This window comes from Massilia genomosp. 1, assembly GCF_011682185.1.
Classification (GTDB): domain Bacteria; phylum Pseudomonadota; class Gammaproteobacteria; order Burkholderiales; family Burkholderiaceae_D; genus Telluria_A; species Telluria_A rubra.
Genome location: NZ_WHJF01000060.1, coordinates 1 through 42,532 on the forward strand (window position 1 = coordinate 1; position 42,532 = coordinate 42,532).

Genomic DNA, 42,532 nt, shown 5'->3' on the forward strand with positions numbered 1-42,532 from the left:
CAGTATCGATTTAACCGGCGCTTCGATTTGTCGACCATTTTGACGCGCCTCTTGTACGCTGCTGTCGCCACGGGCAACCGAACCGAAGCGTGGTGTCGGTTAGCTGAAGATCAGCGCTAATCACCTTGTCGAATGAACTGTGCATGCGTCAGCACCATGCGCATATCGCTGCGCATGGTGATCAGGCGAACCGGGTCACCACCTGGGCAGCCGGACAGGAATTGAATTTGTTGACGGGTAAGTACCCGGCCGCCAATCTCACCACGTTTGCCGCTGAGTAAGACCCGCGCCCGGCGGTGCGAACGCACAGGCAAAAAAAAAGCCCGCTCAGAGAGCGGGCTGAATCTATTTTCTTGGAGGAGAATAGAGGAGACAGAAGCAGTATGCTGCGGTGCGGAAAATATATCTAATTGATGTTTGTGATGTCAGTTATCCGTTCTGTTTATAGCTCAAAGACACTCAAGGGGTGATTCATGGCAAGTATCGTCAAACACAGGAAAGTCAACATCGTCGTGCTCGGGCAGGATGAACCGGTCGGGGAGCACTGCAAGCCCGGCGACATCGCCATCTCGGCCGCCGCCGACGGCTGGTGGACCAGTTTCATCGGCGACGATGGCACCATCGACAGTTACGACATTCCCTACCCAAGCTATCAGGAAGCCTTGTGGGCGGCCAAGGCGGCGGCCGAGTTCGGCGTGTGAAGCGGCGCTGACGCCGCTTTGTTGCTAGCCGGCTGCCGCGACAGGCATGAAACCAACGCTAACGAATAGCTGTTAGCGTGCGCTGCTTTGTGCATGACAGAAAATGTTCTACGATAGCAAGCATGCGTAGACTGCCATTCCTGACCATTTCCATCGCATGCGCCGGCTTGTTGCATGCAGCCGGCGCGTGCGCGGAAGTGGAACCGTTGTCCCTGCTCGATTTTTCGCTGGAGCAGCTCTCGGACATCGTGGTCAGCTCGGTGTCGCGCCAGTCGGCGCGCCTGGCCGACGCCCCCATTTCACTGTACGTGATCGCCGGCAGCGATATCGAGCGGGCCGGCGCGCGCAGCCTGCCCGAGGCGCTGCGCCTGGCGCCCAACCTGCAGGTGGCGCGCAGCGACGGTGCCAATTACGCGATCACCGCGCGCGGCTTTTCCAGCACCATCGAAAACAAGCTGCTGGTGCTGATCGACGGGCGCAGCGTGTATTCGCCGCTGTTTTCCGGCGTGTTCTGGGATGCCCAGGATGTGGTGATGGAAGACATCGAGCGCATCGAAGTCATCAGCGGCCCGGGCGCGACCATCTGGGGCGCCAACGCGGTCAATGGCGTGATCAACATCATCACGCGCAACGCCGCCGGCAGCGAAGGCGCGCTGCTGTCGATGGACGCCGGCCGCCGCGAGCGCGGCGCCACCGTGCGCCAGGGGGGCCGGCTCGAGGACGGCGGCGCCTACCGCGTGTACGCCAAGGCGATCGACATCGACGATTATCCGGATGCCCCCGGCGGCGGCATGGAGCGCCGCCAGGCCGGCTTTCGCAGCGACTGGAAACACGCCAGCGGCGCCGCCAGCGCCAGCGCCGACCTGTACCGCACAAGCGTACACCGGCGCGACGGGGCCGAGATGCGCGGCAGCGGCGCCAACCTGCTGGGACGGGCCAGCGGCGCCCTGGGCGAGGGCGGTGACTGGCGGGTCCAGGCCTCGCTCGACCATACCGAACGGGTGCAGGACGGCACCGGCGCCCAGCGCCTCGACACCATCGACCTCGAATTCCAGCACGGCGCCCGCCTGGGCCGGCGCCACAACGTGCAGTGGGGCGGCGGTTACCGGCATGCCTGGGACCGGGTCAAGGGCGGCACCGTGCTGGAGTTTTTTCCTGCGGACAAGAATCTGCGCTGGGCGAATGTGTTCGCGCAGGATAAGATAGAACTGAGCAGTACCCTGCGGATGAGCATTGGAGTGAAACTGGAACACAATATGTACACCGGCATGGAAACGCTGCCCAGCGTGCGCATGGTGTGGAACGCCAGTCCCACCAGCGTGGTGTGGGCGGCCCTCTCGCGCAATGTGCGCGCGCCGTCGCGCTTCGACCGCGATTTCTACCTGCGCAAGGCCAGCGGCGGCTACAGCGTCGCCGGCGGGCCGGCGTTTGTCGCCGAAACGGTGCGCGTGGCCGAAATCGGCTACCGCGCCCAGCCGCTGCCCAGCCTGTCGTACTCGCTGACCGCCTTCGCCAGCGATTACGACCGCCTGCGCACCCTGGAGCCGCGCCCGTCCGGCCAGGGCGCCCAGTTCGCCAATCTGGGCGAAGCCAACACGCGCGGCCTGGAATTCTGGAGCCGCTGGCAGGCCGCGCCGCGCTGGCGCCTGGTGGCCGGCCTGGTGCTGCAGGATATCGACGCCAGCGTCGATCCGGCCAGCGACGACAGATCGGCCGCGCTCGGCGTGGCCATCAACGATCCGGGCAGCTACTGGTCGCTGCGCTCCTCGCACGAACTGTCCGACTCGCTGCAGGCCGAACTGGCGCTGCGCCGGGTCGGCCAGTTGCCGCAGCCGGTGGTGCCGGCCTACTATGAGCTCGACGTGCGCATGGCCTGGCAGCCGCGCCCGCGCCTGGAGCTGGCGCTGTCGGGCCGCAACCTGCTGCATGCCTCGCACGCCGAGTTCGGCGCGCCGGGCACGCGCCGCATGATCGAGCGCGCCGTGTCGCTCCAGCTGAGCGCGCGGTTTTGAGCGCGCTGTTCGCCATGCCGCCGCGCGCATCGAACGCCCCGCGCCGCCCGCCGCCGCGCCTGGCCGCATGCGCCATGCCGCTGCTGCTGGGACTGGCCATGGCGCTGGCGCTGCCCGCGCCGCCGGCGCGCGCGGCGCTGCCGGCCGGCGGCGCCGTGCTGCCCGAACGCAGCATCAAGGCCGCGTTCCTGTACAAGTTCCTGGGCTACGCCGAATTTCCGGCCTCGGCCTTTGCCGACGCGAATGCGCCGCTGGTGATCGGCGTGGCCGGCGCCGACGAGCTGGCGGCCGACCTGGCGCGCATCGTCGCCGGGCGCGCGGTGCAGGGCAGGCCGGTGCTGGTGCGCCCGCTGCGCGAGCAGGATCCGCTGGTCGGGGTACACCTGCTGTTCATCGGCGGCGACGATCCGGCGCGCTTGCGCACGGCGCTGCGCGCGATCGGCGCCATGCCGACCCTGGTCGTGACCGAATCGCAACAAGGACTGCAACAAGGCAGTGTCATTAACTTCAGGATCGTCGAAGATCGCGTGCGCTTCGATGTCTCGCTGGAAGCGGCCGACCGGAACAGCGTCAAGCTCAGTTCGCGCCTGCTGACAGTGGCCAATCACGTTCACAAGGGAGCACCGTGATGCAACACGACAGTGGCTCCGTCCGTAGCAAACTCATCCTCATGGCTGTCTCGACCACCTTCGTGGCCCTGCTGGCGGCCTCGATCGCCATGCTGCTGTACGACCTGCGCACCTTCCAGCAATACTGGGTCGACGACCTGATGACCCAGGCCGACATCATCGCCAGCGTCAGCGCCCCGGCGCTGGCCTTCAACGATGCCAGGAGCGCGCAGCAAAACCTGGCCGTGCTGCGGGTGCGCCCGCAAATCCTCTCGGGCGCGCTCTACACCAGCGCCGGGGTGCGCTTCGCGTCCTACACCCAGGGCTCGCTCGAACCGTCGTATCCGGTCAAGCCGGGGCGGCCCGGCTATACCATCGAGCATGGCGAGCTGGTGGTGTACCACAACATTGTCGACAATGGCGAAGTGCTTGGCACGGTGTATTTGCGCGCGCGCTTCGGCCTGGTCGAGCGCCTGCTCAACTACGCGGCCATCCTCGGCATCGTGCTCCTGGTCTCGCTGGTGATCGCGGCGCTGGTGGCGTCGCGCCTGCAACAGGGCATCACCCGGCCGCTGCTGGCGGTGACCAATGTGGCGCGCGAAGTGATGCAGCGGCGCGACTTCAGCCTGCGCGTGCCGGGCAATAACAGCGGCGAAATCGGGGTGCTGGTGGCGGCGTTCAACGACATGCTGGCCGAAATCGGGCGCCGCGCGCACGCCCTGCAGGAAGCGAACCTGACCCTGGAGCACGAAATGCAGGTGCGCCACCGCGCCGAGGAAGCGCTGCTGGTGGCCGATCGCCGCAAGGACGAGTTCCTGGCCACCCTGGCGCACGAGTTGCGCAATCCGCTCGCGCCGATCCGCACCGGGCTCGACATCCTGCGCATCCGCAGCGGCGACGCCCAGGCCACCCAGCGCGCCACCGACATCATGGAACGCCAGTTGCGCCAGATGGTGCGGCTGGTGGACGACCTGCTGGACGTGTCGCGCATCAATACCGGCAAGTTCGCCATCAAGATGGGCCGCGTCGAGCTGAAAGCCGTGGTCAACGATGCGCTCGAAGTGGTGCGCTCGTACATCGAGCTGCACGGCCACGAACTGGCGATCGACCTGCCGGACCGGCCGGTGTTCCTGCATGGCGACGCCACGCGGCTGGCGCAGATTTTGTCGAACCTGCTCAACAATGCAGCCAAATATACCAACCGCGGCGGGCGGGTCGCCTTGAGCGCGCGCGTGGAAGAGCGCGACCTGGTCATCCAGGTGGCCGACAACGGCATCGGCATCGCGCCCGACATGCTCAACCACGTGTTCGAAATGTTCGTGCAGGTCGACTCGACCCTGGAGCGCACCAATGCGGGCCTGGGCGTGGGCCTGTCGCTGGCGCGCCGCCTGGTCGAGCTGCATGGCGGCAGTATCGAAGCGCACAGCGCCGGCATCAACCGCGGCAGCGAATTCATCGTGCGCCTGCCGATCGTGGTCGAGCCCGAAATGCCGACCAAGACCAGTCCGGCCGCCTTCATGAGCTCGGAAACCTACCGGATTTTGCTGGCCGACGACAATGTGGATTTTGTCAACAGCATCGGCGCCTTGCTTTCGGCCATGGGGCACAGCGTGGTCATCACCCACAACGGGCCGGACGCGCTGACGGCGGCGGCGCGCTTTTGCCCCGATTATGCGTTTCTCGACATCGGCCTGCCGCAAATGTCGGGCTACGACCTGGCGCGCGGGATCCGGCGCCTGTCGTGCGGCCAGATGACCTTGCTGATCGCGGTGACCGGCTGGGGCCAGGAAAAGGATCGCCAACTGGCGTTCGAGGCCGGCTTCGACCATCATATGGTCAAGCCGGTGCGCTTCGAGCAGATCGAGGAGATCCTCAGCAACCGCAGCGTAATCAAGAAGGTGCGCAGCTAGTACCTCATCTCAGGGATTTTGAAGGGTTGGCCTGAGTGGGTTAGTCGACTTGCCTCAGGATCGGCAATTGTTCGCAGGGATCGAGAAGTTGAATCGAACGTGCCGCTCCTGCTTGGCGGCGGATGAAACCCTGTTGCTCAAGCGCCTTGATCATTGCGTGTACGCTGGGTGACGAGACGCGGAATAAACGTTCGACATCCCGCTCGGCTCTAGGACGTCCCGTCGACGCCGACAGGCGTGCCGCGCGAAGGCGGCAAATCATCAATGGAGCGCGAGGCGTCTTTGCCCGTGAGGGATTCCACGTTGCGAGCACGGTAGAGATCAGTGCCGAGGCCGGCGTGAGCGGGGCCAATCTCTATCAATACTCCGCGACCAAGGACGATCTGATCTAGCGCCTTTCGGTTGTGCCGGGGGCGAAACGACAGGAAAAAGTATGACACCAACTCGAAAACTCGTCGCTGCGCTGACCTTGGTCTCGGTTCTGCTATTTTCAACTATGGTTCCAGGTGGACCAATCGAGACTAGGAATTTTGCCAATATTGGGGAGGCTTCGGTCATCCTGTTCAATATATTCCTGACGACGCTGGGCATAGGCAGCTTGGCACTCGTCTATTTTGTCCTGAAAGGCAGCCGATGGGCTGCGCATGCCACAGCCATCGCTGGTGTAGGCTTTGCCGTCGTCTACGCTCTCGATCTCCTGAGTATTTTTCCGGTTTCGCTTGATCCGATGCCAAGCCTCTTGCAAAGGCGGGAAATCATTGGAATGATCGTGTCGCTGGCACTGACAGGAGCGTCCCTCGCACTGGCACATGAAAGCTCATCAGGGAATGATCCGATAACAATGATGGGCGCAAAGCCAACATTTCTGATTGCCGCTGGCGTGGCAATTCTCATCGGCGCAGGCATCGTCATCTTTGCTAGCTATCATGCAATGCATTGATGAATCCAGTAGATCGCGGTCAGCGCGGGCGAAGCGCGCCACTGACTCGATCCAAAGCAAAAGCGCACGGCGACCCTCGCTGCTGCTCGTTTCAAGCAATATGCCGTGAGCGCAAAACCAAACCGTGGCCAGGAGGGACCGCGGCTTGCCTCGTCGCTGGCAAACGCGGAGTACGCTTGCGGCGGGACGAAAAAAAAACGGAAGCCGAAGCTTCCGTTTTTTTTTCAGCTAAGCAAATTACGCTTGCTTGACTGCCTTGCGACGACGTGCCAGGAAACCGAGCACGCCCAGGCCAGCGAGCATCATGCCGTAGGTTTCTGGTTCTGGTACTGGCGCCAGCATCACGGTGCCGCCGAAGCTGCCGCCGGTACCCGACACCATCTTGCCGCTGACCTGCAGGTAGTAACTACCCAGGCCCAGGCTGTCTGCGCGCAGGCTCCAGATATCGACGGCGCCCTTGCTTTCCATGGTGCCGGAGGTGATCAGGCTGCCAGTGCTGCTGAACAGGCTCAGGCCGGTGATGTCGAGACCGGTCTTGTCGTTGCGGGTGATCGACGACACGATGGCGTCGAAGTCATGCTCCACGCGGGTGACCGAGAAGCGGAACTTGTCGGCGAAGGTGTTGCCCTGGTTGTTCAGCAAGAACGAGCTGCCGAAGTTGGCAGTGTTGTCCAGCACAGGCAGCGCCTGTGGGTTGTTGGAAATATCAGCAGCGAATGCCGCCGACGAGCCGAGTGATGCGCTTGCCAGGACAGCCGCAGCAATCAGGGATTTCATATGTTTCATAAATATTACCTCGTAAGAAAAAATCAGCCGTGCAAGACGGCCTGGTTATCAAGAATCGGGGAGCTTCATGCTAGCAAAGGCGCGTTCAACATCGCCGTTCCGACACAATGTGTGCGCAACACCTCGGCATTATTGCGTCGACAAATTAATTACTCCCCTATAAGTCGATTTTGACATTTTCATAGGGGAGCGCGTCCGATTCTAATGCAAATATACAAAGATTACCAAGCCTTTGTATTGGCTGTAGGCCAATACCTACACAAACGCGCGGCGATCTCCTTGGAAGAGCGCGCTTCTTCGCTTAACAAGCTCAGCTTGTGCTCGAGCTTAAAGTGTAAGAGTGTGTGACACAACAACAAAATGTTATCAGAAAAGAAAAAAGGCCTGAAGATTGCTCTTCAGGCCTTTCAACTTACGAATAATGGTGCGGCTGGCAGGAATTGAACCCACGACCCCTTGGTTCGTAGCCAAGTACTCTATCCAACTGAGCTACAGCCGCGAAAGACAAGATTATAGCAATGATTTCGCGAATGTCAAAGTTACCTGAGTAAAAAGTTTAAGCGGCCTGTGCGGTTCCGCGCGCGCCCGGATGCCGACGCCGCTTGACCCGGATCGCCAGCCGGTGCTAATTTATCAAGGGCTTCATTCACCCACCGCTTCAGCACAGGAACCACACCATGAGCAGCCCTGATTCTTCGGTCGATTTCGACCTCACGCGCGTGTTCGACGCGCCGCGCGCCCTTGTATTCCAGACCATGACCGAGACCGAGCACCTGCGCAACTGGTGGGGGCCGCAAGGCTGCGCCATCGAGGTGATCAGCCACGAGGCGCGGCCGGGCGGCGTATTTCACTATTGCATGCGTTTCGGTCCGGGCGTGGAAATGTATGGCCGCTTCGATTATCGCGAGATCGCGCCGCCCGGGCGCCTGGTGTTCGTCAACGGCTTTGCCGACGCCGAAGGCAATCGCATCGCTTATGCCATGAGTCCGACGTGGCCGCTGGAAGTGCTCAACACGGTCACCTTGACGGAAGCCGACGGCAAGACCACGCTGAGCTTGGTGTCCACGCCGCTCGACGCAGGCGCCGCCGAGCTCGAAACCTTCAAGTCCGGCCACGCCTCGATGCAGCAGGGATTCGGCGGCATGTACGACGTCTACGAACAATACCTGGCGACTGTCCGCGCGGCGCAAGCTTGATCCACCTGGCATCGACCGTTACCCATCATGAAAAAACTGTTCTTTTTACTGCTGGCCGGCATCACCGGCGCGGCGCTGGCCGCACCGGTCACTTACCAGATCGACCCCACCCACACCTTTCCCAGTTTCGAAGCCGACCACATGGGCGTCTCGGTCTGGCGGGGCAAGTTCAACAGCAATTCGGGCAAGGTGACGCTCGACAAGGCAGCCGGCTACGGCATGGTCGATCTCACGATCGACCCGGCCAGCGTGGACTTCGGCCACGACGTCCTCAATCAGTGGGCGGCCGGAGCGGACCTGTTTGATGTCGCCAAGTTCGGCGTGGCGCGCTACAAGGGCAAGCTGAGCGGTTTCAAGGAGGGCGCCCCGACCCAGCTGCTAGGCGAGCTGACCCTGCATGGTGTGACCAGGCCGGTCAAGCTGCAGATCAAGCGCTTCAAGTGCATTCCGCATCCGATGCTCAAGCGCGAGCTGTGCGGGGCGGACGCCTACGGCAGTTTCAAGCGCGATGACTTCGGCCTGACCGCCGGCAAGGACTACGGCTTCAACATGGATGTCGACCTGCGCATCCAGGTCGAAGCCGTGGCTGATTAAGCCTGCAGGGCAGGGTAGTCGGTGTAGCCGTCGTCGTTAGCGCCGTAGAACTTGTCGGGACGAGCCGCGTTGAGCGGCGCGTCGAGCTGCAGGCGGCGGGGCAGGTCGGGATTGGCGATGAACCAGATGCCGAAGGCCACCGCGTCGGCTTCACCGCTGGCCACCAGCGCTTCGGCGCTGTCCTTGGTCAGCTTTTCGTTGGCGATGTATACGCCGCCGAATTGCTGCTTCAGGTACGGGCCAAGGCGGCCTTCGCCCTGCGACTCGCGCGCGCAGATGAAGGCGATGCCGCGCTTGCCCAGTTCGCGCGCCACGTAGCCGAAGGTCGCCTTCGGATCGGAGTCGCCCATGTCGTGGGCGTCGCGCCGTGGCGCCAGGTGCATGCCGACTTTGCCCGCGCCCCAGACGTCGATGCAGGCGTCGGTGACTTCGAGCATCAGGCGGGCGCGGTTTTCGACCGAACCGCCGTAGTTGTCGGTGCGCTTGTTGGTGCTGTCTTGCAGGAACTGGTCGAGCAGGTAGCCGTTGGCGCCGTGGATTTCCACGCCGTCGAAGCCGGCCAGCTTCGCGTTCTCGGCGCCTTTGCGGTAGGCCGCCACGATGCCCGGGATTTCTTCGGGCTCGAGCGCGCGCGGCACCGGATACTCGCGCATCGGGCGCAGCAGGCTCACGTGCCCCTTGGCCGCGATCGCGCTTGGCGCCACCGGCGCGTCGCCGCCCAGCAGGTCGGGGTCGGAAATGCGGCCCACGTGCCACAGTTGCAGCATGATCTTGCCGCCGGCCTGGTGTACGGCCTCGGTCACCAGTTTCCAGCCGGAGACCTGGGCGTCGGACCAGATGCCCGGCGTGTCGGCGTAGCCCACGCCCTGCGGCGTGACCGAAGTCGCTTCGCTCAGGATCAGGCCGGCGGAGGCGCGCTGCACGTAGTACTCGGCCATGAGCGCGTTCGGCACACGGTCGCCGCCGATGGCGCGGGCGCGCGTCAGCGGCGCCATGATGATGCGGTTTTGCAGCGTCAGATCGCCAATGGTGATCGGGTCGAATAATGTACTCATGCGGTGCTCCTAAAGTTCCTGGTTCATCTGGTCGAGGAAGGCCTTGATGGTTTCCTCGTTGCGTTTGTAATGGATCCACTGGCCGACCTTGTGTCCGGTAATGAGCCCGGCGCGCTGCAGCGCAGCCAGGTGGGCCGGGACGGTCGATTGCGCCAGCCCCGTGCGCGCATCGATCAGGCCGGCGCACACCCCGACTTCAAGCTTGTGTTCCTGATGCGCGAAATGGACACGCGGCTCCTTGAGCCAGCCAAGAATCTGGCGGCGCATCGGGTTGGCCAAAGCCTTGCGAATGGCGTCGATTTGCATATCGGGTTTTTCCGAATCTAATATCGTCATCTTACGATATATAAAAAGATCCTGCTTGCAAGCGAGTAAAACCGGGGAGGGAGCTGCCGCCGGACGCGCCCGAAAGCTGGCGCGGGTGGCGGCGAAACAGGGTCGAGGCTTACAGATCGTCGTTGATCTGGTCGAGAAAAGCCTTGATGGCTTCGTCGTTGCGCTTGTAATAGATCCACTGGCCGACCTTGCGCGAGCTGATCAGCCCGGCGCGTTGCAGCGCCGCCAGATGGGCCGACACGGTCGATTGCGCCAGCCCCGTGCGCGCGTCGATCAGGCCGGCGCACACACCGACATCGAGGTTGTGTTCCTGGTGCGCGAAATGGACGCGCGGTTGCTTGAGCCAGGCAAGGATCTGGCGCCGCACCGGATTGGCCAGCGCCTTGTGAATGGCGTCGACCGGCGAATCAGCTGTGTTTGAGTCGGACGTCGTCATCGGTCTCAGTGCGACAGCAAGTACAAGGCCAGTGCGATCGCCGCCGGCACGCTCTGGATGAACAGGATGGTCTTCTTGACCGTCAGCGCGCCCCACACGCCGGCCACCATGATGCAGGCCAGGCCGTACACGACGAACGCGCGCGCCACCTCGGGCTGGGGATGGAGCAGGCCGAGCGCCAGCGCCGCCACCAGGAAGCCGTTGTAGCAACCCTGGTTGGACATGGCCGGCGCCATGATCTCGGCTTTTTCCGCCGTCAGGCCGAACACGCGCCGCCCGCGCGTCTTGAACAGCACCGTTTCGAGCAGGACGAAGTAGACGTGCGCCAGCAGGATCAAACCGATCAGCACTTGTGCGGCAATGGCCATGCATGGCTCCTTGTCATGGATTGTGGGAAGCGTAGTGTAACCGGGCGCAAGCCGCATGGCGACTGGCTGGCGGCGGAAAGTTGGCAGAAGCACTACTTGTTAATGTTATAATAATGTTCCCCGGTGCCTGCCGGCGCGACTCCATATTGATCGACCGACCTGATGAACAACGACTGATGAACGACAAATTTACTGCGCTGGGGCCCGTGAGCGGCTACCCGACCATGACCATCAGCGAATTCATCGCGCACTTTCCGCATGTGGAAACCAACGAGGAAGCCGCCGGCGACGGCGACTACGCCTTCAGCGACTACTACGCGTCCGATAGCATCATCCTGCTCACCGGCGATGTCTTCATTTCGCAGGAGCGCTTGCAGGATCTGCACGAGCATTTTCATCTGAAGCTGGCGGTGGACGGCAATCTGCATGTCGGCGGCGCGCCCGCCAACCTGTTTTATGTCAGCGGCGACGTATTCTGCACCACGGTCGATCTGGCCCGCTTCGACTTGCACGAACCGGTCGGCGGCGCCATCACCGCCACCGACTGCGCATGGATCGTCGGCGAGGAGCCGGCCATGGTGCTCGATCCGCCCCTGGTGCGGCTGGAGACGCCGTATCTGTTCGCCTGCTGGTACCGGGTCGGCCAGATGGCGCTCTCGCCCTCCACGGTGCTGTTCATCTGCGGCGAGTGGTGCTACCCGGGCGTCTTTGCCGACCCGCGCGCGGTCTTCATCGGCGCCCCGATGGTGTTCATCCTCGACCAGCGCTTCCTGTGGCCGTTCGAACACGCGACGGTCAACGAGCCGCAGTGGCGCAAGGGCGAGATCGAAAGCGCCCTGCGCGCGGGCGAGGACATCCTGCGCAAGGAGGTGTCGATGGCCAGCGTTCCGTTCGCGCAGGGCGCCGCCGACGCCATCCTGCTGGGCGACTACCGCAATGCCTATCTGCTGTACAAGCAGGCGGCGGCGCTGTCGCCGGGCGACTACACGGCGTGGTGCGGCATGGCCGACGCCCTGTTTTCGCAAGGTGCGTTCGCCCAGGCCTTGCCCTTGTACCAGCAAGCGAGCGCGCTGTTCCCGGACAAGCAGACGGGTATGGTCAACGAGGCAGCGCAAAACGCGGCGCTGTGCGCGGTGCGCTGCGGCGACGCCGCAACGGCGGTGCGCATGGCCACGCTGGCGATCGAGCACGCCAGCACGCTGCGGGAGGACCCGTCGGAGCTCTCGTTTGCGTACGAACTGCGCGCCGAGGCCTGTCTGCAAATGAACCAGCTGGCGCTGGCCGAGGCCGATCTCGCGCACGCACTGGCGATCGACCCTGGCACCGGCTACGGCAACTGGCTGATGGGCGCCCTGCATGACCGCCGCGACGAGCAAGCCCTGGCGGCCGCGTGCCAGGGCAGGGCGGTGGCGGTCAATCCCGCCTTCGGCGCGCCGTACGCCAGCCACGCGGGGATCGACTTCCTGTATCCCGCCCAGGCCCACGTCGACTGGACCGGCGAGCCTGGAAGCGCCGGCGTGGCGCCGCTGCGCGACGAAGCATTCTGGGGCGTGTATCTGCGCTACCAGGATCCCAATTGCATCGCCCGCGTGCCGCTTGAGCTGCGCACGCCGGCCCTGTGCATGGCTGTGCTCGAGCAGTATTCGTGGGGCCCGAACGTCAGCTTCACCCGGTATTTTCCCGACGCGGCGTTCACGCGCGAGATAGCCGAAAACATGGTGCGGCGCTGCCCCTCCAACATCGCCGATGTTCCCGCCCGCCTGGTCGACGCCGCGCTGCTCGATCTGGTGGCGAACTCCGAGCGCGGCCTGCGCCTGTCCCATCTGCCGCCTCACATGATCGACCATGCCATCTGCCTGCGCGCCGTCATGGCAGGCGAAGATCTCGGCCAGGTGCCGCCCGAACTACAGGGCGACGACATGCGGGCGGCCGCCGTCCTGCACATTGGCGCAAGCGCCAGCGAATTGCCGGCATGGGCCACCAGGCCCGTGCTGCGGCTGGCCGTGGCGACTTACAAAAAGGCGCTCGACAGCATCCCGTGTTTTGCCTTCGACCGCGACCTGTACGAACTGGCGCAGGCAAGCTGGGGTGCCGACGCCGACTGGCCTGCGATCGTGGCAAGGCACGGGCAAGCGGCCTGCCTGGACAACAACTTCTGGACCGGGGCCGCCAGCAGATGCTGGCACGTGTTCTGGGACGAAGCGTTCATCCTGCGGCAAATGGCGCGCACCGACGGCGCCGACCTCGAGCCCAGGCATATTGCGCCCGAAAGCATGACGCGCAAGGTGGCCGAGGCTTGCCTTGCGCAGCACCCGGACTGCCTGGAGTACGTTCCCGCCATCTGGATTTCGCAGTCCGTGTGCGAACGCTTCATCGCGGCCTGCCCGACGCGCCTCGGCAGCGTGCCGGTGGCCATGCGCAGTGCCGGCATATGCGCCGCCGCCATGGAGGCCGCGCCCAGCCAGTTGGCCTTGGTGCCGATTGCGCTGCGCAGCGTGGACTTTTGCGTCGCCGCCGTGCGCGACGAACCGGCTTGCGCCGACGAGGTGCCGAATGCCCTGGCGTGCGCCGTCTTCACCATCCTGCTCGAGCAGCACGGCGACGAGCTCTATCGCGACTGGCTGACCATGTACCGTGCCAACGGCGCCTTGTGCGCCGAGCCGCCCGATATCGACCTGGCGCTGGCCGACTTTCACGCCGTCGCCGAGGCCCCGGCCAGCGAGGACTTCGACGGCGACAACGTGCCCGAGGCGCAGTGGATGATCGGCTATTGCCATCATCTGCGCGGCATGCATGACCAGGCGGCGCTGTGGCGCGAGAAGTCGGGAATCGAGGACGACTACAACGAGACGAGCTTCGATGAGCCGCAAGCGCCGTGCGACGCCGACACGCGCCCGGCCGACCGCGACGCGTCGCTCTCGCCCACGGCGGCGCCGCACTAGGCGATCAGGCGCGTCACCAGCCATGACGGCTTCGAGCGCCTGTCGCTCGATCAATTCCAGGAGCGCTTCCCCGACGCCTGCGTCGGCGGATAGCTGGACCCACATTGCGGTCGAAGGCAGCCTCGGTCTGGCGTTCGCCGACCTGCAACAGGCGCTCAAGCGCGACCGCTACGACTGGGCCTCGCACTGGCTGATGGGACTTGTGCATTACCAGCGCGGCGAACATGAGCGGGCGCGCTTCTAGCACGGAGCCGCCTCGCGCGGCGCGCGCCCTGGTCGAAGCGGCGCCGGCGCGATCGGCAGCGCTGCCCGGGCACAGGCGCCCTGGCGGTGGTATACTTCAGCGACCTTTTTCTCCGGCAGGGACGACCCTGCCACCGACGGAGCCAGGCTTGGACGACCTTGCCAACCAAGGAGTTTGTCATGGCATGGATCTATTTGTTCGTTGCGGGTTTGCTGGAAGTCGGCTGGGCCGTCGGCCTGAAATACACACAGGGCTTCACGCGCCTGGTTCCCTCGGTACTGACCCTGGCCGCCATGTCCGGCAGCGTGGGCTTGCTTGGCCTGGCGCTGCGCAACCTGCCGCTGGGGACCGCCTACGCCATCTGGACCGGCATCGGCACGGTCGGTACGGCGATCTTCGGCATGCTGGTGCTGGGCGAACCGGCTGGCGCCATGCGCCTTGGCTGCATCGCCCTGATCGTCGCCGGCATCCTCGGGCTCAAGCTGCTCTCGCCGGGCTGATTGGCGGTCCATCGCCACGCTGGCGCTTGTGCCAATTTCGCCGTAGCGCCGCCGTCGCCGCACAAGACAAGCGCGCCATCGCGGCGTATGCTGGTGACATGAAAACGATCTCCATCATCGACTCCCATACCGGCGGCGAACCGACCCGCCTGATCATCGACGGCGGCCCGGACCTGGGCAGCGGGCCGCTGGCCGAACGGCGCGAGCGCTTCCGGCGCGACTTCGACCACGTGCGTTCGGCCGTCGTGTGCGAGCCGCGCGGCGCCGATGTGCTGGTCGGCGCGCTGCTGTGCGAGCCGTTCGCGCCCGACTGCGTGGCTGGCGTCATCTTCTTCAATAACGTGGCCTACCTCGGCATGTGCGGGCACGGCATGATCGGGGTGGTGGTCTCGCTCGCGTTCATGGGGCGCATCGGGCCCGGACGGCACCGCATCGATACGCCGGTCGGCGTGGTCGAGGCGCAGTTGCATGACGACGGCGCGGTCACCATCGACAACGTGGCCTCGTACCGCACGCGCCACGCGGTGAGCGTACAGGTGGACGGCATTGGCGCCGTCACGGGCGACGTGGCGTGGGGCGGCAACTGGTTTTTCCTGGTCTCCGGCCACGGCCTGGCGCTGCACCGCACCAATGTCGACGCACTCACCGCCTACTGCGTGGCGCTGCGCGATGCGCTGGAGGCGAACGGCGTCACCGGCGACGACGGCGCCCTGATCGACCATATCGAGTTATTCGACCAATCCACCACCGGCGCCGACAGCCAGAGTTTCGTCCTCTGTCCCGGCAAGGCCTACGACCGCTCGCCCTGCGGCACCGGCACCAGCGCCAAGCTGGCCTGCCTGGCGGCCGACGGCAAACTGGCCGAACACGCCCAATGGCGCCAGGAGAGCATCATCGGCAGCGTGTTCGAAGCCTCGTACCGCTACGATGGCGAGCGCATCATGCCCAGCATTCGCGGCAAGGCCTGGGTCAACGCCACCGCGCAGCTGCTGTTCGACGAGAGCGACCCGTTCGTGTGGGGCATCCGCTGAGCCGCACCGGCGCTTACTCGGTAAAGCGTTCGAAGTCGGTGTTGGCGCGGGTCAGGTAATACCACTCCGAGTTCGGCCCCGCGTTCACGTCGGGGAACAGGATCTTGCCGTCGAATTCGGCCAGCACCGGCGTGCCGTCGGCGCGCGTGCCGATCTGGTCGCCCGTGGACACCGGGTCGAAACTGGCCCACACACGGCTGAACTGGTCGCCCGCATCGAGCTTGTCGTGTACCACCACCATCGACAGCGCTTCCATCTGGTCGAGCGCGATCGGTTCCGGCTGCGGCACCTCGATCAGGCCGAGGAAGGCCAGCGTATTGACGATGGCGCGGTAGGCCACGCCTGGCGCGGCCGGGTCGAGGTGCTGGCCGCATTCGAGCGTGAGCGCGTAGCCGCCGGTGCTGCGCATGTATTCGGTGGTGCCCATCCCGTAGCGCAGCACCAGGTCGAGGGTCGAGGCGTCGCCGCTTTTCAGGCGCCGCTGCACGCCCTGGCCGTAGGTCGCCAGCCAGCCGTCCACAAAACGGCGCACCCCCAGGCGGCGCGCCAGCGCGCGTTCCTGTTCGGCGTGGCGGAACGGTTGCAGGGCGCCGTCGTTGTTGCGCGGGCCGACCATGACGAAGGGCTGGCTTTGCGCATTGAAGGAGTGCAGGTCGAGCAAGACGTCGTGCTGTCCGAGCAGGGGGCACAGCCAGTTGGCGACGCGGTCTTCGAAGTCCTGCGGCTGCGCAGTTGGAAACAGCTTGCGGTTCAGGTTGCGTTCGCCCGAGCGCTGGTTTTGCGCGTAGGCGAGGGGATTGGTCACCGGGACGAAGGTCACGCTGCCGGCCGCCACATGCAGCGCGCCGCTGTCGATTTCTTCCATCACGCGCAGGATCGCCTTGGTGCCGCAGGTCTCGTTGCCATGCACGGCGCCGGTGACGATCAGGCGCGGGCCGGCGCCCGTGCCGGTGTAGTTGATCGATTTGAACTGCAGCTCGCGTGCCTTGCTCATGGTCTGGACGGCCCTGTGGATTGATGGTCGTCTATTCTAGCGGACATTACTGGCGCCTGCCGGCGCCCCGTGGCATCATCTGGCGCATGAAAAATCCCGCTTCCACAGCGCGCATCGAAGGGCTCGACACCCTGCGCGCGCTGGCCGTCATCCTGGTCGTGCTGCACCACTACGTGCTGTTCGTCAGCCGCGCCGATACCTTCGGCTGGGTGGGGAGAATCGGCTGGATCGGGGTCGACCTGTTTTTCGCCCTGTCCGGTTACCTGATCGGCAACCAGATCTTCGCCGCCATGCGCGCGCCGCGCGATTTTTCGCTGGCGCGCTTCTACGGCCGGCGCGCCCTGCGCACGCTGCCGGTGTTTTACGTGATGCTGGCGATTTACTATGTTTCGCCGTGGTTCCGGGCCGGTCTCGAACTGCCGCCGCTGTGGCGCTTCCTGACCTTCACGCAGAATATCAAGCTGGCGCCGGGCACCGCGTTTTCGCACGCCTGGTCGCTGTGCATCGAAGAGCAGTTCTACCTGGTGCTGCCGGCACTGGCCCTGGCGATCGCGCAGCTGCGCGCTTCCCTGCGCTGGGGCTGGGGCGCCATCGCGGCCGTCATCGTGGCCGGCATGCTGGTACGCGCCTATACCTGGCAGGAGCTGGTCGTCGATCATCCGCACGGCTCGCGCAACTACTACCAGTACATCTATTACTCGACCCTGTGCCGCTTCGACGAACTGGTGGCTGGTGTGGCGCTGGCGCTGCTGAAGAATTTTCATCCGCGCCAGTGGCGCACCTTGACCTCCAGCGGCAACCTGGCCGGCGGCGCCGGCATGGCGGTTGCCGGCCTGGCGATCTGGCTGTTCCTGGACGAACGCCAGGGCTTCGGCGTGACGGTGTTCGGCTATCCGCTGCTGGCGCTGGGCTTTTCGCTGTTGATCGTGGCGGCCCTGAGCCGCAAGTCGCTGCTGCGCTCCATGCGCGTGCCCGGCGCGGCCAGCATGGCGCTATGGTCGTATGCGATCTACCTGACGCACAAGCAGGTGTGCATCCTGGCCGCCCCGGTGCTCAAGGAACACGGCTACGGCGCCGGTTCGCCGGTGGCCATCTGCGCCATGCTGGCGCTGTCGGTGTTGTCGGGCTGGGTGCTGTACCGCTGCGTCGAACGGCCATTCATGGCGGTGCGCGGGCGCTACCTGCCGACCAATTTCAAGCCGCTTTGATGCGGCACGGCGTCGATCACGCCGAATGCGGCCGCACTGTCGCCCAGGAAGTCGAGCACGGCGCGCGGGTCGCCCTCGTGTACTTCAATCGCGGCGCGCAGGCCGGGCAGGGCATCCTTGGTGTACGGGCTGCGATAGGCGCCGACCAGCAGCGCGACCAGGTCGAGCGGCTGGCCGCCATGCTGTACGCGGCTGCCGATCATGCCCAGGATGACCCTTTGCATGTCGGGCGTGGGGTTGGCGATGTGCGCGAAAATCATCGGCGTATTGGCGATTTTTTCGCACACGGCGCGCTCGATCTGGTCCGGCTTGAGGTCGGACGCGATGTCGAAATGCGCGCCGCTCCAGTGGGTACGCGCGTGGGCGTGCCCGGGAGGGAAGGAGTCGAGGGTGTCGAAGCCGCACACGCGGCTCACGTAGGCCAGGGCCTGGGTCAGGATTGGGAACATGCCGCCAGTGTAGCGCAAGATGTTCTCCTTGTGGTTGCGGGGAGCCGGTGCATCAGGCGCGTCAGGCGCCGAAGCGCCCGGCCCGGAAGTCCTCGACCGCCTGGAACACCTCGGCCTGGGTATTCATGACGAACGGGCCGTATTGGGCGATCGCTTCGTTCAAGGGGCGCCCGGCGATCAGGATCAGGCGACTGTCCTGGGCGGCCATGATGCGCACGCCGTCGGCCTGCGCCGAATTGGCCAGGATCGCCATGCGGCCCGCGGGCACCGGTTTGTCGCCGACCAGCACCTGGCCCCGGAATACATAAAGAAATGCGTTGTGCCCCGGCGCCAGCACCTGGTCGAAGCTGGCGTTGGCCGGCAGGGCGACGTCGAGGTAGAGCGGCTCGGTGCCTTCGCGCTGCACCGCGCCTGGCACGCCGTGGCTGGCGCCGGCGATCACTTGCACCGTTACCCCCACCCCGGTGGTGAAGCGGGGGATCTCGCTGTTGGGAATGTCGCGGTACCAGGGCGCGGTCATCTTGTCCTTGGCCGGCAGGTTAAGCCACAGCTGGAAGCCTTCCATCATGCCGTCGCTCTGTTCCGGCATTTCGGAGTGGGCCACGCCGCGCCCGGCCGTCATCCACTGCACGCCGCCATCGGTGATCAGGCCTTCGTTGCCGGCGCTGTCGCGGTGGCGCATGCTGCCGGCGATCATGTACGAAATCGTCTCGAAGCCCCGGTGCGGGTGTTCGGGGAAGCCGGCGATATAGTCGCCCGGCTTGTCGCTGCCGAAGGCGTCGAGCATCAAAAACGGGTCCAGGCGACGCTGCAGCGATCGGGTGAGCACGCGGTTGATCCTGACGCCAGCGCCGTCCATCACGAACTGGCCGCCCACCAGGCGCTCGACGGCGCGCGGCGTGTGTACGATGTTCACTTCTTGAGTCATTTTTCTCTCCTGCGGTTTTACTGCGATGCAGCGTCGTTCCGGGTGAATCAGGCCAGTGCGGCTTCGATCCCGGCGTTCGCTCCGGCCTGCGCCTTGACGACGGCTTCCGGGCCCATGGCCATGCCTTCCGAGTACACGAACGTGACGTCGGTCATGCCGAGGAAACCGAGCAGCATTTTCAGGTGCGGGGTCTGGGTGTCGTTCGGGGTGTCGCGGTACATGCCGCCACGGGCGAAGGCCACGTACACTTTTTTGCCGGTCAGTTTTCCGACCGGGCCGGTGGCGGTGTAGGCGAAGGTGACGCCGGCGCGGGCAATCGCATCGAACCAGCCTTTGAGCTGCACCGAGCTGCCGAAGTTGTACATCGGGGCGCCGATGACGATGGTGTCGGCGGTCTGCGCCTGGGCGATCAGGGCGTCATCCAGGGCTACGCGGGCCGCTTGTTCCGGCGTGCGCTGGTCGGCTGGCGTGAACAGCGCGCCCAGGGTTGGCTCGTCGAGCGCCGGATGCGGGTTGCTGGCCAGGTCGCGGCGGGTCAGTTGCGCGCCGGGGTTGGCCGCTTGCAGCCTGGCGACGATGGCGTCGGCCATGCGGGTGGACTCGGAACCGGTCGAACGGGCGCTGGAATTGATTTGCAAGATGTTCATTTTGTTTCCTTTTTCTACGTTGAACTGCGATGTAGTGACTTTACGCGTCCCATAATCAATGCGGAAGTCTGTAAAATGGATATCATTATTCAGCCAGTGGAACAATCAAATGGATGTGGAACCGAATGACCTGCTCTTGTTCGCACGGATCGTGGAGGCGGGCAGCTTCAGCCAGGCCGCGCTGCGGGTCGACTTGCCCAAGTCGACCGTCTCGCGCCGCATCGCGCTGCTGGAAGCGAAACTGGGCGAGCGCTTGCTGCAGCGGACCACGCGCAAGCTGATGCTCACCGAGTTCGGCGCCAGCCTGCTCGATCACGCGCGCAAGGTGGTCGAGGAAGTCGAGGCGGCGGGCGCGCTGGTGCAGCACCGCCAGCAAGCCCCGAGCGGGCGGCTGCGCATTTCGATGCCGGCCGATTTCGCCAGCCTTGGCATGACCCAGGTCATGACGCACTTCATGGCGCAGTACCCGGCCATCACCCTGGAGCTGGACTTGTCGCCGCGCCGGGTCGACCTGGTGAGCGAAAATTTCGACATCGCGATCCGCATGGGCGACCTGCCGGACGACGCCTCGCTCAACGCGCGCCGCGTGGCGCTCGAAAAAATGGCGCTGTACGCGGCGCCGTCGTACCTGGCGCTGCGCGGCTTGCCGGAGCATCCCGATGACCTGCTCAAGCACGACCTGCTGTGCCTTTTGAGTCGCGGGGGCGGGCCGTCGCCATGGCGCCTCACGCGCGGCAAGACCGTGTGGGAGCGCGATTTACCCGGCCGGCTGACCGCCAATTCGCCCGACCTGCTCACCCGCGTGGCGTGTGCCGGGGCGGGGATTGCGGCCAGTTCCGACCTGTTTGCCGCGCCCTGCGTGGCCAAGGGAGAGCTGGTGCGCGTGCTGCCCGAGTGGGACTTGCCGCAGGTGACCGGGTGGGCCGTGTTCCCCGGCCGGCGCCTGATGCCGGCCAAGACCCGCGCATTTTTGGACATGATGGAAGGGTTGTGCTGCACCGAAGCGCGCAAGCGCATGGGGATGGTCTAGTGTCCTGAGTTAGAAATTCGTTGAATAAATATGGCGATAATCGCGCCGATACCGCGTCACAAATGCTCGCCAGGCGCTTGCCTGTCTGCGCTTTGTTCCTTGTCTCAGCACGATTTCGCCATATTTATAATCAACGAATTTCCAACTCAGGACACTAGGGCGAATTTTCCGCTCGGATACGCTGGAGCGGGGAATCGAAGATAATAGCTCACCCGCGGCGCCGCTCTCGTGCGCCCTGGCCTTGACATTACCCGAACGACTATACAAAAGGACATTCCATGCTGCTTGAAAAACTCCACTGGCGCTACGCCACCAAAAAATTCGACGCCACCAAAGTCGTCTCGGAAGACAAAGTCGACCGCATTCTCGAAGCCGTGCGCCTGGCGCCGACATCGAGCGGCCTGCAGCCGTTCGAACTGATCGTGATCAGCAATCCCGAGCTGCGCGAAAAAATGCGTCCGATCGCCTCGAACCAGGGCCAGGTGGCCGATGGTTCGCACATGGTCGTTTTCGCGGCGTGGGACAACTACACCGAAGAGCGCATCAACGCCATGTTCGACCTGGTGAACGAAGAGCGCGGCATGGTCAACGAAGGCTGGGAGAACTACCGCAAGTTCATCCTGTCGATCTATCCGCAGCGTGACCCGAAGGTCAACTTCGAACACGCCGCGCGCCAGGCCTACATTGGCCTGGGCATCGGCCTGACGGCAGCCGCTTTCGAGCAGGTCGACGCGACCCCGATGGAAGGCTTCAATCCCGACCAGCTCGACGAATTGCTCGGCCTGCGCGCGCGTGGCCTGCGTTCGGTGGCGATCATGGCGCTCGGTTATCGCGAAGCCGAAGGCGACTGGCTGGTGAACCTGAAAAAAGTGCGTCGCCCGAGCGACGAGTTCATTACCCGGATGGCCTGAGCGTCACCGGTTTCTCAGGACACTAGGCTGACGGCTTTTCCGCCAGCCGCTTGTTCATCCGCTCGAGCACCGGCACGATCTTGCCGCCCACCTTGATCTGCGGGTTCGAATAGCCATCGTCCTTGCCGGCTTGCGTTTCGCGTTCCAGGATGATCTTGCGCGAGGCGGCATGCGCCTCGGTGAACGAGCGCGTGGTGGTGCGCAGCTGTTCGTCGTACATGGCGCGGCCGAAGAACGTCAGCGGCGACTTTTTGCCGCAGCCGTAGGACGTATGGTCGGCGTCCGACGCCGTCATCACCAGGGTGCCGTCGGCCGCCAGCGGCGCGATCCAGTTACCGGCGAAGCAGGCCGAAACCGACAGCACGCGGTAGCGGATGCCGGCCGCATCGAGCCACGCCTTCAGCTCCGGCGGCATCACCGGTTCCACATCGATCGGCCAGAAATTGGCCGCCAGTTCGCCGTCCGACGCCCCGTGCGAGCTCATGTGGATGAACAGCACATCTTCGTCGCGGTCCATGATGGCGCCGATGCCTTCGATGGCGCGCTGCAGGTTCAGCGGCGTGGCCCAGGGCAGTTCTTCGGCCGTCTTGCGGTGGTTGATCAGTTGCAGGCCACGGCCGGCGGCGTCGAAGCGCCTGGCCATCACGTCGGCCACCATGGCGCTCTCGCGCCGGAACACTTCTTCGCCCTGGTAGGGCGCGAAGGTGATCGTGTACATGTCGATCACGCCCGGACGCTGCGGCTTGAGCGCGTCGAGCTGCTCGTCCAGCAAGGGCAGCTGCGCTTCCATCATTTCCTGGCTGACCATGAACGGATCTTCTTCGGGCGCCTCGGCTTGGGGCGCGGCGCGCCAGGCCATCGGCGTGGGGGCAAGGTGGTACTCCAACACAGAGGTCAGCATCACCACGGCAATGGCGGCAATGGCCCGCAGCGACGCAAGCGGGCGGGCGGCGCGCAGCAGCAACGCCAGCCGTGCAAGTACGCTCCACAGCATCGGCACGCTCCAGACGACCCATTGCGCCCAGACGCTGGTGTCGCCGACAAGGCCTGTACGAACCAGGGAAACATGCAGAGCGAAGAGCAACAGCAAGAAAATGTTCGACTGCGCGATCACCAAGGTGAGCAAGTGGGCCGCACCGGGCGCGCTGTGGGCGCTGCGGCTGACGCGCGGATCGGGTTGGATCAGGTAGCACAGCCATGCGGTCAGCACGGCGCCGAACCAGCCGGCCAGCAAGGCGCGCCACAGGAAAATGGCCTCGCCCTCGATCGACGATCGCTGGAACAGCATGCCCAGGCCGTAATGGATCAGCACCTGGCACGCCATCTGCCAGGGCGACGCCGCCAGCCGGTGCCAGCGTGGCGCCAGGAACAGGGACGAGCGCGCAGCTTCGGCGAGCCAGTCCCACGCCACCAACACGCCTGGCCGCGGCGCGCCCTGCGCGTGCGCTAACGGTACACTGGCAATGTCATCGACCACCTCGCTCATGCCGCTCCTTCGTCAGTCAGGCGCGTTTGGCGGACTGCTTCTCGCCCATCGCCTCACCGAGGCGCACAGGGCGTTCCGGGGCCCACTCGGGATTGAAGGCGATCGTGTCTTTTTTGAACAGCATGACGATGGTCGATCCGAGCAGGAAGCGGCCCATTTCGTCGCCTTTCTTGAGCACGATGTTCTTGTCGTCGTAGCGCCATTCCTTCACTTCGCCCGGGCGCGGCGGGTTGACCAGCCCGTGCCAGGTGGTGGCCATGCTGCCGACGATGGTCGCGCCCACCAGCACCAGCACGAAGGCGCCATGCTCCTTCGAGTTGAACACGCAGACCACGCGCTCGTTGCGGGCGAACAGGCCGGGAATGCCGCGCGCGGTGGTCGGATTGACCGAAAACAGGGCGCCAGGCACGTAGATCATGCGCGTCAGGCGGCCTTCGCACGGCATGTGCAGGCGGTGGTAATCCTTGGGGCTGAGGTACAGGTTGGCGAAACTGCCATGCTGGAACTGCGCCGCCAGGGTTGCGTCGCCGCCCACCAGCGCGGTGGTGCTGAACTTGTGGCCCTTGGCCTGGAAGATCTGGTCGTCGTCGATCGCGCCGAACTGGCTGATCGCGCCATCGACCGGACAGACGAAATCGGCCTTGGCCAGCGGTCGCGCGCCCGGGCGCAGGGGGCGCGTGAAAAATTCGTTGAAGCTGGCGTAGCTGGCGATGTCCGGATTGGCCGCTTCTTCCATGTTGACGCCGTATTTGCCGACGAACCAGCGAATCAGGGTGGTGGTGTACTGGCCGCCCTGGTGGCTGGCGACGCGGCCCGCGAACCGGGTCAGACCTTGCTTGGGAAGTAAATACTGGGGAATGACTTTTATGCGATCGGACACGGGCTTCAACCTGTTTGAAAAACGATGGCCAATTATAACGGCGCGCCGCGCCTGTGCAGCGCTTTCCGGTGCCGGCAAGGCCAATGCGATGAAAAATAGTCAAGAAGGAGCGTCGGTACGCCGCTCAGCGCTGCCGCACGCCGCCGGCCAGCACGGCGGGCGGGTAATGGCGCTTGAGGCTTTCGTACACGGCGCCCGACTTGACGGCGCCCGCCAACAGGTTCTGGAGCGCGGCGCGGTCGCCGGCGCCCACCACCTGCTTCGAGATATAGATGCCGCTTTCGCCCCAGGGCAGTTCCTCGAGCGGCTCGATGCGCAGCTTTGGCGTCATCCAGGCGAAGCGCTTGTCGTCGGCGATGGCGCTGGCGAAGATGGTCGGCGCCATCAGCGTTACGTCGGCAAAGCCGGCATCGAGCACGCGCGCCACGGCGGCGCCGTCCTTTTCGAGCAGCAGGCGGCCCTGGGCCGACAATTGATCGATCAGTGCCAGGTAGGCGGTGCCGTAGTCGAAGCCGCGCACCAGGACCACGCGCAGCTCCTTGCGCGCGAGCAGTTCGCGGATCGAGCGCACCGGCGCTCGCGTGGCGTCGACCGAGAGCAGGGTGGCGCGGGTGCCGATCACGGGAACGAAGTAGCCAAGCTGGTCGCGCCGCGGGGTGCGCACGGCCGGCAGCAGCAGATGCGACTTGCCGGCTTCGAACATGGCTTCCTGGCGCGCGCGCGGCACCACCGAGAACGTGAACTTGCAGTCGCTCTTGGCGCTCACGCCGCGCAGCAGGTCGGGGTAGATGCCGCCCACCGCGTCGCCTTTGACCGTTACGCTCAGGCCGGTGGGCGCGACCGGGACCAGAAATGGTTGCTCGCAGGAAGCTGTCGCCACGGCGCTGGCGCAGGTGGCCAGGACGGCTGCGATCAGTGCGGCCGCGCGGATCCCGCTGCGAGTAGACGATTTGCCCATCTGCCAATTCTAGCGCATGCCCGCTTCACGTGCGCATCCGGTGCGATTTGAAATAGAAAAGCGCAACGCCGATTGCCACCGCCTGCATCGCGGCGCACAAAAAGAAGGTGCTGCCGATGCGCCAGTCGTGCGGCGGCAGGTGGCTGGCCAGCCCCAGGATGGCGGTGCCCAGCAGCGGCATGAAGATCACTCCCAGGCTGCTGATCGATTGAAGCGAGCCCATCAGTTCTCCCTGGGAACTCGGGTCGGAACCGCGCGAAATGATGCTCTGCAAGGCCGGGCCTACGGTAAACGACAACAAATTGCACAGTATGAAAACGTACATCATCCAGCCCTTGGTGGCCAGGCCGTACAGGACAAAGGTGATGCAGCCCGAAACCATTCCCAGCAGCGACAGGCGCACCTCGCCGAAGCGTTTCATCAGCATGCCCAGCAGGCCCGCTTGCACCACGGCCGCCGACAGGCCCACGCAGAACAGGGCCACGCCGTTGTCGCCCGGGCTCCAGTTGAAGCGGAAGGTGGTGTACAGCACCCAGGTCGACTGCAGCATCATCTGGGCGAAGCTGGTCAGGGCGAACACGATCACCACCGCGCGGATGTCGGTGCGGCGCACCAGTTTGAGCAGCGACGAGAAGGGATTGATCTTCGCGATCGTAAACGCCGAGCGGCGCGCCAGCGGCAGCGACTCGGGCACGGCGATGTAACCGTAGACGAAGTTGGCGGCGCACAGGGCGGCGGCCACGTAGAACGGCAGTTGCAGGTTGATTTCGCCGAGCATGCCGCCCAGCGCCGGGCCGCAGATGAAGCCCAGGCCGAAGGCGGCACCCACCTTGCCGAAGCTTTTGGCGCGCGTTTCGGGGGTCGATATGTCGGACGCATAGGCCGAGGCGACCGACATGCTGGCCGAGGACATCCCGCCGATCACGCGGCCGATGAACATGAAGGCCAGGTTGGGCGCCCAGGCGGTAAACAGGAAGTTCAGGCACATGCCGGCCATCGAGTAGAGCATCACCGGGCGCCGTCCCACGCGGTCGCTGATGGCGCCCAGCATGGGCATGAAGATGAACTGCATCAGCCCGAACACCATGGCCAGCACGCCGAACCAGAAGGCCTGTTCATCGCGCCCATGCACGAACTGGCCGACCAGCGCCGGCATGACCGGAATGATCAGGCCAATGCCGAGCATGTCGATGAAGACCGCGACCAGCACGAAATTGAGGCTGGTCGGGGGCAGGGGGGCGACAGGTGCGGCGGCGGGACTACTGCTCATGGAGAAAAGCCCGGGGCGGGCGCGAAAGGGGAAGCCGTATCTTAGCCTACTCCGCCAGTTGCGAGCGCGGCCGTGCCTACAAGAGCCTATCTCAGTAGATCGGGGGAAGCGGATGGCGATGCATGGCAAGCGCGGGCAAGGCGCGAGGAGGCCGCATGGCTAGCCATGCAACGACGAGCAACGCAGCCCGCGTTTGCCAGGCGCGTCAGCTGCGACTCCGATCTACTGGGATAGGCTCTAAAGTCCATTCCTGCGCGAAGGCGGCCCGGAAGGTCGTCAGTTGCGCCAGCCGGGCCGCTCCCAGCGCGCGCCCGGCGGCGGTCTGCATCATCCCTGGCAGCCTGGCCAGCTTGACTTCGATATGGTCGAGCGCATAGGCGCGGTCGTCGCGTTCGCGGCGCTCGGCCAGCGGGTCGTCGGGATGGGCCAGCGCGCTGCCCATCTGGCCGGCGATATAGAACAGGCGCGCCAGGCCCACGGCGCCCAGGGCGTCGAGGCGGTCGGCATCCTGCACCAGCTTCGCTTCGATGGTGTGCGCTGGCAGCGCCGCCGAAAAGCTGTGGGTTTCGATGGCGTGGGCCACCGTGTCGAGCTTCGCGTCCGGGAAGCCGATGGCGGCCAGTTCGCGCCGCGCCAGTTCGGCCGAGCGGCGTGACGCCATGCCGCGCTGCGGATGGTTCTTGGGCAGGTTGACCAGGTCATGCAGGTAGCACGCCGCCATCACGGCCAGCGCGTCGGCGTCAGGGTGGCTGGCCAGCAGCGCCTGCGCATTGCGCCAGACGCGGTGCAGGTGATTGATGTCGTGGGCGCCGTCGTCGCCGCAGGTGGCGCTGGCCAGGGCCTGCAGGCGTGGCTGCCAGGTACTCAGTTGGTCGGTGGTCATTGCATGCTCCTGGTAGGGGGAGCGATTATGCCATGTCCGCTGGTCCGAACGCGGCCACGGCGCGCTGCGAGAGGGCGTCGGCGGCCTGGTTCTTGTGGCGCGGCAGCCAGCGCACGCAGGCGTCGTCGATCCGCGCCAGCAGCGCCTGCGCGCGTGTACGGTATGCGCGCAGCGATGGCGCGCCGGCCGACGCGGGGCCATTCACATCGTCGATCACGACGCGGCTGTCGCCATGCACGCTCAAGCCGCGCGCGCCGATGGCGAGCGCCGCTTCGAGCACCGCGATCAGCGCCAGGTATTCCGCTTCACTGCTGTTGCCGTAGCCGGCCGGCTGCGCGATTTCGACCAGTTCGCCGGCCGGGCCGGTGAGCAGGGCGCCGATGCCGCAGCGTCCCGGATTGGGGTGGGCCGAGCCGTCGAACCAGGCGCGCCAGGCGCACGGCGGGCCATCGTGCTTGCCGGTGGTGGCGTTGCGCGCCAGTGCGCGCCTGGCGTCGCGCGCGGCCAGGCGCGCCGTTTCGCTCGCCGCCAGCGCGGCGCGTTGCTCCAGCAGGTGCGCCAGGCCGTGCGCGCCGGCGCGTTGCAGGAGCGTGGCGCGCAAGGCTTGTTCTTCGCCGATGCCGGTGCGCGCGGCAAGCTTGCGGCTGGCGCTGCGTTCGGACTTGAAGGCGGCCGCCAGCAAAAGGTTGAGTTTGGTCATGGCGACAGCATACCCGCAACGGCAAATTGTCGCCAAGGTGACGCGCTTGCGACGGATGAACGTGCGCGCACGGCGCAAGATGGGGCATGAAAAAAGCGCCAGCCGGGTAGCCGGGCTGGCGCTTGTTGAAAACTATACCGGATTAATCGCGGCGCGGATTGTCGGGACGGCTGTCGCGGCGGTTCGGGACGCCGTCGCCATCGCGGTCGCGGTCGGCGCGGTTCGGTACACCGTCGTTGTCGCGATCGCGGTCGTAGGCGTCGGGCACGCCGTCACGGTCGCGGTCGCGGTGTTCCAGGCGGTCCGGCACCCCATCGCGGTCGCGGTCGCGCCCTTGGAGGCGGTCGGGTACCCCATCGCGGTCACGGTCGCGCCCTTCCAGGCGGTCCGGGATGCCGTCGCGGTCGCGGTCGCGCCCTTCGAGGCGGTCCGGGATGCCGTCACGGTCGCGGTCGCGGCCTTCGCCATGGCGGCTCCAGCGGGCCGGTTCCATGTACCAGTTGCCATCGCGCTGGACCCAGGCCGGCTGCGAGTACACATAGCCTGCGCGTTCGCGCATCCACTGGCCGCCGATCCAGGCGTGGCGGTTGCCGCGCCATTCCCAGTGACCGGGAACCCACACATGGCCGGCGCGTGGGCGCGGCATGCGTTCATAGCGTGGCGGTGGCGGCGCGACGCGCACTACCGCGTAGTTTTGCTGCGACACCTGCTGCCAGCCGCCCTGGTTGAGTCGATAGCTGTTGTTATCGCGGATCCATTCGGTGCGGCGGTATTCGTAGCCGCTGCGCGCGCTTTCCCAGTGGCCGGCGGTCCAGACGTGGCGGTTGTTTTCCCAGTTCCAGAAACCGGGCGCCCACACGTAGCCGCTGCGTGGCGCCGGCACGCTTTCGAAGCGCGGTGCGGGCGGGGCGGTGTTGATGATCACGCGGAAGTCAGTTTGAGCGACCGACGGCAGCGGCATGAAACCGGCGGCGCCAAGGGTGATCAGTGCTGCAAAGGTCAGGGTACGCTTCATTTTTACTTCTCCTTGTGAATTCCTATGAGTTCAATATAGCAAGGCGCCCGGCGCTTCCAGACCATTGATTCACCTGCTTACAATTGAAACAGAATCCGGGGCAAACGTAAGTTCCGTTACGTGGGCCGGCAAGCTTGCACAGTTGGCAAGCTTGCATGGTTTCGCTGCGCCCCCCGCTAAGTAAGTGTGCAGAAATTATCGTCATTTATAGCGAACAGAAGCGGATGCCTTGCAAGGCGCACGCCGCGACGCAGTGCGTGTACTGCTAGCGGTGGGCAACACAGCAAGGCGCCGCTTATGGAAGCTGGAAATGACAAGAATTTCTGCACACTTACTTAGTGCCAGGCAGGCCACGCGCGAGGCGTGCCACGGAATGTGCGGAGAGATGATGACAGGCTGGCTCGATTCGGTTGTGCAGGCGTTCTCCGGACGGCGGACGGCATGGCGCCGCGCGCGCCACTTGCGCCAGGGGGCGCGGCAAACGGTGGCGCCGCGCACGTTTGCGCTCACGTCCGCGCACTGGATCGGCGCGGCCGGCGTCATCGCCGCCTGTGCGGGCGCGCTGCTGATCAGCGCCCACGCGCGCCACCTGGCCGCGTCATCGGAACCGGGCGCCGCCATCCTGCACGCCGCCGGCCTGCCGGCATCGGCCGATGCCTTGCAGGGCGCCTTGCCCGGAGCGCAATTTAGCGTGGCGCCGCAACCCGGCATCGGCGTCACGTCCCATGCTGGCGGAACGCTGCTGATCGCATCCGGGCTGCGCAGCGCGCCGCCGGTGCGGATCGACCTGTGTACGCACATGCAGGGTCCCGCCAATGCGCGCCTGCTTCCGCTGCGCATCGGCTACCGCTTCGCCGACGTGGCGCGCTGGGTTGCCCGCAACGACGCCTCGGCCAGCCCGGTCACGCTGCGTAACATCGCCCTGGCCGGGCCGGACGTGGCGGGCATGCCGCAAGTACAACTGAGCGGCAGGGCCTTGGCCGACTATGCCGCCCCATTGCGGCTCGAATGGAGCGGGGCGCAGCCGGCCATGCGCTGGGTCGGCGAGGGTGTACTCGCCGCTGGGGGCGCGCGCGGCGCGGCCGGACTGCGGCGCGAGGGCTGGCTGGTCTGGAAAGACGCCGCCTTGCGCTTCCAGCGCCGCGCCAGCAAGCGCTGTCCGCAGGCCGGCGAACTGCTGGTGCAGCTTTTCCGCACGGGTGACGTCGCCAGCGCCGCCAAGGCGCTGGTGGTGGCCTTTCCGGCCGAAGGGCCGGCCGTGTCGGCGTGGTTCTCGCCCGGGCGCTACCAGGTGCCGCTGCTGCCGCGCGCCAGCCTGGAAGACCAGGCCCTGTTCCAGGCCTTGCAGCAGCATGGCCTGGTGCGCCTGGGTTCCGGCGGACTGGCGGAACTGGCGCCGCGCGACCTGGCGGCATGGCAGGCGGCCGGCGACGGCACGCGCGCCGCGCAACTGGACGGCTGGCCCGGTGCGCGCCTCGATCCCGATTCCCTGAAGCTGCTCAAGCGCCTGTACCGCATGGCCGATGGCGACTATGTGCGCGAACAGGTCCAGGTGTTCAACAGCGAACGGCGCCTGCTGGCGTGGCGCATGAAGCCGCAGCAGGGCGGCCAGTGGCAGGCCAGCGTGGCCAGCGCGCCGGCCTCCACCACCGCGTCGATGCCGCCGGCGGCCGCGCGCCTGTTCGCCGATGTGCCGCAAGGCTGGGCGCCATGGACCCGCGTCAAAGCCTGGCCGGACGCCGCCGCCGGTGCGCCCGCGCGCCTGACGCTTGCGCTACCGCGTGCCGCGCAAGCCGGCCAGGCGATCGAATTGATGCTGGTCGGGCGCCTGCTGTCGGTGGACGGCGCGCGCCTGCGCGGCCAGCCCCGCGACGCCTGCAGCGGGCGCGATTGCCCCTCGGCTGGGTCGGTCCAGTCGCTGGTGCTGGACGTGCAGCCCGGCGCGCGCGGCATCACCCTGAGCGCCGCGCCGCTGCGCATGGCCGGTCTCGCGGGCGACCAGCAGTATCGCCACCTGCGCGTGGCCGGCGGCCAGTTGGCATGGCAGCCGCTGGCGGCCAACAGCGCCACCGCGCGCGCCACGATCCTGGCGTCGGTGACCCTGGCCGACCGTCACGGCACGGTCCTCTGGAGCGGCGGCGAGCCAAGCCGCGCGGCGCTCGATGCGGGACTGGCGCCGCTGCTCGGCATCCGCGCGGTACACGCCAACAGCGTGGCCGGCATGCTGGCGCGCCTGCCCGCGCCGGATGGCGCGACCCACCAGGCGCGCCTGACCCTCGACCTGGCCCTGCAAACGGCCAGCCAGCAGGCGCTCGAGTGCATCGGCATGCGGCGCGGCCACTGGAACGGCGGCGCCTGCAGCGGCGCGCAGGCGGTGACGCCGGGCCGCCAGGCCGGCCTGGTCATCCTCGATACCGCCAGCGGCGACGTGCTGGCGGCGGCCGGCGCCGGCGGCGGCGCCGTCACCCCGGCCAACTGGAACGAGGTGCGCGATTTCGACCGCGCCAATCCTGCCCGCAGCCCGTTGCGCCTGCCGGCCTTGCAGCACGATGGCGGCGCCCACCGCAGCCCCGGTTCGACCTTCAAGGTGATCAGTGCGCTGGGGCTGGAACTGGCCGCCAGGCGCGACCCGCAGCTCGAAGCGCTGCTGGCCGGCCTGCCGCTGCCGGCGATCAACCGCATGGCGCAGTCGAAGGGCTTCGCCTTCCAGACCAACGCGGCCAGTTATCCGCTCGATACCAGACTGGCCCACATCACCAACTACAAGGACCAGCACCTGGACCGGCGCGCCCAGGATGGGCGTCTTGGCTTGTCGCAGGCGCTGACCTACAGCCTCAATACCTGGTTCGCCTGGTCCGGTGAACTGAGCGACCGCAGCCTGTTCGGGCGGCCGGACGGCGGCGCGCCCGACCTGCAGGCGCTAGACGGCGGGGCGCTCGACAGCGTGCGCCCGATCGTGGCGATGGCGCACCTGCTCGGCTTCGAGCAGGCCGCGCGCCTCGATGGCGGCTTGCTGCCGCCCGATTTTTCATGGTCAAGCTGGGACGCGCTGCAAGCGAGCGCCGCCCACATCGATCCGATTCACACGCGCCACGAGCTGCGCCAGATGGCGATCGGCCTGCGCATGCAGGTCACGCCGCTGCAAATGGCGCTGGTGGCCGGCGCCGTGGGCGAAGGCAGGGTGATCGCCCCGCGCCTGCTGCTCGCGCTCGACGGCCGCGACGCGCTTGCCGGCGCCACGCCGGCGCTCGGCGTGCGCCTGGACCGGGTGCGGGCCGGGATGAAGGGCGTGGTCGACAGCGGCACGGCGGCCGGCGCCTTTCGCGGCGCGCACCTGGCGGCGGTGCGGCGTGGCCTGTCCGGCAAGACCGGCACCTCGCCTTTCGTCGTCGATGGACGCGACCTGGCCACGGTGTGGTTCACCGGCTGGCTGGAGCCGGGCAGCCTGCCGGGCCAGACCCGGCGCCTGGCGTTGGCGGCCTTTGTCAGTCATTCCGACGCCACCGGGGGCGAGCACGCGGCGCCCATCGTGGCGGCCGTGCTGGGGGCGATGGCGGCGCGCAATCCAGAACAGAAGGGTAAATAGGCGTTTCAAGCGCGCCTTGCCGATCCCGGTTGTATGGCATTATTTTGATGCTGAAACAACGATGGGGATGGTATGCGCTTGCCGGGAACCCGGTATCAGGAGCAGGGTTGGGAACAGGTGCGCAAACTGCTTGGGCACTGCTCCCTGGAGGCGTTCGCGGTTCTGGCGCCGGCGCGCCTGCTGGACGCGCCAGATACCCTGGCCGAATATGTCGACCTGACGGCCGAAGCGCTGCATGCGTGCGCGCGCTCGGCGCGTGCCGCAGCGAGCGCCAACAGCTATGGCGAAAGCGTGCTCGAACTGGCACTGAGCCTGTTGTACGAGCTGCGCGCGCGCCCCGCCGACTGGGCTGCCTTGTCCGCCGCGGTGGTCAACGAACACCGGAAAATCGGCCCGTTCTGGGCCGCGCCCGGCGGCGACGCCATGTTGCGCAAAAAGGTCAACGATATGTACGCGGGCGTGCGCGATAAAGTCGATTCGGACAACTACCAGGCCGCCTGCGGGCGCGCTTGCAGCCCTAACAAGATGTATGCGTACCGCATGCTCGACACCGCCTACAGCGACATCGCGCGCATTTTCGGCGGCTGGCGCGAACATGCGGCGCAGGTGGCGGCCATTCTCGGACGCGAGGTGACGGCGATGCCGATCGAAGTGCGCCAGATGCGCTCCATCGGCGCCTGCAAGGCCGAGTGGGTGCTGCGCTGGAGCGAGTCGCTGGAACGCTTCGGCGGCGGCGCGGGGCCGTTGCACACCAAATCGAAGCGCTTCGCCAACCTGAAAACCAGCCCCGAGAAGATCGGCGCCATGCTGCTCGAGATCGGCGACTACGAAGAATTGTCGTCCAACCGCGACAGCGACTGGCTGCACGACGCCGGCGAAGCGGCCAACTGGCTCGAAGACCTGTGGCGGGTGGCCGACGCCGCCGTCGAAGAGGGCGAGAGCCGCATCCTGCCGGAGGTGGCGCCTGACAGCGACGGCGCGGACCCCGATCCGGCCTCGCCCGAGGCGCCGCAGCCGGTCCTGTACGACAGCGCGATCGCCGCCAGCCTTTCACTGCCCCCCCGCTTCATGGAACTGGCGTGGGCGGCGCAGGAGCACGGCAGCTGGAGCGCCCGCGCACTGGCGGCCACGTCGCTGCCTGTGCGCCTCGCCGTGTACCTCAAGATGATCGGTGGGCAGGACGACAGCTATCCCGGCGAATGGCTGGACCCGGCCACCGGCGAGCTGCCGACCATGCAGCAACTGGCGCTGCTGGACCAGGTCTCGCTGCCCACCCTGCGCAAGCGCCGCGACGCCGCCATCGCCAGCCTGCTCGACGCTGTTCCATGAAGGAGAATGATGTGAAAATGAACCAGGGACCGGAGCGCAAGCTGCTTGAACGCCTGCTGCTGTCGCCGCGCGTGGAGGGCGATCGCCTGATGCTGGCCGACGCCGTGCTGCTCGCCGCCATCGACGCCAGCCACCCCTTGAACAGCGCGGAACTGGCGGCCCTGCGTGCTTCGCCGCTGACCTTGCGCCGCTTTCGCCAGTTGGCGATCGGGCGGCGCGGCGCCGCGCGCGCGGCCAACGACGACGCCTGGAACGGCAGCGCCGGCATGCTGCGCGCCGCCTCCGATGGCGCCGACCTGGCGCGCCTGCTGACCGACGACGGCCACTGGACGCTGCATTTCGTGGCCCAGGATGCCGACTGGCGCCTGATCCTCTCGCTCGACGCCGCCGCGCCGTTCGCCGCGCGCCTGCTGCGCGAGCAAGCGATGCTGCGCGTGGTCGACGGCGACGGGGCCATCCTGCTGCAAGGCCGGCTCGATGGCGACGGCGAACTGGAATGCGGCTGGCGCTTCGATGGCGCGCCCGCATCGCATTTCCAGCAGTGCGGCGCGCGCTTCGCGGTGGAACCGGTACACGCGTGAGAAACACCATGATCGGGCTGTTCAAACGCCACCCCAAAGCCACCCCGCCCGATACCACGGCGCTGGGCACGGCCACGCTGGCGCTGCGCATGGGCTCCGGCTGCACGGTGCCGAAGGGCTGTACCGGCGTGGTGGCCGGCCAGGGCGGTCACACGCGCCGCGTAACCGAAGGCAGCCGCATGGTGCTGGCCGAGACCGAGAACGCATTCTGCTTTCATCCCGGGCCGTATGCTGTCGACCTGGCGCCGTTCGCCGCCGCGCCCGAACTGGGCCTGCGCCTGTCGTTCGCCGTCGATGGTCCCGATCCGCGCGTGGCGCAGCAGCGCTTCGACCTGTTCCTGGCCAGCGAGGCGGGCGACACGCTCGGGGTGTGCGAGTTCGCGGCGACGATCGAGGGCGCGCTCCAGCGCGAACTGGCGCTCGGTCACCTGGCGCTGCCCCCATGCACCACGCTGGACGAATGGAACACCTTTCGCGGCGGCTTCAATCAACTGTTATATACGCGCTTCGGCATCAGCGTCGACGATTGCATGCCGGTGGACCTGGGCGACCGGATCGACTACGCGCAGATGCTGCTGGCGCGCGCCGTCGGCGTGGCGGACGCGCCGGCGGCGCCGGAGCAGGGCGTGCCGATCGGCGCGCCGTCCGACGCCATCGGCGCCGACGCCAAAGCGCTGCGCCGCCTGTTCCTCGAGCTGCCTTGCGTCATGCACGGCATGCGCATGGCGGTGCTGCCGCCCGGCCAGGCGCTGTTCCAGCGGCATGCGGCGCTGCTGCAGCGGCTCGACAGCGTGAGCCTGTCGGTCAACACCATGCCGGCGCTGGAGCTGGCCGCGCCGGGCGAGATGCTGCCGGCCGGCCGCCAGTTGGCCCGCGCGCGCCACAGCCTGCGCGCCGGCGCCGCGCTGGACGAAGCCTGGGCCTTGCTGGCACGCCTGGGACTGGCCGGGGATACCGACCTGGCGGCGCTGTTCGATGACGCCGACCGCATCATCGCCAACCTCGAATGCGAATGCGCCGCGCGCCGCGTGGCCATTGTTCTCCCCGAAAGCGAGCCGGCATGACCATCGCGACCGAGAACTCAGCCAGCACGCGCCACGGGGCCGAATGCCGCAGCGTGCTGGCCGGCGGCGCACTGCTGACTGTCAGCGCCACCGTGCGCCCGCGCGCCGGCCGCGCCGACGTCAAATGCAGCGGCGCCGGCGACGCCGCCCTGGCCGAACGCATGCAACAGGTGGTGCGCCTGGCGCGCCTGACCGAAGGCTGTTCCGACAGCCGCGAGCAGGTGGTCATCAGCATCGACCGCTCTCCCGGGCGCCATGAACGCGACTGGGAACTGGCCGTGGTGCTGGCCGACCGCATGGCGCGCGGCGTGTGGCGCCCGAGCGGCCCGGTGCTGGCCAACGGCTGGTCCGAGCAATGGCAACTGGGACGCATCGGCGGCCATGACGTGGCCAACGCCCCGGCGCACGCGCTGCTGGGCGGGCCGGATGGCCTGGGCTGGCTGGGCGCGCTGACCGGGCAACCCGACGGCGCGGCCAGCGTGGCCTCGGCGCGCGCCTGGTTCCCGCTGCACAGCGGCGGCGTCAACGACAGCTTGTGCTGGGTCGAGGTGAATGTGTATCCGCTGGCCGGGGCCGGAACCGGGGGCGAGGAGGAGGAGAGCATCGCCGCGCCCGGGCTCGACCCGGTCCAGTTGCTGGCGGTGCGCCAGGCGCTGGCCGGGGCGCGCCATTTCGACGGCCGCGCGCTGGGTCGCTGGCGCACCGTGGTGCGCTTCGGCCAGGCGCGCTTCCAGGGTAATTCGTTCGAACTGGCGCTGGTGATGGCCGACCGCATGGCGCGTGGACGCGAATTCCTGGCGCGCGGGCGGGTCATCGCGAGCGGCTGCTCGGGCGCCTGGCACGCGGGACGGGTCGATACGGTGGAAGGCTGCGCGCCGAAGTGCGAACTGATTTTGCAGCAAAGCGTGGCCGGCGACCGGATCTTGCTGCCCAAGGCATGGGAAAGCGCGCTGGCGCCGGGTTTTGCCGACGCGCTGCGCGCACGCGGCACCAGCGTGGCGCTGGTGGAGCGGATCGGGATTATTTGAACACCCGTTCAAGAGAAACGGCGAGGGCCGGTGTGCGCGACGGTGGTGCGCCTTGTCCCCTGCTAAAATCGTGACGGCCGTGCCAGGTTTCGTAAAAAATGGTGCAAGTTGAACAACCAGGAGTCGATATGTTCCAGATGTTTGGTTTTGGCGGCGTCACCTGTCCGCGTTGCGAGCATCGCAATGCCGGCGATGCGGGCTATTGCGCCAGGTGCGGGCTGACTTTGGGCGGGCCGCGCAACGAACCGGTGTTCCGCGAGAACCGCTGGATTCCCGGCCCCGACGAACTGGCGGTGTTTTTCGGCGTCGAGCGGCTTTCCGGCCTGTTCGTCAAGACCTTGCGGGTGCCGGCCACCACGCGCGCCTACATCCTCCAGGCGGACAAGGCGACCGAGGTGCCGCAGGGCGAATACGAGATCGAGGGCTTTTTCACGCGCCTGAACCACCTGCTGCGCAACCAGCACGCCGAAATCCTGATCACGCGCACCGCCGCCATGCCGGTCGAATTCTCGTTCGACGACCTGCAAACGTCCGAGCACCTGGCCATCGGCGCGCAGTGTACGGTGAGCGTGAAGATCGAACAGGTCAGCGCCTTTGCCCGGCACTTCATGACCATGCCGGGCGCGGTGACGACGGAGCACCTGCGCGAACTGCTGGCGCCCTCGGTGCGCCAGCTGGCGGCCGAATTCATCGCCGGCCAGTCGATCCGCGACATGTCGGGCAACCCCGACCTGCGAGCGCAGCTAGACGAGCGCCTGCAAGGTGCGCTCAAGCTGCGCCTGGCCCAGTTCGGGCTGGCGGTGGCGCAGGTCGATACGCTGGCCCTGCGCCACGATAAATTCGACGCCCACCAGGCGCGCATCGGCACCCTGTGGCTGGTGGCCGACGAGCGCCACGTCAAGCTCGAACACGCGAAACAGCTCGACCAGTTATACAACGACGAAGAATGGCAGCGCATCCGGGTCGAGGAGCAGGAAAACCGCCTGCGCTACCGCCGCCAGGAACTGCGCCAGGACGACAGCATCGAAAAAGCCGGACTGACCTTGCAGAACGCCGAGCGCCTGCAAGCGCTGCGCGCGCGCGAAATCGACCTGTATGGCCGCATCGTCGAGTCGAAGAACCGCAAGCAGGCCATCGAGCGCGGCGCCGGCGACATCGTCACCGAGCTGGAACACGAACTGGCCAAGAAGGGCGCGGCGCGCGCAGACGAGTCGACCGAGTGGGACCACCTGCGCCACCTGGCCCAGATTCGGATGCGCACCGAACTCGAAGTGGCGCAGCAGGGCGCGCTGGAGATGCGCCAGCTGGCGCAGCAGCGTTTTTCGCACCAGTTGCTGCAGCAGCAGATCCAGAACAAGATCACCCAGGCGCTGGGGATCGAGGACGAAACGCGCAAGCGCGCGGAGCTCTTGCGCCTGCACCAGTCACAAAAAGCCGCCGCCGAGCGCCAGGCGGCACTGGAACAGGAACAGCACACCGCCCAGTGGCAGTCGCTGGCGCTGGCCAACGCCGCCTACAAGCGCGAGACCGAGCGCATCGCCGAATGGGAAGAAGAACTGGCGCTGGACCGCAAGCGCGACCTGCTGCGCGCCGACATGCTCAAGGATGCGGGCGCCAGGGCCGACGCGGAACAGATCAACCAGAAGATCGAGACCCTGCGCCGCGGCGGCGCGCAGCACGATGCGATCGCCCAGCACGAAAAACTGCTGCGCACGATCGACGCCGACGGCCGCCATGCGCGCCAGTCGCAGCAGATCGAACTGGAAGCCGAAGAAAAGCGCCACGCGCTGCGCCGGCAGGAGCAGGAAGCGGCCTGGCAGCAGGAACTCAAGCGCCTCGGGCACGAGCGCGAAACGCAGTTCGCCCAGCAGGCGCACGAGGCGGAGCTGGCGCGCATCGAGATCAGTCGCGTCTCGACCATCGGCGCCTTGAGCGACACCGGCAAGGTGGCGCTGGCGGCCGGCCCGAACGCGCTGGCGCTGGCCGACGTGATGAAAACCCAGGTTCACGCCAGCATGACGCCGCACCAGTTGGCGGCGCTGGCGTCGGTGGTGGCGGCGACCTACAGCGTCACGCCGGCCGAAGCGGCGCGCGGCGCGCAGGAACGGGCCCTGCGCGAACGCGCCCTGCGCGACGCCGAAGTGGACAAGGACCGGCGCCACCAGCTCGACTTGCTGGGGATGCAGAACGACGTGAACAAGGCGGCGCTGGCTTCGCAGTCGGGTCTGGGCATCGGCGTGGCGCAGGGCGGGGCGAGGGTAGGCTATGATCAGGCCGCGCAAGCGCAGGTGCGCGTGTGCCGCATGTGCATTAACGGGCACCGCGCCGGTCCCACTGACAAATTCTGCGCCGAATGCGGCGCCGCGATCCAAGCTTGACAGGACAGATGCAAACGGCAAGAGACAAGATCCGCGAACTGCGCAGCCTGCACGAAGACGGCCTGTTAAGCCAGCAGGAATTCGACAGCCGCAAGAACGCCATCCTGGACGCGGAGTACGCGCCGCCCGGCGGCAGCGGCACGCCCATGGCGCCGGCGATCCACATCCGCCAGGGCACCGAGATCGGGCTGATGGTGGGCCAGGAGATCGGTCCGCAAAACCGCCGCTACCGTCTCGAACAGCTCATTGCGCAGGGCGGCATGGGCCAGGTGTGGCAGGCGATGGACCTGGCCACGCACGCCGAACTCGGTCACAGCGCGATGGTCGCGCTCAAGATCCTGCCGCCGCAACTGACGCAAAGCGCCACCCACGCCAAACTGCTGATCGAAGAAGCGACCCAGGCGCGCCGCCTGGCGCACGAACACATCGTGCGGGTCTACGAATGGGCGCAGGACCCGGCCACGTCGAGCTACTTCATCATCATGGAATGCCTGGAAGGCGAGGACCTCGACAGCCTGCTGGCGCGTGAAGGGCCACTCACCCTGGCGCGCGTGCAGGAATTGCTGGCGCCGATCGCCGAGGCCTTGCAGTACGCGTGGGACAAGCACAAGCTGGTTCACCGCGACATCAAGCCGGGCAATGTGTTCGTCACCAAAAAGGGCGAGATCAAGCTGCTCGACTTCGGCATCGCCGCGCGTGCGCGCAGCAGCGCGAGCAGCATCGGGCTCGAAGCGCCCGGTAATTCGGGCACCGCCGGCTACCGCGCGCCGGAAGCGGGCACCCTGCAACGCCAGCCGAGCCGCGCGCTCGACGTGTATGCGGTGGCGGTGATGATCTACCAGATGGTGGAAGGGCACATGCCGTTCGACGGTCCGCGCAGCGCCAGTCACGAGCCGCCACGGCCCGAGGCCTTGTCCGCGCGCGAATGGGACGCGCTGCGCAGCGGGTTTGCCTTCGACCCTGACCAGCGCCCGCTCACGGTGCCGGACCTGCTGGCCGCCCTGCGCGGCGCGGTCGGGCCGTCGCCGCAGGAACTGGCGGACCAGCATGCGGCGCAACAGGCGCAGGAACGGCTTGCGCACGCCGCCCGGCAGGCGGCCCAGCGCGCGCAGGACGAAGTACGCGCCAGGCAGCTGGCGCTGCAGCGCAAGGCTGAGGCGGAAGCTGCCGCCGCGGCGCATCTGCTCAAGGAAAAGCAGCGCAAGGAGCAGGAGGCGATCGCCCGCACGGAAGCCGATGCGGCCAAGCGCGAACGCAAGGAAGCATTGAGCCGCCAACTGCGCGAGCGGCGCGAGGCCGACTTTGAGGCGGAGCGCAAGGCGCGCGAGGAACAGCAGCGCAAGGCGATGCAGGCCAAGGCGGTGGCGGCGTATCGCGCCGAGCAGCAGCGCGCACGCGAAGAGATGGCCGAACGCAGCGTGGCCGAATCGTCGGCCCCGCCGCCCGAGCAAGGCAGTCCGGTGGCCGATACTGAAGGCGTGCTGCGCGACCGCTTCCTGGACGGGACGGGGACGGGGCCGGAACTGGTCCTGCTGCCGACCGGGCGCTTCCAGATGGGGTCCCCGGAGCACGAGCGCAAGATCGCGATGCGGGCCGGCTCGCAGCAAGCGTGGGTGGAGCGCGAAACGCCGCAGCACTGGGTCGGCATCGAGCAGCCGCTGGCGATGGGGCGCTTTCCGGTGACGGTGGGCGAATGGCGCCAGTTCGTGCGCGCGACCGGCTGGCAACCGCATGGCGAGGTCAATTGGGCCGAGCCGGGGTTCGCCCAGGCCGACGACCATCCGGTGGTGGGCGTGACCTGGCACGACGCGCAGCTGTACGTGCGCTGGCTGAGCGAGCAGACCGGCCAGGTGTACCGCCTGCCGAGCGAGGCGGAGTGGGAATACGCCTGCCGTGCCGGCACCAAGACCGCATTCAGCTTCGGCGACGAGATCGACACCAGCCTGGCCAACTACGACGGCAACTACACCTACAACGGCAGTCCCAAGGGCGAGTACCGCCAGGGCACCACGCGCGGCGGACTGTTCGGGCCCAATCCGTGGGGGCTGTACGACATGCATGGCAATGTGTGGGAGTGGGTGCAAGACACGGTGCATGACAATTACCAGGGCGCGCCGAACAGCGGCGACGCCTGGGAGCAGGGCGGCGACCAGAGCCGGCGCATCCTGCGCGGCGGCTCGTGGCTGTACAATCCGCGCTATCTGCGCTCGGCGCTGCGCAACGGGTTTTCGGCGCAGCTGAGCAACGATATCGTGGGATTCCGGGTGGCGCGCAATATCGTCGCGCCGTGATGCTTGTGCTTGCACTTGCGTAAGCAAGCTTGAAGTACCGGTTGCCATCACGAAGGTATGTCAGTTCGAGAAACTTTTGTGCTTGCAGTTAACGAGGTAATCGGCCGCCTGCTCGCCATGCCTGCCGGCGCAACGTATGCCGGAGTCGGGCAATATCAGTGATCCCAAACGAGTACAAGGGGAGAACGGCCGGATGATCAAGGCCATTGGCCATGGCGTTGGCAAGGCGACTGACGGTTACCTGCAACAAAATGTCAATCATGGAGGAAGTAGAAGCGATGGAACTGGACGGCAAGCTGGCAGTGGAGGTGAAAGAGATTTGCGACGAGGGAGATGTTCTTATCGAGATTGGGGAGCTGGATCACGCCTTTCGGAATTTCTCGGAGGCGTTGTCGCTTATTCCGGAGCCACGCGAAGAATATCGTGAAACGGCAGGCATCCTGGCTGGGCTTGGCGACGTCTATTTCCATGCGAAGAGCTTCGCACAAGGACGAGAAGTTTTGTCGGATGCAATGCATTGCACAGGTGCGATCGGGAACCCGTTTCTACATTTGCGATTAGGCCAATGCCAGCTGGAATTGGATAACAGTTACCGCGCTGCGGATGAATTGGTGCGCGCTTACATGGGCGGCGGTAAAGAGATCTTCGAGCGCGAAGATCCGAAGTATTTCATATTTCTCCAGGGGCAGATATCGCCCCCGGCGAGCGGTATATGGTAGCGCGACCGACAGGTTTTTTTTGTCGAGAACTGCTGGTGTGTTGAATTGGATGTGGTAAGACGGGCACCCGTTCCTTTAGACGTGGTTGGTCCCACAGTCCTTTGTGCTTGAACCGCCCTCACTGTGGTGAGTTAAAAGACGTAAGCCAATCATATGCCTAATGAAATTGCGGCAGTAAAAGACGACAATCAGCGACCGATTCCCTCGGCATGGCGTCCTGTCATCCTGCACATTGTGGACGCCTTTGTGCGCCATGACTATCAACTCGCTGCCGGCGTACCGGGCGTCGCACCGGTGCCGGCAAACACCGCGATGCAAATCGAGGGCTTCATCGAGCGCTACGGGGAGACCCTGGTGCCGCTTCCTGATGAAACCTGGGATACATCCGTGTGCATGTGGACCGGTCATCATCGGAAATTTGCAAGCTAGTTGTCGCCTAAATACGATTTTTACGCTGCTTTTTTGAGTGCTTGATTTTTCTCCTTTTTGGTGACGGCTTCCGTGACACTTTTTTCGGGATTGAGGTGTACCGTCGTCA

The 42,532-nt window shown here is 66.2% G+C and carries 41 protein-coding genes, 1 tRNA gene and 1 pseudogene; 26 read left to right on the plus strand and 17 right to left on the minus strand.

The window, feature by feature from the left end:
- The 8 genes and pseudogenes from F1735_RS20670 to F1735_RS20705 form a co-directional block, all read left to right on the plus strand.
- A pseudogene (locus F1735_RS20670) lies at positions 1-120 on the plus strand (IS1595 family transposase); the annotation flags it as partial.
- Between the two features lie 23 nt (positions 121-143).
- Complete coding sequence (locus F1735_RS20675) at positions 144-281, plus strand: hypothetical protein (RefSeq protein WP_167238697.1); 138 nt, start codon at positions 144-146, stop codon at positions 279-281.
- A gap of 192 nt (positions 282-473) precedes the next feature.
- Positions 474-701 (plus strand): hypothetical protein, encoded by a 228-nt coding sequence (locus F1735_RS20680; protein WP_167238698.1) that lies wholly within the window; start codon positions 474-476, stop codon positions 699-701.
- A 122-nt stretch (positions 702-823) separates the two neighbouring features.
- Positions 824-2,713, plus strand: a complete 1,890-nt coding sequence (locus F1735_RS20685; protein WP_167238699.1) for a TonB-dependent receptor plug domain-containing protein — start codon at positions 824-826, stop codon at positions 2,711-2,713.
- Complete coding sequence (locus tag F1735_RS20690) at positions 2,710-3,342, plus strand: YfiR family protein (protein ID WP_167238700.1); 633 nt, start codon at positions 2,710-2,712, stop codon at positions 3,340-3,342. The genes F1735_RS20685 and F1735_RS20690 overlap by 4 nt, the downstream gene beginning before the upstream one ends.
- On the plus strand, positions 3,342-5,231 hold the full coding sequence (locus tag F1735_RS20695; protein WP_167238701.1) for a hybrid sensor histidine kinase/response regulator: 1,890 nt from the start codon (positions 3,342-3,344) through the stop codon (positions 5,229-5,231). The genes F1735_RS20690 and F1735_RS20695 overlap by 1 nt, the downstream gene beginning before the upstream one ends.
- Before the next feature lie 122 nt (positions 5,232-5,353).
- Entirely contained in the window at positions 5,354-5,623 is a 270-nt protein-coding gene (locus F1735_RS38275; protein WP_373888558.1) for a TetR/AcrR family transcriptional regulator, read from the plus strand.
- A 41-nt stretch (positions 5,624-5,664) separates the two neighbouring features.
- On the plus strand, positions 5,665-6,171 hold the full coding sequence (locus F1735_RS20705) for a hypothetical protein (protein ID WP_167238703.1): 507 nt from the start codon (positions 5,665-5,667) through the stop codon (positions 6,169-6,171).
- 237 nt (positions 6,172-6,408) lie between these two features.
- On the opposite strand, the gene F1735_RS20710 is transcribed toward F1735_RS20705, so the two are convergent.
- Together F1735_RS20710 and F1735_RS20715 are read right to left on the minus strand one after the other, a co-directional pair.
- The gene (locus F1735_RS20710; protein ID WP_167238704.1) at positions 6,409-6,957 is read right to left on the minus strand and encodes an FxDxF family PEP-CTERM protein; all 549 of its coding nucleotides are present in this window, start codon (positions 6,955-6,957) and stop codon (positions 6,409-6,411) included.
- A 422-nt stretch (positions 6,958-7,379) separates the two neighbouring features.
- A tRNA-Arg gene (locus tag F1735_RS20715) sits at positions 7,380-7,456 on the minus strand.
- A gap of 178 nt (positions 7,457-7,634) precedes the next feature.
- Here F1735_RS20715 and F1735_RS20720 point away from each other — a divergent pair.
- Together F1735_RS20720 and F1735_RS20725 are read left to right on the plus strand one after the other, a co-directional pair.
- Positions 7,635-8,153 carry an SRPBCC family protein gene (locus tag F1735_RS20720; RefSeq protein WP_167238705.1) on the plus strand — a complete coding sequence of 173 codons (519 nt, stop codon included), beginning with the start codon at positions 7,635-7,637 and terminating at the stop codon, positions 8,151-8,153.
- 27 nt (positions 8,154-8,180) lie between these two features.
- Entirely contained in the window at positions 8,181-8,747 is a 567-nt protein-coding gene (locus F1735_RS20725) for a YceI family protein (RefSeq protein WP_167238706.1), read from the plus strand.
- On the opposite strand, the gene F1735_RS20730 is transcribed toward F1735_RS20725, so the two are convergent.
- The 4 genes from F1735_RS20730 to F1735_RS20745 all read right to left on the minus strand — a co-directional run bounded on the left by F1735_RS20730 (position 8,744) and on the right by F1735_RS20745 (position 10,942).
- A complete protein-coding gene (locus tag F1735_RS20730) occupies positions 8,744-9,802 on the minus strand; it encodes an alkene reductase (protein WP_167238707.1) in 1,059 nt (352 codons plus the stop codon). The genes F1735_RS20725 and F1735_RS20730 overlap by 4 nt on opposite strands.
- A gap of 9 nt (positions 9,803-9,811) precedes the next feature.
- The gene (locus tag F1735_RS20735; RefSeq protein ID WP_167238732.1) at positions 9,812-10,108 is read right to left on the minus strand and encodes an ArsR/SmtB family transcription factor; all 297 of its coding nucleotides are present in this window, start codon (positions 10,106-10,108) and stop codon (positions 9,812-9,814) included.
- A 139-nt stretch (positions 10,109-10,247) separates the two neighbouring features.
- Positions 10,248-10,574, minus strand: coding sequence for an ArsR/SmtB family transcription factor (locus tag F1735_RS20740; RefSeq protein ID WP_167238708.1), 327 nt, complete (start codon positions 10,572-10,574; stop codon positions 10,248-10,250).
- Positions 10,575-10,579: 5 nt separating this feature from the next.
- Positions 10,580-10,942 (minus strand): DUF1304 domain-containing protein, encoded by a 363-nt coding sequence (locus F1735_RS20745; RefSeq protein ID WP_167238709.1) that lies wholly within the window; start codon positions 10,940-10,942, stop codon positions 10,580-10,582.
- 176 nt (positions 10,943-11,118) lie between these two features.
- Between F1735_RS20745 and F1735_RS20750 the strand changes: the two genes are divergently transcribed.
- The 4 genes from F1735_RS20750 to F1735_RS20765 all read left to right on the plus strand — a co-directional run bounded on the left by F1735_RS20750 (position 11,119) and on the right by F1735_RS20765 (position 15,659).
- On the plus strand, positions 11,119-13,884 hold the full coding sequence (locus tag F1735_RS20750; RefSeq protein ID WP_167238710.1) for a tetratricopeptide repeat protein: 2,766 nt from the start codon (positions 11,119-11,121) through the stop codon (positions 13,882-13,884).
- Between the two features lie 22 nt (positions 13,885-13,906).
- Positions 13,907-14,128 (plus strand): hypothetical protein, encoded by a 222-nt coding sequence (locus F1735_RS20755; protein WP_167238711.1) that lies wholly within the window; start codon positions 13,907-13,909, stop codon positions 14,126-14,128.
- A gap of 179 nt (positions 14,129-14,307) precedes the next feature.
- Entirely contained in the window at positions 14,308-14,628 is a 321-nt protein-coding gene (sugE, locus tag F1735_RS20760; RefSeq protein ID WP_166894740.1) for a quaternary ammonium compound efflux SMR transporter SugE, read from the plus strand.
- Positions 14,629-14,726: 98 nt separating this feature from the next.
- Positions 14,727-15,659 carry a 4-hydroxyproline epimerase gene (locus tag F1735_RS20765; RefSeq protein ID WP_167238712.1) on the plus strand — a complete coding sequence of 311 codons (933 nt, stop codon included), beginning with the start codon at positions 14,727-14,729 and terminating at the stop codon, positions 15,657-15,659.
- A gap of 13 nt (positions 15,660-15,672) precedes the next feature.
- Here F1735_RS20765 and F1735_RS20770 read toward each other — a convergent pair whose 3' ends face one another.
- A complete protein-coding gene (locus F1735_RS20770; RefSeq protein WP_167238713.1) occupies positions 15,673-16,653 on the minus strand; it encodes a succinylglutamate desuccinylase/aspartoacylase domain-containing protein in 981 nt (326 codons plus the stop codon).
- A gap of 23 nt (positions 16,654-16,676) precedes the next feature.
- Here F1735_RS20770 and F1735_RS20775 point away from each other — a divergent pair, with 23 nt between their 5' ends.
- Positions 16,677-17,861 carry an acyltransferase family protein gene (locus tag F1735_RS20775; protein ID WP_229505879.1) on the plus strand — a complete coding sequence of 395 codons (1,185 nt, stop codon included), beginning with the start codon at positions 16,677-16,679 and terminating at the stop codon, positions 17,859-17,861.
- On the opposite strand, the gene F1735_RS20780 is transcribed toward F1735_RS20775, so the two are convergent.
- Genes F1735_RS20780 through F1735_RS20790 form a run of 3 tightly spaced genes read right to left on the minus strand, consistent with a single transcriptional unit; the run spans position 17,831 to position 19,885 of the window.
- Positions 17,831-18,328, minus strand: a complete 498-nt coding sequence (locus tag F1735_RS20780; protein ID WP_229505880.1) for a hypothetical protein — start codon at positions 18,326-18,328, stop codon at positions 17,831-17,833. The two genes, F1735_RS20775 and F1735_RS20780, sit on opposite strands and share 31 nt — an antisense overlap.
- 43 nt (positions 18,329-18,371) lie before the next feature.
- Positions 18,372-19,238 (minus strand): pirin family protein, encoded by an 867-nt coding sequence (locus F1735_RS20785; RefSeq protein WP_167238714.1) that lies wholly within the window; start codon positions 19,236-19,238, stop codon positions 18,372-18,374.
- 47 nt (positions 19,239-19,285) lie between these two features.
- Complete coding sequence (locus F1735_RS20790; protein WP_167238715.1) at positions 19,286-19,885, minus strand: FMN-dependent NADH-azoreductase; 600 nt, start codon at positions 19,883-19,885, stop codon at positions 19,286-19,288.
- A gap of 109 nt (positions 19,886-19,994) precedes the next feature.
- Between F1735_RS20790 and F1735_RS20795 the strand changes: the two genes are divergently transcribed.
- Positions 19,995-20,915, plus strand: coding sequence for a LysR family transcriptional regulator (locus tag F1735_RS20795; protein WP_167238716.1), 921 nt, complete (start codon positions 19,995-19,997; stop codon positions 20,913-20,915).
- 278 nt (positions 20,916-21,193) lie between these two features.
- Positions 21,194-21,826 carry an NAD(P)H-dependent oxidoreductase gene (locus tag F1735_RS20800; RefSeq protein WP_166894754.1) on the plus strand — a complete coding sequence of 211 codons (633 nt, stop codon included), beginning with the start codon at positions 21,194-21,196 and terminating at the stop codon, positions 21,824-21,826.
- Positions 21,827-21,848: 22 nt separating this feature from the next.
- On the opposite strand, the gene F1735_RS20805 is transcribed toward F1735_RS20800, so the two are convergent.
- From F1735_RS20805 to F1735_RS37900, 7 genes are all read right to left on the minus strand, one after another.
- Positions 21,849-23,312 carry a C13 family peptidase gene (locus F1735_RS20805; protein WP_167238717.1) on the minus strand — a complete coding sequence of 488 codons (1,464 nt, stop codon included), beginning with the start codon at positions 23,310-23,312 and terminating at the stop codon, positions 21,849-21,851.
- Between the two features lie 16 nt (positions 23,313-23,328).
- Positions 23,329-24,192, minus strand: a complete 864-nt coding sequence (asd, locus tag F1735_RS20810) for an archaetidylserine decarboxylase (RefSeq protein WP_167238718.1) — start codon at positions 24,190-24,192, stop codon at positions 23,329-23,331.
- Positions 24,193-24,316: 124 nt separating this feature from the next.
- Positions 24,317-25,150: a substrate-binding periplasmic protein gene (locus F1735_RS20815; protein WP_167238719.1), complete on the minus strand. Its 834-nt coding sequence runs from the start codon at positions 25,148-25,150 to the stop codon at positions 24,317-24,319.
- Positions 25,151-25,175: 25 nt separating this feature from the next.
- A complete protein-coding gene (locus tag F1735_RS20820; RefSeq protein WP_167238720.1) occupies positions 25,176-26,420 on the minus strand; it encodes an MFS transporter in 1,245 nt (414 codons plus the stop codon).
- 205 nt (positions 26,421-26,625) lie between these two features.
- Positions 26,626-27,303, minus strand: coding sequence for an HD domain-containing protein (locus F1735_RS20825; RefSeq protein ID WP_167238721.1), 678 nt, complete (start codon positions 27,301-27,303; stop codon positions 26,626-26,628).
- Between the two features lie 25 nt (positions 27,304-27,328).
- Positions 27,329-28,003, minus strand: a complete 675-nt coding sequence (locus F1735_RS20830; protein WP_167238722.1) for a ribonuclease HI family protein — start codon at positions 28,001-28,003, stop codon at positions 27,329-27,331.
- A 142-nt stretch (positions 28,004-28,145) separates the two neighbouring features.
- On the minus strand, positions 28,146-29,018 hold the full coding sequence (locus F1735_RS37900; protein WP_167238723.1) for a thrombospondin type 3 repeat-containing protein: 873 nt from the start codon (positions 29,016-29,018) through the stop codon (positions 28,146-28,148).
- A gap of 388 nt (positions 29,019-29,406) precedes the next feature.
- Between F1735_RS37900 and F1735_RS20840 the strand changes: the two genes are divergently transcribed.
- The 9 genes from F1735_RS20840 to F1735_RS20880 all read left to right on the plus strand — a co-directional run bounded on the left by F1735_RS20840 (position 29,407) and on the right by F1735_RS20880 (position 42,423).
- Entirely contained in the window at positions 29,407-32,604 is a 3,198-nt protein-coding gene (locus F1735_RS20840; RefSeq protein ID WP_167238724.1) for a penicillin-binding transpeptidase domain-containing protein, read from the plus strand.
- A gap of 72 nt (positions 32,605-32,676) precedes the next feature.
- Positions 32,677-33,933 (plus strand): hypothetical protein, encoded by a 1,257-nt coding sequence (locus tag F1735_RS20845; protein WP_167238725.1) that lies wholly within the window; start codon positions 32,677-32,679, stop codon positions 33,931-33,933.
- Between the two features lie 17 nt (positions 33,934-33,950).
- Positions 33,951-34,514 (plus strand): hypothetical protein, encoded by a 564-nt coding sequence (locus tag F1735_RS20850; RefSeq protein ID WP_229505881.1) that lies wholly within the window; start codon positions 33,951-33,953, stop codon positions 34,512-34,514.
- Between the two features lie 8 nt (positions 34,515-34,522).
- Positions 34,523-35,578 (plus strand): hypothetical protein, encoded by a 1,056-nt coding sequence (locus tag F1735_RS20855; RefSeq protein WP_187364309.1) that lies wholly within the window; start codon positions 34,523-34,525, stop codon positions 35,576-35,578.
- The gene (locus F1735_RS20860) at positions 35,575-36,606 is read left to right on the plus strand and encodes a hypothetical protein (RefSeq protein ID WP_167238727.1); all 1,032 of its coding nucleotides are present in this window, start codon (positions 35,575-35,577) and stop codon (positions 36,604-36,606) included. The genes F1735_RS20855 and F1735_RS20860 overlap by 4 nt, the downstream gene beginning before the upstream one ends.
- Positions 36,607-36,734: 128 nt before the next feature.
- Entirely contained in the window at positions 36,735-38,984 is a 2,250-nt protein-coding gene (locus F1735_RS20865) for a hypothetical protein (RefSeq protein ID WP_167238728.1), read from the plus strand.
- Between the two features lie 8 nt (positions 38,985-38,992).
- Positions 38,993-41,275 (plus strand): SUMF1/EgtB/PvdO family nonheme iron enzyme, encoded by a 2,283-nt coding sequence (locus F1735_RS20870; RefSeq protein ID WP_167238729.1) that lies wholly within the window; start codon positions 38,993-38,995, stop codon positions 41,273-41,275.
- Positions 41,276-41,553: 278 nt separating this feature from the next.
- Entirely contained in the window at positions 41,554-41,994 is a 441-nt protein-coding gene (locus F1735_RS20875; RefSeq protein WP_167238730.1) for a tetratricopeptide repeat protein, read from the plus strand.
- Positions 41,995-42,147: 153 nt separating this feature from the next.
- The gene (locus F1735_RS20880) at positions 42,148-42,423 is read left to right on the plus strand and encodes a DUF7668 domain-containing protein (protein WP_167238731.1); all 276 of its coding nucleotides are present in this window, start codon (positions 42,148-42,150) and stop codon (positions 42,421-42,423) included.
- Positions 42,424-42,532 lie beyond the last annotated feature (109 nt).

What these genes read in the sequence shown, in the direction of transcription:
- F1735_RS20820 (WP_167238720.1), bottom strand. Translation starts at nt 26,420, where the DNA reads ATGAGCAGTAGTCCCGCCGCCGCACCTGTCGCCCCCCTGCCCCCGACC.
- F1735_RS20705 (WP_167238703.1), top strand. Translation starts at nt 5,665, where the DNA reads ATGACACCAACTCGAAAACTCGTCGCTGCGCTGACCTTGGTCTCGGTT.
- F1735_RS20845 (WP_167238725.1), top strand. Translation starts at nt 32,677, where the DNA reads ATGCGCTTGCCGGGAACCCGGTATCAGGAGCAGGGTTGGGAACAGGTG.
- F1735_RS20755 (WP_167238711.1), top strand. Translation starts at nt 13,907, where the DNA reads ATGACGGCTTCGAGCGCCTGTCGCTCGATCAATTCCAGGAGCGCTTCC.
- F1735_RS20870 (WP_167238729.1), top strand. Translation starts at nt 38,993, where the DNA reads ATGCAAACGGCAAGAGACAAGATCCGCGAACTGCGCAGCCTGCACGAA.
- F1735_RS20830 (WP_167238722.1), bottom strand. Translation starts at nt 28,003, where the DNA reads ATGACCAAACTCAACCTTTTGCTGGCGGCCGCCTTCAAGTCCGAACGC.
- F1735_RS20860 (WP_167238727.1), top strand. Translation starts at nt 35,575, where the DNA reads ATGACCATCGCGACCGAGAACTCAGCCAGCACGCGCCACGGGGCCGAA.
- F1735_RS20695 (WP_167238701.1), top strand. Translation starts at nt 3,342, where the DNA reads ATGCAACACGACAGTGGCTCCGTCCGTAGCAAACTCATCCTCATGGCT.
- F1735_RS20685 (WP_167238699.1), top strand. Translation starts at nt 824, where the DNA reads ATGCGTAGACTGCCATTCCTGACCATTTCCATCGCATGCGCCGGCTTG.
- F1735_RS20875 (WP_167238730.1), top strand. Translation starts at nt 41,554, where the DNA reads ATGGAACTGGACGGCAAGCTGGCAGTGGAGGTGAAAGAGATTTGCGAC.
- F1735_RS20770 (WP_167238713.1), bottom strand. Translation starts at nt 16,653, where the DNA reads ATGAGCAAGGCACGCGAGCTGCAGTTCAAATCGATCAACTACACCGGC.
- F1735_RS20730 (WP_167238707.1), bottom strand. Translation starts at nt 9,802, where the DNA reads ATGAGTACATTATTCGACCCGATCACCATTGGCGATCTGACGCTGCAA.
- F1735_RS20840 (WP_167238724.1), top strand. Translation starts at nt 29,407, where the DNA reads ATGACAGGCTGGCTCGATTCGGTTGTGCAGGCGTTCTCCGGACGGCGG.
- F1735_RS20880 (WP_167238731.1), top strand. Translation starts at nt 42,148, where the DNA reads ATGCCTAATGAAATTGCGGCAGTAAAAGACGACAATCAGCGACCGATT.
- F1735_RS20800 (WP_166894754.1), top strand. Translation starts at nt 21,194, where the DNA reads ATGCTGCTTGAAAAACTCCACTGGCGCTACGCCACCAAAAAATTCGAC.
- F1735_RS38275 (WP_373888558.1), top strand. Translation starts at nt 5,354, where the DNA reads ATGAAACCCTGTTGCTCAAGCGCCTTGATCATTGCGTGTACGCTGGGT.
- F1735_RS37900 (WP_167238723.1), bottom strand. Translation starts at nt 29,018, where the DNA reads ATGAAGCGTACCCTGACCTTTGCAGCACTGATCACCCTTGGCGCCGCC.
- F1735_RS20725 (WP_167238706.1), top strand. Translation starts at nt 8,181, where the DNA reads ATGAAAAAACTGTTCTTTTTACTGCTGGCCGGCATCACCGGCGCGGCG.
- sugE (WP_166894740.1), top strand. Translation starts at nt 14,308, where the DNA reads ATGGCATGGATCTATTTGTTCGTTGCGGGTTTGCTGGAAGTCGGCTGG.
- F1735_RS20865 (WP_167238728.1), top strand. Translation starts at nt 36,735, where the DNA reads ATGTTCCAGATGTTTGGTTTTGGCGGCGTCACCTGTCCGCGTTGCGAG.
- F1735_RS20765 (WP_167238712.1), top strand. Translation starts at nt 14,727, where the DNA reads ATGAAAACGATCTCCATCATCGACTCCCATACCGGCGGCGAACCGACC.
- F1735_RS20675 (WP_167238697.1), top strand. Translation starts at nt 144, where the DNA reads ATGCGTCAGCACCATGCGCATATCGCTGCGCATGGTGATCAGGCGAAC.
- F1735_RS20750 (WP_167238710.1), top strand. Translation starts at nt 11,119, where the DNA reads ATGAACGACAAATTTACTGCGCTGGGGCCCGTGAGCGGCTACCCGACC.
- F1735_RS20815 (WP_167238719.1), bottom strand. Translation starts at nt 25,150, where the DNA reads ATGGGCAAATCGTCTACTCGCAGCGGGATCCGCGCGGCCGCACTGATC.
- F1735_RS20735 (WP_167238732.1), bottom strand. Translation starts at nt 10,108, where the DNA reads ATGCAAATCGACGCCATTCGCAAGGCTTTGGCCAACCCGATGCGCCGC.
- F1735_RS20775 (WP_229505879.1), top strand. Translation starts at nt 16,677, where the DNA reads ATGGTCGTCTATTCTAGCGGACATTACTGGCGCCTGCCGGCGCCCCGT.
- F1735_RS20825 (WP_167238721.1), bottom strand. Translation starts at nt 27,303, where the DNA reads ATGACCACCGACCAACTGAGTACCTGGCAGCCACGCCTGCAGGCCCTG.
- F1735_RS20790 (WP_167238715.1), bottom strand. Translation starts at nt 19,885, where the DNA reads ATGAACATCTTGCAAATCAATTCCAGCGCCCGTTCGACCGGTTCCGAG.
- F1735_RS20855 (WP_187364309.1), top strand. Translation starts at nt 34,523, where the DNA reads ATGATCGGGCTGTTCAAACGCCACCCCAAAGCCACCCCGCCCGATACC.
- F1735_RS20680 (WP_167238698.1), top strand. Translation starts at nt 474, where the DNA reads ATGGCAAGTATCGTCAAACACAGGAAAGTCAACATCGTCGTGCTCGGG.
- F1735_RS20710 (WP_167238704.1), bottom strand. Translation starts at nt 6,957, where the DNA reads ATGAAACATATGAAATCCCTGATTGCTGCGGCTGTCCTGGCAAGCGCA.
- F1735_RS20785 (WP_167238714.1), bottom strand. Translation starts at nt 19,238, where the DNA reads ATGACTCAAGAAGTGAACATCGTACACACGCCGCGCGCCGTCGAGCGC.
- F1735_RS20745 (WP_167238709.1), bottom strand. Translation starts at nt 10,942, where the DNA reads ATGGCCATTGCCGCACAAGTGCTGATCGGTTTGATCCTGCTGGCGCAC.
- F1735_RS20805 (WP_167238717.1), bottom strand. Translation starts at nt 23,312, where the DNA reads ATGAGCGAGGTGGTCGATGACATTGCCAGTGTACCGTTAGCGCACGCG.
- F1735_RS20740 (WP_167238708.1), bottom strand. Translation starts at nt 10,574, where the DNA reads ATGACGACGTCCGACTCAAACACAGCTGATTCGCCGGTCGACGCCATT.
- F1735_RS20795 (WP_167238716.1), top strand. Translation starts at nt 19,995, where the DNA reads ATGGATGTGGAACCGAATGACCTGCTCTTGTTCGCACGGATCGTGGAG.
- F1735_RS20850 (WP_229505881.1), top strand. Translation starts at nt 33,951, where the DNA reads ATGAACCAGGGACCGGAGCGCAAGCTGCTTGAACGCCTGCTGCTGTCG.
- F1735_RS20720 (WP_167238705.1), top strand. Translation starts at nt 7,635, where the DNA reads ATGAGCAGCCCTGATTCTTCGGTCGATTTCGACCTCACGCGCGTGTTC.